General features: G+C 69.9%; 56 protein-coding genes, 1 tRNA gene and 1 riboswitch (1 of these 58 running past the window's edge). Of the genes, 22 read left to right on the forward strand and 35 right to left on the reverse strand.

Going from position 1 to position 55,880, the window contains the following annotated elements; genetic code table 11:
* From D451_RS0124130 to D451_RS0124145, 4 genes are all read left to right on the forward strand, one after another.
* Window positions 1-589, forward strand: a 589-nt coding sequence (locus tag D451_RS0124130; protein ID WP_017536322.1) for an AurF N-oxygenase family protein, incomplete at its 5' end; no start/stop codon positions are given.
* 274 nt (window positions 590-863) lie between these two features.
* Window positions 864-2,387, forward strand: a complete 1,524-nt coding sequence (locus D451_RS0124135) for a flavin-containing monooxygenase (protein WP_017536323.1) — start codon at window positions 864-866, stop codon at window positions 2,385-2,387.
* Between the two features lie 15 nt (window positions 2,388-2,402).
* Window positions 2,403-2,735 carry a DUF4873 domain-containing protein gene (locus D451_RS0124140; RefSeq protein WP_017536324.1) on the forward strand — a complete coding sequence of 111 codons (333 nt, stop codon included), beginning with the start codon at window positions 2,403-2,405 and terminating at the stop codon, window positions 2,733-2,735.
* A 132-nt stretch (window positions 2,736-2,867) separates the two neighbouring features.
* Entirely contained in the window at window positions 2,868-3,761 is an 894-nt protein-coding gene (locus tag D451_RS0124145; protein ID WP_026125329.1) for an alpha/beta fold hydrolase, read from the forward strand.
* 15 nt (window positions 3,762-3,776) lie between these two features.
* Here D451_RS0124145 and D451_RS0124150 read toward each other — a convergent pair whose 3' ends face one another.
* Together D451_RS0124150 and D451_RS0124155 are read right to left on the reverse strand one after the other, a co-directional pair.
* Entirely contained in the window at window positions 3,777-5,129 is a 1,353-nt protein-coding gene (locus tag D451_RS0124150) for a four-carbon acid sugar kinase family protein (protein WP_017536325.1), read from the reverse strand.
* A 167-nt stretch (window positions 5,130-5,296) separates the two neighbouring features.
* Window positions 5,297-6,178, reverse strand: a complete 882-nt coding sequence (locus tag D451_RS0124155) for an NAD(P)-dependent oxidoreductase (RefSeq protein WP_026125330.1) — start codon at window positions 6,176-6,178, stop codon at window positions 5,297-5,299.
* A gap of 115 nt (window positions 6,179-6,293) precedes the next feature.
* Here D451_RS0124155 and D451_RS0124160 point away from each other — a divergent pair, with 115 nt between their 5' ends.
* Window positions 6,294-6,683, forward strand: a complete 390-nt coding sequence (locus D451_RS0124160; RefSeq protein WP_014911883.1) for a winged helix-turn-helix transcriptional regulator — start codon at window positions 6,294-6,296, stop codon at window positions 6,681-6,683.
* Window positions 6,684-6,692: 9 nt separating this feature from the next.
* On the opposite strand, the gene D451_RS0124165 is transcribed toward D451_RS0124160, so the two are convergent.
* From D451_RS0124165 to D451_RS0124190, 6 genes are all read right to left on the reverse strand, one after another.
* A complete protein-coding gene (locus D451_RS0124165) occupies window positions 6,693-7,799 on the reverse strand; it encodes a Gfo/Idh/MocA family oxidoreductase (protein WP_014909163.1) in 1,107 nt (368 codons plus the stop codon).
* A gap of 66 nt (window positions 7,800-7,865) precedes the next feature.
* Window positions 7,866-8,795, reverse strand: a complete 930-nt coding sequence (locus tag D451_RS0124170; RefSeq protein ID WP_378628235.1) for a fructosamine kinase family protein — start codon at window positions 8,793-8,795, stop codon at window positions 7,866-7,868.
* 15 nt (window positions 8,796-8,810) lie between these two features.
* Complete coding sequence (locus D451_RS0124175; protein WP_026125331.1) at window positions 8,811-9,338, reverse strand: low molecular weight protein-tyrosine-phosphatase; 528 nt, start codon at window positions 9,336-9,338, stop codon at window positions 8,811-8,813.
* A 94-nt stretch (window positions 9,339-9,432) separates the two neighbouring features.
* A complete protein-coding gene (locus D451_RS0124180) occupies window positions 9,433-9,867 on the reverse strand; it encodes a response regulator (RefSeq protein ID WP_017536330.1) in 435 nt (144 codons plus the stop codon).
* A gap of 24 nt (window positions 9,868-9,891) precedes the next feature.
* Complete coding sequence (locus tag D451_RS26855; RefSeq protein WP_378628169.1) at window positions 9,892-11,832, reverse strand: sensor histidine kinase; 1,941 nt, start codon at window positions 11,830-11,832, stop codon at window positions 9,892-9,894.
* A 26-nt stretch (window positions 11,833-11,858) separates the two neighbouring features.
* Window positions 11,859-13,109 (reverse strand): PP2C family protein-serine/threonine phosphatase, encoded by a 1,251-nt coding sequence (locus tag D451_RS0124190; protein ID WP_017536332.1) that lies wholly within the window; start codon window positions 13,107-13,109, stop codon window positions 11,859-11,861.
* 452 nt (window positions 13,110-13,561) lie between these two features.
* Between D451_RS0124190 and D451_RS0124195 the strand changes: the two genes are divergently transcribed.
* The 3 genes from D451_RS0124195 (at window position 13,562) to D451_RS26860 (ending at window position 15,384) form a co-directional block, all read left to right on the forward strand.
* Window positions 13,562-14,230 carry a biliverdin-producing heme oxygenase gene (locus D451_RS0124195; protein WP_026125332.1) on the forward strand — a complete coding sequence of 223 codons (669 nt, stop codon included), beginning with the start codon at window positions 13,562-13,564 and terminating at the stop codon, window positions 14,228-14,230.
* 83 nt (window positions 14,231-14,313) lie between these two features.
* Complete coding sequence (locus D451_RS0124200; protein ID WP_017536334.1) at window positions 14,314-14,973, forward strand: TetR/AcrR family transcriptional regulator; 660 nt, start codon at window positions 14,314-14,316, stop codon at window positions 14,971-14,973.
* A gap of 156 nt (window positions 14,974-15,129) precedes the next feature.
* Window positions 15,130-15,384 (forward strand): hypothetical protein, encoded by a 255-nt coding sequence (locus D451_RS26860; RefSeq protein WP_026125333.1) that lies wholly within the window; start codon window positions 15,130-15,132, stop codon window positions 15,382-15,384.
* A gap of 20 nt (window positions 15,385-15,404) precedes the next feature.
* Here D451_RS26860 and D451_RS0124210 read toward each other — a convergent pair whose 3' ends face one another.
* Window positions 15,405-16,295, reverse strand: a complete 891-nt coding sequence (locus D451_RS0124210) for a 3'-5' exonuclease (RefSeq protein WP_014911650.1) — start codon at window positions 16,293-16,295, stop codon at window positions 15,405-15,407.
* Window positions 16,296-16,556: 261 nt separating this feature from the next.
* Here D451_RS0124210 and D451_RS0124215 point away from each other — a divergent pair, with 261 nt between their 5' ends.
* Together D451_RS0124215 and D451_RS0124220 are read left to right on the forward strand one after the other, a co-directional pair.
* Window positions 16,557-17,519, forward strand: a complete 963-nt coding sequence (locus D451_RS0124215; protein WP_017536335.1) for an asparaginase — start codon at window positions 16,557-16,559, stop codon at window positions 17,517-17,519.
* 66 nt (window positions 17,520-17,585) lie between these two features.
* Entirely contained in the window at window positions 17,586-18,851 is a 1,266-nt protein-coding gene (locus D451_RS0124220) for an NAD(P)/FAD-dependent oxidoreductase (RefSeq protein ID WP_017536336.1), read from the forward strand.
* Here the strand turns inward: D451_RS0124220 and D451_RS0124225 are convergent.
* The 3 genes from D451_RS0124225 to D451_RS0124235 form a co-directional block, all read right to left on the reverse strand.
* Entirely contained in the window at window positions 18,835-19,026 is a 192-nt protein-coding gene (locus tag D451_RS0124225; protein WP_014909814.1) for a ferredoxin, read from the reverse strand. The two genes, D451_RS0124220 and D451_RS0124225, sit on opposite strands and share 17 nt — an antisense overlap.
* Before the next feature lie 177 nt (window positions 19,027-19,203).
* On the reverse strand, window positions 19,204-20,160 hold the full coding sequence (pip, locus tag D451_RS0124230) for a prolyl aminopeptidase (protein ID WP_014912835.1): 957 nt from the start codon (window positions 20,158-20,160) through the stop codon (window positions 19,204-19,206).
* A gap of 52 nt (window positions 20,161-20,212) precedes the next feature.
* On the reverse strand, window positions 20,213-21,103 hold the full coding sequence (locus tag D451_RS0124235) for a DUF4429 domain-containing protein (protein WP_017536337.1): 891 nt from the start codon (window positions 21,101-21,103) through the stop codon (window positions 20,213-20,215).
* A gap of 167 nt (window positions 21,104-21,270) precedes the next feature.
* Here D451_RS0124235 and D451_RS0124240 point away from each other — a divergent pair, with 167 nt between their 5' ends.
* Together D451_RS0124240 and D451_RS0124245 are read left to right on the forward strand one after the other, a co-directional pair.
* Window positions 21,271-22,986, forward strand: a complete 1,716-nt coding sequence (locus D451_RS0124240; RefSeq protein WP_017536338.1) for an AMP-binding protein — start codon at window positions 21,271-21,273, stop codon at window positions 22,984-22,986.
* Between the two features lie 207 nt (window positions 22,987-23,193).
* Window positions 23,194-24,255, forward strand: a complete 1,062-nt coding sequence (locus tag D451_RS0124245) for a 3-deoxy-7-phosphoheptulonate synthase (RefSeq protein WP_017536339.1) — start codon at window positions 23,194-23,196, stop codon at window positions 24,253-24,255.
* A gap of 69 nt (window positions 24,256-24,324) precedes the next feature.
* On the opposite strand, the gene D451_RS0124250 is transcribed toward D451_RS0124245, so the two are convergent.
* The 3 genes from D451_RS0124250 to D451_RS0124260 form a co-directional block, all read right to left on the reverse strand.
* Entirely contained in the window at window positions 24,325-25,563 is a 1,239-nt protein-coding gene (locus tag D451_RS0124250; protein ID WP_017536340.1) for a metal-dependent hydrolase family protein, read from the reverse strand.
* 89 nt (window positions 25,564-25,652) lie between these two features.
* Complete coding sequence (locus D451_RS0124255; protein ID WP_017536341.1) at window positions 25,653-27,257, reverse strand: AbgT family transporter; 1,605 nt, start codon at window positions 27,255-27,257, stop codon at window positions 25,653-25,655.
* Window positions 27,254-28,561 carry a metal-dependent hydrolase family protein gene (locus D451_RS0124260; protein ID WP_394296805.1) on the reverse strand — a complete coding sequence of 436 codons (1,308 nt, stop codon included), beginning with the start codon at window positions 28,559-28,561 and terminating at the stop codon, window positions 27,254-27,256. Before D451_RS0124260 ends, D451_RS0124255 begins: the two co-directional genes overlap by 4 nt.
* A 188-nt stretch (window positions 28,562-28,749) precedes the next feature.
* Here D451_RS0124260 and D451_RS0124265 point away from each other — a divergent pair, with 188 nt between their 5' ends.
* Window positions 28,750-29,760 (forward strand): Lrp/AsnC family transcriptional regulator, encoded by a 1,011-nt coding sequence (locus D451_RS0124265; RefSeq protein ID WP_014911818.1) that lies wholly within the window; start codon window positions 28,750-28,752, stop codon window positions 29,758-29,760.
* A 3-nt stretch (window positions 29,761-29,763) separates the two neighbouring features.
* Here D451_RS0124265 and D451_RS0124270 read toward each other — a convergent pair whose 3' ends face one another.
* A complete protein-coding gene (locus D451_RS0124270; protein ID WP_017536343.1) occupies window positions 29,764-30,660 on the reverse strand; it encodes a penicillin-binding transpeptidase domain-containing protein in 897 nt (298 codons plus the stop codon).
* Between the two features lie 397 nt (window positions 30,661-31,057).
* A riboswitch (glycine riboswitch) is annotated at window positions 31,058-31,159 on the forward strand.
* Between the two features lie 142 nt (window positions 31,160-31,301).
* Here D451_RS0124270 and gcvT point away from each other — a divergent pair.
* The 4 genes from gcvT to D451_RS0124290 all read left to right on the forward strand — a co-directional run bounded on the left by gcvT (window position 31,302) and on the right by D451_RS0124290 (window position 35,727).
* A complete protein-coding gene (gene gcvT / locus D451_RS0124275; protein WP_014909541.1) occupies window positions 31,302-32,417 on the forward strand; it encodes a glycine cleavage system aminomethyltransferase GcvT in 1,116 nt (371 codons plus the stop codon).
* Window positions 32,418-32,572: 155 nt separating this feature from the next.
* Window positions 32,573-32,953 carry a glycine cleavage system protein GcvH gene (gcvH, locus tag D451_RS0124280; protein WP_017536344.1) on the forward strand — a complete coding sequence of 127 codons (381 nt, stop codon included), beginning with the start codon at window positions 32,573-32,575 and terminating at the stop codon, window positions 32,951-32,953.
* Between the two features lies 1 nt (window position 32,954).
* The gene (locus tag D451_RS0124285) at window positions 32,955-34,223 is read left to right on the forward strand and encodes a serine hydroxymethyltransferase (RefSeq protein ID WP_014910632.1); all 1,269 of its coding nucleotides are present in this window, start codon (window positions 32,955-32,957) and stop codon (window positions 34,221-34,223) included.
* Window positions 34,224-34,314: 91 nt separating this feature from the next.
* Window positions 34,315-35,727, forward strand: a complete 1,413-nt coding sequence (locus D451_RS0124290; RefSeq protein ID WP_017536345.1) for an L-serine ammonia-lyase — start codon at window positions 34,315-34,317, stop codon at window positions 35,725-35,727.
* Between the two features lie 384 nt (window positions 35,728-36,111).
* Here D451_RS0124290 and amaP read toward each other — a convergent pair whose 3' ends face one another.
* The 8 genes from amaP to purU all read right to left on the reverse strand — a co-directional run bounded on the left by amaP (window position 36,112) and on the right by purU (window position 40,161).
* The gene (gene amaP, locus D451_RS0124295) at window positions 36,112-36,702 is read right to left on the reverse strand and encodes an alkaline shock response membrane anchor protein AmaP (protein ID WP_017536346.1); all 591 of its coding nucleotides are present in this window, start codon (window positions 36,700-36,702) and stop codon (window positions 36,112-36,114) included.
* A gap of 2 nt (window positions 36,703-36,704) precedes the next feature.
* Window positions 36,705-37,310, reverse strand: coding sequence for a DUF6286 domain-containing protein (locus D451_RS0124300; RefSeq protein ID WP_017536347.1), 606 nt, complete (start codon window positions 37,308-37,310; stop codon window positions 36,705-36,707).
* Window position 37,311: 1 nt separating this feature from the next.
* Window positions 37,312-37,686, reverse strand: a complete 375-nt coding sequence (locus D451_RS0124305; RefSeq protein WP_014912517.1) for an Asp23/Gls24 family envelope stress response protein — start codon at window positions 37,684-37,686, stop codon at window positions 37,312-37,314.
* Window positions 37,687-37,695: 9 nt separating this feature from the next.
* Entirely contained in the window at window positions 37,696-37,869 is a 174-nt protein-coding gene (locus D451_RS28370) for a hypothetical protein (protein WP_014913456.1), read from the reverse strand.
* Between the two features lie 11 nt (window positions 37,870-37,880).
* Window positions 37,881-38,228 (reverse strand): hypothetical protein, encoded by a 348-nt coding sequence (locus D451_RS0124315; RefSeq protein WP_014911320.1) that lies wholly within the window; start codon window positions 38,226-38,228, stop codon window positions 37,881-37,883.
* Between the two features lie 2 nt (window positions 38,229-38,230).
* Window positions 38,231-38,695: an Asp23/Gls24 family envelope stress response protein gene (locus D451_RS0124320; RefSeq protein ID WP_014911106.1), complete on the reverse strand. Its 465-nt coding sequence runs from the start codon at window positions 38,693-38,695 to the stop codon at window positions 38,231-38,233.
* 60 nt (window positions 38,696-38,755) lie between these two features.
* Entirely contained in the window at window positions 38,756-38,980 is a 225-nt protein-coding gene (locus D451_RS0124325) for a CsbD family protein (protein ID WP_014910551.1), read from the reverse strand.
* A gap of 293 nt (window positions 38,981-39,273) precedes the next feature.
* Complete coding sequence (purU, locus tag D451_RS0124330; RefSeq protein ID WP_014908219.1) at window positions 39,274-40,161, reverse strand: formyltetrahydrofolate deformylase; 888 nt, start codon at window positions 40,159-40,161, stop codon at window positions 39,274-39,276.
* A 179-nt stretch (window positions 40,162-40,340) separates the two neighbouring features.
* Between purU and D451_RS0124335 the strand changes: the two genes are divergently transcribed.
* Complete coding sequence (locus D451_RS0124335) at window positions 40,341-41,567, forward strand: alanine racemase (protein ID WP_017536351.1); 1,227 nt, start codon at window positions 40,341-40,343, stop codon at window positions 41,565-41,567.
* A gap of 68 nt (window positions 41,568-41,635) precedes the next feature.
* Here the strand turns inward: D451_RS0124335 and D451_RS0124340 are convergent, their stop codons facing one another.
* Both D451_RS0124340 and D451_RS0124345 read right to left on the reverse strand, forming a co-directional pair.
* Window positions 41,636-42,034: a DUF3618 domain-containing protein gene (locus tag D451_RS0124340; protein WP_014913382.1), complete on the reverse strand. Its 399-nt coding sequence runs from the start codon at window positions 42,032-42,034 to the stop codon at window positions 41,636-41,638.
* Between the two features lie 16 nt (window positions 42,035-42,050).
* Window positions 42,051-43,154: a CDP-alcohol phosphatidyltransferase family protein gene (locus D451_RS0124345; protein WP_014912224.1), complete on the reverse strand. Its 1,104-nt coding sequence runs from the start codon at window positions 43,152-43,154 to the stop codon at window positions 42,051-42,053.
* Between the two features lie 333 nt (window positions 43,155-43,487).
* On the opposite strand from D451_RS0124345, the gene bcp reads away from it, so the two are divergent.
* On the forward strand, window positions 43,488-43,970 hold the full coding sequence (gene bcp / locus D451_RS0124350; protein ID WP_017536352.1) for a thioredoxin-dependent thiol peroxidase: 483 nt from the start codon (window positions 43,488-43,490) through the stop codon (window positions 43,968-43,970).
* Between the two features lie 91 nt (window positions 43,971-44,061).
* Window positions 44,062-44,135: transfer RNA gene (locus D451_RS0124355), tRNA-Leu, on the forward strand.
* A 79-nt stretch (window positions 44,136-44,214) separates the two neighbouring features.
* Here the strand turns inward: D451_RS0124355 and D451_RS0124360 are convergent.
* The 4 genes from D451_RS0124360 to D451_RS0124375 form a co-directional block, all read right to left on the reverse strand.
* Complete coding sequence (locus tag D451_RS0124360) at window positions 44,215-45,375, reverse strand: serine/threonine-protein kinase (protein ID WP_014910467.1); 1,161 nt, start codon at window positions 45,373-45,375, stop codon at window positions 44,215-44,217.
* Window positions 45,376-45,712: 337 nt separating this feature from the next.
* A complete protein-coding gene (locus D451_RS0124365) occupies window positions 45,713-47,059 on the reverse strand; it encodes a M16 family metallopeptidase (RefSeq protein WP_014909183.1) in 1,347 nt (448 codons plus the stop codon).
* 52 nt (window positions 47,060-47,111) lie between these two features.
* Window positions 47,112-48,395, reverse strand: coding sequence for a M16 family metallopeptidase (locus tag D451_RS0124370; protein ID WP_014909691.1), 1,284 nt, complete (start codon window positions 48,393-48,395; stop codon window positions 47,112-47,114).
* 130 nt (window positions 48,396-48,525) lie between these two features.
* The gene (locus D451_RS0124375) at window positions 48,526-49,209 is read right to left on the reverse strand and encodes a hypothetical protein (protein WP_014913566.1); all 684 of its coding nucleotides are present in this window, start codon (window positions 49,207-49,209) and stop codon (window positions 48,526-48,528) included.
* Window positions 49,210-49,333: 124 nt separating this feature from the next.
* Between D451_RS0124375 and sppA the strand changes: the two genes are divergently transcribed.
* Together sppA and D451_RS0124385 are read left to right on the forward strand one after the other, a co-directional pair.
* Complete coding sequence (gene sppA, locus D451_RS0124380; protein WP_026125336.1) at window positions 49,334-51,058, forward strand: signal peptide peptidase SppA; 1,725 nt, start codon at window positions 49,334-49,336, stop codon at window positions 51,056-51,058.
* Between the two features lie 2 nt (window positions 51,059-51,060).
* Window positions 51,061-51,555, forward strand: a complete 495-nt coding sequence (locus D451_RS0124385) for a flavin reductase family protein (protein WP_014910939.1) — start codon at window positions 51,061-51,063, stop codon at window positions 51,553-51,555.
* A gap of 51 nt (window positions 51,556-51,606) precedes the next feature.
* Here the strand turns inward: D451_RS0124385 and D451_RS0124390 are convergent, their stop codons facing one another.
* The 5 genes from D451_RS0124390 to D451_RS0124410 form a co-directional block, all read right to left on the reverse strand.
* Window positions 51,607-52,518: an ABC transporter substrate-binding protein gene (locus D451_RS0124390; RefSeq protein WP_017536354.1), complete on the reverse strand. Its 912-nt coding sequence runs from the start codon at window positions 52,516-52,518 to the stop codon at window positions 51,607-51,609.
* 38 nt (window positions 52,519-52,556) lie between these two features.
* Window positions 52,557-53,228 (reverse strand): ABC transporter permease, encoded by a 672-nt coding sequence (locus tag D451_RS0124395; RefSeq protein ID WP_387607343.1) that lies wholly within the window; start codon window positions 53,226-53,228, stop codon window positions 52,557-52,559.
* Window positions 53,229-53,233: 5 nt separating this feature from the next.
* Complete coding sequence (locus D451_RS0124400; RefSeq protein WP_017536356.1) at window positions 53,234-54,028, reverse strand: ABC transporter permease; 795 nt, start codon at window positions 54,026-54,028, stop codon at window positions 53,234-53,236.
* Window positions 54,025-55,140, reverse strand: a complete 1,116-nt coding sequence (locus D451_RS0124405) for an ATP-binding cassette domain-containing protein (RefSeq protein ID WP_017536357.1) — start codon at window positions 55,138-55,140, stop codon at window positions 54,025-54,027. Before D451_RS0124405 ends, D451_RS0124400 begins: the two co-directional genes overlap by 4 nt.
* Before the next feature lie 211 nt (window positions 55,141-55,351).
* Window positions 55,352-55,880, reverse strand: the 3' portion of a protein-coding gene (locus D451_RS0124410) for an HAD family hydrolase (RefSeq protein WP_017536358.1). It continues 149 nt past the right edge of the window; only the last 529 of its 678 coding nucleotides appear in the window; its start codon lies off the right edge, out of view — the gene reads right to left on this strand; its stop codon occupies window positions 55,352-55,354.

Consider the following 55,880-nt stretch of genomic DNA (forward strand, 5'->3'; position numbering starts at 1 on the left):
CGTCCAGTACGCCTACACCGAGATCGCGGACGAGTGCCGCCACACCGTCATGTTCGCCAAGATGGTGAAGAAGCTCGGCTGGGAGGCGCACCGGCTCGACCCGGTCGCCTACCACCTGGGACGGGTCTTCAAGGCGATCGCCCACGGACCTCTGATCTTCGCGGGCGCCCTGTTCGTCGAGGAGGTGCTGGACCAGCTCCAGCGCGAGGCCGTCCCGGACGAGCAGATCCTGCCCCTCGTACGCTCGGTCGCCCGGATCCACGTGACCGAGGAGGCCCGGCACATGCGCTACGCCCGTGAGGAGTTCCAGCGCGACTGGGTGGAGCGGGGAGCCCTCAACAGGGCCTACAGCCGGATCGTCCTGGGGCTGGTCACCTACTACTCCGCCACCCGGCTCATCAACCCGAAGGTCTACGCGCAGGTCGGACTCGACCCCAAGGAGGCCTACCGGGTCGCCCGCCGCAACCCCCACTGGATCGAGACCAAGACCTGGGCGGCCCGCAAGGTCGTCGGCACCCTCGACACCGCGGGCGCCATCACCGGGCTGGGACGCTACTTCTGGAGGAAGGCCGGCCTCCTCGGCCGCTGACACCCGGGAACGAACACGGCCCCGCCTTCTCCGGGGCCGCTCCGACCACCGCCGAGGGACCGGACGTCCCTCTCCCGAACGCCGCCGTCGGAAGACGAAACGCGCCACGTCTTCCGACGGCGGTCCCAGACGTCGGGTTCCGGGAGCGAACGCGCCACGCTCCCGGGGCCCGGCACCCCTCCCCTCGAAGGCGGAACGCGCCCCGCCTTCGAGGGTCATCCTCACCGGTCGGCCGGAGCGGACCGTCGGCCGGACGTACGAAGGGAAGAGCGACGTGACCGAAGCAGTACCGCACTACCGGGTCGCCGTCATCGGCACCGGTTTCGCCGGGATCGGCATGGCGATCCGTCTCAGGCAGGCCGGGCTCGACGACTTCGTCGTCCTGGAACGGGCCGACGACATCGGCGGCACCTGGCGGGACAACTCCTATCCGGGAGCCGCCTGCGACGTGCCCTCCCACCTGTACTCCTTCTCCTTCGCCCTCAACCCGGGCTGGAGCCGGACCTTCTCCCCCCAGCCCGAGATCCGGGACTACATGCGACGGGTCGCCGGAGAACACGGGATCCACCGCCACGTCCGGTACGGCAGCGACGTCAAGGCCGCCCGCTGGGAGCCCGCGGACAACCGCTGGCGGATCGAGACCGCGAGCGGCACCGTCACCGCGCAGTTCCTGATCAGCGGCGCGGGCCCCCTCGCCGACCCCGTACTGCCCGATATCAAAGGCATCGACACCTTCGAGGGGCGCCTCTTCCACTCCGCCGAGTGGGACCACGACCACGACCTGACCGGGCGGAAGGTGGCCGTGATCGGCACCGGCGCCTCCGCCATCCAGTTCGTGCCCAGGATCCAGCCGAAGGTCGGCCGGTTGAGCCTGTTCCAGCGCACCGCCCCGTGGGTGATGTTCCGGCACGACCGCGACATCACCCGCCTGGAGAGCTGGCTCTACCGGAACATCCCCGGAGCCCAGCAGGTCGCCCGCAAGAGCATCTACTGGGGTCGCGAGACCTACATCCTCGGTTTCGCGAAGAACCCCCGGCTGTTGGGCATCGTGGAACGCCTGGGCCGGGCCAACATCGACCGTTCGGTCAAGGACCCCGAACTGCGACGCAAGCTCACCCCGACCTTCCGCGCCGGGTGCAAGCGCATCCTGATGTCCAACGACTACTACCCCGCCCTCGCCCGACCCAACGTCGACGTGGTCACCGACGGGATCGTCGAGATCCGGCCGAACTCCGTGGTCACCCGGGACGCGTCCGGGGCCGAGACCGAGCACGAGGTCGACACGATCATCCTCGGAACCGGCTTCCAGGTCACCGACCCGCCCATCGCCCACCGCATCCACGACGCACGCGGCCGCTCCCTCGCCGAGCACTGGGGCGCCGACGTCCAGGCCTTCCGCGGCACCACCGTCAACGGTTTCCCGAACGCGTTCGTCCTCGCCGGGCCCAACACCGGGCTGGGGCACACGTCGCAGGTCTTCATGATCGAGGCCCAGATCCGGTACACGATGGAGGCGCTCAAGTACGCCTGCCGCAACCGTGTGGACCGTCTGGAGCCCCGGGCCGAGGCCCAGCGCGCCTACAACGAGATGGTGCACAGGTCGATGCGGGGCACCGTCTGGGTGACCGGCGGCTGTGACAGCTGGTACCTGAACGAGGAGGGCCGCAACACCACGCTGTGGCCCACCTTCACCTGGAACTACGCGCTGCGCACCCGCTGGTTCGACCCGCACAACTACGACCTGCGCCGTATCCGTTCGGCGAGGAGGGACGAGGCCGCGGCCCGGTCCGCGGTCTGACGAAGGAGGAACACCATGAGCGGGTTCGGTGACGACGAGGAGGAGTACCGGGGCACGGTCACGGTCCTGTTCTCCGAGGAGGCCGAGGAGGGCGTGGAGGTCGCGGCGCACCTGGCCGGCCACTTCTCCCCCCTCACCGGCGACTACCGGTGGACCGGCCGTCTCGCCGCGGAGCCCGGGATCACCAAGGCCTACGAGGACGGTGTGCGCACCGTCGTGGTCCGCACACCGGACGGCCACAAGGGCGTGGGCACCCTCGACGCGCCCAACCTGTGGGGCGGTCACCCGGTCAACGGAGCGGGCGCCCCTCCCTTCGCGGTCCCCCGGATCGTCATCGAGGACGACTGACGACCGAGGGGGACACAAGACGTCCCTCCAGGCCACGCGCCGACCTGGAGGGACACCCTCACCGCGCCGCGGCGGCCCCGCAGGCCGTCGCGGCGCGTCCGTTCCGGATCCGTCATTCGAGAGGTGATCCCCATCGCGACACGACACGTGGACCACGCACAGGAACTCCAGGTCCACTCCGCCGACGGCACCCGACTCCACGTGGAGGTCCGCGGTCCGGCCGACGGCCCGACCGTGGTCCTCTCCCATTGCTGGTCGACCTCCCTCGCCTCCTGGGGGCCCGTGGTCCGCAGACTCGACGAGAACCTGCGGGTGGTCCTCTACGACCAGCGCGGGCACGGCCGCAGCCAGACCCCGCTCACACGGGCCGGATACGGCACCGGGAAACTGGCCGACGACCTGTGCGCCGTGCTGGAGGCCACCGTCCCCGAGGGCGAGAAGGTCCTGGTGGCGGGGCACAGCATGGGCGGTATGACCATCATGGCCTCGGCCCCGCGCGCGGTCTTCCGCGACAGGGTCGCCGCGGTGCTGCTCACCAACACCGGCTGCACCGACCTGGCCCGCAGGTCGACCGCGATCCCGCTGCCCGGCCCCCTGGGCACCCTGGGGTCGAGGATCTTTCTGACCGCTCCGCTCCCTCTGGGCCCCGCCAACCCGGTCAGCGCGAGGATCTTCAAGTACCTCGTCATGGGCGGCGGCGCCGACAAGGCCACCCGGCGGCTGTGCGCCAGGCTGGTCCACGACTGCGGCGGTGTCCCCCGCGGCGAGTGGGGTCGGGTCCTCACCACCCTGGACCTGGACGACTCCGTCCGGCGGATCACGGCGCCCACCATCGTGGTCGGCGGCACCGAGGACAAGCTCACCCCGCTCTGGCACGCCCGCCACATCGGCGATCTCGTCCAGAACCTGGAGGAGGTCCGGGAGATCCCCGGGCTGGGTCACATGGGACCGTTGGAGGCTCCGGAGGTGCTGGCCGAACTGGTCGACAAGCTCGTCGTCGCCCACGTCGCGCCCCGCTCCGCCTGAACGGGCCGTCCCCGCTCAGAGGTCGGGGGTGGGGATCACGTGCTCGGAGACCTCGGAATGGACCTGGTGGAGGCGTGCCTGGACCGCCCGACGGAGCTTGGCCAGGCACTCGACCAGGGTGATGTCGTCGCCCACCATGCCGCCCTTGGCGATGGCGGGCGTGCCGTCGAGGGGCCCTCCGCTCAGGTGTCCGTGCACGGCCAGGGGGACCACCTCGCCCCCCACGTCGAAGGCGTGCACGCCCAGCTCGTCGAGGACGCTGGCGGCCAGGTCGCCGCCGGTCAGATAGAGCCCGCTGGGCAGGGCGTGCGCGCCGACGGTGTCGGCGAGCTCGTCGACCGCCTCGGAGACCACGCTCGCCAGACGCCCGGGCAGTTCCGCCCGGGCCTGGGGCGGAAGCCCTCTGATCCGCTCCGAGGACGTGGTCACCCGCAGCACGCACAGCTCGGGGAAGCCGGAGGAGGACAGGTGCTCGATGAGCCGGGCCGTGACACGGTCCGCGTGATCGCTCTCGGGGTCGCTCAGTTCGACGGCGTCCACGTCGACGAAGCGGACCGCGCCGGTGCGGGCCACCGTGGCGAGCTGGCGGCGGGTGAGATCGGTGGTGCTGCCGGTCACCGCCAACAGCGGGCCCCGACTCCCCGCCTGGCCCCGCAGGCGTAGGGCGTAGGCCAACAGGGCGCCCGTCGTCCCCGGATCGACCGCCACCCACACGACGCCCTCGGAATGATGCGCCGCGGCCGCCGCCTCAGCGATGTCGGTGAGATGCTGTTCGGAGGTCGCGTCGCACACGACCACCGGTTCGTCTCCGGCGAGCAGCTCGGCGGTGAGCATCTCCCGGGTGACCTGTCGCAGGGGCACGTGGCGCACGGCGAGGTCGCTCTGGGCGCGCAGGATGTCCTCGACCACGCTCGTGGTCATCGGCGAGAGCGGATCCAAGGCCACCTCGGTATCCTCCAGCGGACTGCCGTGGAGGAACTGGGAGCCGCCCTCGGTGGTCCGCCCCGCTCCGGGAAAGGCCGGGGTGAACAGAACGCGCACACGGGTTCCGGGCCCCACCCCGTCTCGTACGGCCTCGTAGGCGGCCTCGACCTCGGCGCCCACGTTCCCGCGCAGCGTGGTGTCGGTGCGCTTGACCACCAGCCCGACCGGCCACACCGCCTCGATGACGTCGGTGACCAGGTCGGCCGCCTGTTCCCCGGGCACGTGGCGACTGTCCAGGTTGGCCACGACCACGTCGTAGTCCCCCGCGACCCGGCTGACGTGCTCCGGGGTCACGGTGGCCACCCGCATCCCGGTGCGGGCGAACCTGGCACCGGTGGCGTTGGCCCCGGTGAGGTCGTCGGCGACCACGAGAACCTGGGCCACGGCGTGTCTCCTTCGGTGTGTGAAAAGCCTGGGCAACCTCCCTCCAACATAGGGCCACGGGGGAGGAGGGAGGTCGCCCGAGGACGATCCGGAGGGCGCCCCGCACGATGGGGCCCGCTCGAACGCACGGCTCGACCGGGCCCCTCGCCCCTCCTCGGATCACCGGGTCACCCGGCCCGCAGCTCCTCGTAGATCCGATCGGAGTTCTCGTTCCCGTATCCGGCCTCGATCTGGGCGAGGACGAGCGCCCGTGTCATCTCGATCGGCCCGGGAGAGACCCCCTGCTCGGCCGAGGCGCGCGCGATGGTGTCCAAGGCCGTGGCGGTCCATTCGAGGCTCTGCCCGGGCCCCGTGTAGTCGCCCTCGTCGATCACCTTCGCCGTCATCGGGAACACCCCGGTCATGGCGGACAGGAGCCGTGCGGATCGATGGGCGAACTCCTCCGCGGTGACCCCCGCCGACGTGACCATGGCGGCCCCGTGCGCGAAACCGGTGAACATCGTGTACATCCCCGACAGGAGGGCCAGGTCGAACAGCGACGCCGCCCCGTGGTCCGCTCCGTCGTAGGTGGCGCTCCCCCAGACCTCGAAGAGGGTCCTGTGGCGTCCGAAGGCCTCGGCGGACCCGCTGTAGAGGAGCGACGCCTCGGGGGCGCCGATCATCGACGGGGTCGCCATGATGGCGCCGTCGAGGTGCTCGATGCCCCGTTCCTCGGCCCATCCGCCCAGCCATCGGGCCTCGTTCGGGGTCGTCGTGGTGAGGTCGACCAGAGTCCTGCCGGCCAGGTCGGCGCCCACCGGTTCGAGTGTCTCCCGCACCGACGCGTGGTCGAAGAGGCAGGTGACGACGGTCGTCGCGGCGGTGACCGCCTCCCGTACCGTCTCCGCTCGCCGTGCCCCGCGTTCCACGAGCTCCGTGTCCCGGCCCGGGGTCCGGTTCCAGACCGTCACCGGATGTCCGGCGTCGAGGAGCCGTTCCGCGAGTACCCGCCCCATCGCGCCGAGCCCCAGAAGGGCGACCGATCCCTTCGTCACCCCGTCGTTCTTCATCTCGTTCTCCACTTCGTTCTCTCGGATGCCCCCATCGTGATCGGCTCGGATACGTTTGCGGAAGTACGCACTTTTTACTGGGGTACGCACCTTCGGGTAAGTACAGGAGGCCACGATGACCCGAGCACCGAGACGTGGACCCTACGTCTGTGGCCTCGACGCCGCCATGGACGTGGTGAGCGGCAAGTGGAAGGTCCTGATCCTCTGGGAGCTGGAACATCACGGGATCCGCCGGTTCGCGGAACTCCGTCGCGGCCTGACCGGGGTCAGCGAGAAGATGCTGACCCAGCACCTGCGGGAGATGGAGCAGGACGGGCTGATCCACCGAGAGGTCCATCCGGAGGTGCCGCCGCGGGTGGAGTACTCCCTGACCGAGCACGGGATCGCGCTCAACCGGGCCCTCGAACCGCTCGGGTTCTGGGGAAGGGACCGTCTACGCCGCGAGGGGATCTCCACCGTCGAACGCGAGGGAGTCGTCGAACGCCGGTGCACCGCCGCCTCGTGACGCTCGCGCTCAACCGATGGGGAGCTCCACCACGGAGCGGGTACGGGCACTGCGACGGGCGGCCTCGATGATCTCCAGTCCGTGGATCACCTCGTGCGGGTCGACCGGCAGCGGATCGGCCTCGCCCACCGCGTCGCGCACGCCCGCGTAGAACTCCTGGTAGGCGCCGCGCACGGCGGGGACCTTCTCGGTACGACCGTCGATGGAGAGCGTCCCCCACCGGTCCTCGGGCGACTCTCCCCAGTCGGCCGCGTCCGGGCGCTCCCCCGCGACCAACCGGGCCTCCTGCCCGTCCATGCCCCACGTCGTATAGGCGCCCCGATCGCCCAACACCCGGAAGCGAGGCCCCTCCTGCGCGCTCAGGGCGCTCATCCACAGATGGGAGCGGGTGCCGCGCGCGTGCTGTAGGGCGAGGAAGACGTCGTCGTCCGCGCGCACGCCCTCGCGTCGGGCGTCCACCTCGGCGTAGACGGACACGACCGGCCCGAACAGGTTGACGGCCTGGTCGATCAGATGCGGCCCCAGGTCGTAGAGGATCCCCGCGCCGTCCTCCGCCTCTCCGCTCTCCCGCCAGGTGTCCTTGGCCCGGGGACGCCAGCGTTCGAAGCGCGATTCGAAACGGTGCACACGCCCCAGCGTGCCCTCCTCGATGAGCCCCCACAGGGTGAGGAAGTCGGCGTCCCACCGCCGGTTCTGGTAGACGGTGAGCACCTGGCCGAGCTCTCCGGCCAGGTCGGTCAGCTCGCGGGCCCGAGCCGAGGTGAGCGCGAACGGTTTGTCCACGACCACCGCGAGCCCGGCCTCCATCGCCGCGCGGGCCAGCGGCGCGTGGGTGTCGTTGGGGGTGCTGATCACGGCGATCTCGTAGCGGCCGGCGTCGGCCCACAGGTCCTCGACGGTGGGGTGGACGGTGATGCCCGGATAGCGTTCCGAGGCCGAGCGGGCCCGCTCGGGGTCCCCGGTGACCACGGCGGACAGGCACAGTCCGGGTACCGCGTCGATGAGCGGGGCGTGGAAGACCTCGCCGCCCTTGCCGTAGCCGATGAGGGCGACGTGCAACTCGGGTCCATCGTGTGCGGGAGCGCCCTGGAACGGGCCGTCGATCGCGTTGGCCATGGGTCCAATGTACGGCTCCGGCCGGGGCGGGGCCCGTCTCACCCGCTCGGAGAGCCCGCCGTTCCCTCAGCTCCCCCGGAGCGCGGCCTTGGCCGTCTCCAGCGCCGTCGTCCGGTAGGCGGCGCCGAACAGGCACAGGTGGACCAGCAGAGGGTGCATCTGGTGCAGGGCCACCCGCCCCCGCCACCCCGACGACAGAGGGGCCACCTCGTTGTAGGCGTCCCGGACACGGTCCAGATGGGGCAGGCCGAACAGGGCCAGCATCGCCAGATCGGCCTCCCGGTGTCCACCGTGCGCGGCCGGGTCGATGAGCACCGCGTCGCGCTCGCGCCAGAGCACGTTCCCGTTCCATAGGTCGCCGTGGATCCGGGCCGGGGGTTCCGGCTCCCCCGCCAGCTCCTCGACCGAGTCCACCACGCGTTCGATCACGCGTGCGTCGGAGGGGGTCAGCGCCCCCTGGTCCAACGCCTGGCGCAGGTAGGGGCGCAGCCGCTGTTCGGCGTAGAAGCGCGGCCAGTCGCGCGCCGGGGTGTTGTCCAGGGGAAGGGGGCCGATGTAGCCGGGCCAGTCGGCTCCGAAGGAGCCCGCCCCGGTCAGATGGGTTCCGGCGAGTTGCCGGCCCAGGCGCTCGGCCGCGGCCGGGGTCGGATCACGCTGCTCCACCAGGGGCAGGACGAGGATGCGCTCATCCCAGGCCAAGGGTGTGATCACCGGAGACCCGAAGCATCTGCCCAGCCATTCCAGGCCGCGGGCCTCCGCCTCGAACACGCCCGTGGCCCCTTCTCCTCGGGCCGTGGACTTGACGAACAGACGGGTGCCATCGCTCAGTTCGGCGTAGGACAGGGTCCAGTCGTGGCTGGCGCCGGCCCGGGCCGCGCGCCGTACACGGAGGCCGAGCACGGCGGAGACCCGGTCGGCGAGCGTGCCGGCGAGCGGGTCGCGACCGCCCCGTCTCGCGCCGTCATCCCCGTCCCCGGAGCCGAAGGAGCGCGCCATCGGTTCGTCCACCCGTCAGTCCCGCAACCGGGCGACGAGCGCGCCGGTCAGCCCCTTGGACGCGGCCTCGACCATGTTCAGCACCGCAGTGAAGCCGTCGTCGCCCCCGTAATAGGGGTCGGGCACCTCGGGGTTGGGGCCGCTGTCGGGGGCGAAGGAACGGAACAACCGCAGCCGTGCGGGGTCGAAGCCGAACTCCTCCCCGCGTTCGTCGACGGCGCGGCGCAACTCGTCCAGGTTGTCCAGGTCCATGGCCAGGACCAGGTCCCGGTCGGCCAGACGCTCGGCGGAGAATCGACGGGCGGTGTGATCGGTGAGGTACCCGTGCACTCGCAGCGTGGACGTGGCTCGGGGATCCATCCCGTCGCCGACGTGCCAACCTCCCGTACCGAAGCTGTCGACCTCGACGAGGTCGCCGATTCCGGCACGTTCGAGGTCGGCGGTGAGCACCTTCTCCGCCATGGGAGAACGGCAGATGTTGCCCAGGCACACCACACTGACGCGGTAGGGACCGGCGGGGTCACGCGGTTCCGGCAGGCTCATACCCCTTACCGTAACGAAAAACCGTCGCACCCACCCGTTCTGCCGCGACGAACGCGCCCCCGGACCGTCGGATCCGGGAGAGGACGGCCCCGATTCAGCCCTTGGGCAGGCGGACCACGGTGACGAAGAAGTCGTCGATCTGGCGCACCACGCGGATGAACTGCTCGAAGTCCACCGGTTTGGGCACATAGGCGTTGGCGTGCAGACGGTAGCTGCGCAGCACGTCCTCTTCGGCCTCGGACGTGGTGAGCACGACCACCGGGATGTGGGCGAGGTCGTCGTCGTTCTTGACCTCCTGGAGGACCTCCCTACCGTCCTTACGCGGCAGGTTGAGGTCGAGGAGGATCAGGTGAGGGCGCGGGGCGTCGGCGAACTCCCCTTCACGACGCAGGAAGCGGAGCGCCTCGACGCCGTCGGAGACCACGTGCAGGCGGTTGCCCAGCTTGTGTTCCTCGAACGCCTCCTTGGTCATCAGGACGTCACCGGGATCGTCCTCGACCAGCAGCACCTCAATGGGATGCACCAACATGACCTCGCTCAAGCTTCCAGACCCCTATACGGGCCCCGACCGGTGACCGGGCGGTGCCGTATCGCCGGCCTCCTCGGACACGGGGTGGTCTCCCCCGTCCGGTTCTGGGCCGGGGGGAACGCTCTCCGTGTCGTCGGTGCCGGACTCTCGTGCGGCCGTCGGAGCCTCCTCCGCGGGGGCGGATTCGGCAGCCTCGGTGCCCTCGACTGCGTTAACGACCGTGGCGGCCGCTTCGGTTTCCTCCTCGGAGACCGTTTCCTCGGCCTCCGCCTCGGTGTCGACGGGCAGGGTCCAGCATATGCGGGTTCCGGTCCGCCCGGAGTCCGCCTCGTCGGAGGTTTCGGACTCCTCGGGGTTCTCCGCGTCCTGTGTCCCGGTGTCGAGCCACATCCGGCCACCGTGGAACTCGACGATCTTCTTGCACATGGCCAGGCCGATCCCGGTCCCGGTGTACTTGTCGCGGGTGTGCAGGCGCTGGAAGATGACGAAGATGCGCTCGGCGTACTGGGGTTCGATCCCGATGCCGTTGTCGGAGCAGCAGAAGACCCACTCGTCGCCCTGTCGTTCGACGGTGATGTGCACCTCGGGCGGGTCCTCGCCGCGGAACTTGACCGCGTTGCCGACCAGGTTGAAGAAGACCTGGGTGAGAAGGGTGCGGTCGCCCTGGATCGTGGGCAGCGGATCACCGGTGATGACGGCGTCCGCCTCCTCCAGACGCGTCTCGAGGCTGCTCAGGGCGTCGTCCAGGGCCACGTTCATGTCGACGGGGGCGAAGTTCTTGGTCCGCCCCACCCTGGAGAAGGCCAGCAGGTCGTTGATGAGCGTCTGCATGCGCTTGGCGCCCTCGACCGCGAAGTCGATGTAGGAGTCGGCGCGCTCGTCCAGCTGACCGTGGTAACGACGCTGGAGGAGCTGACAGAAGCTGGCGACCTTGCGCAACGGCTCTTGGAGGTCGTGCGAGGCGACGTAGGCGAACTGCTCCAGCTCCAGGTTGGAGCGGCGCAGCTCCTCGGTCTGGTGCTCCAGCAGACTGGACTGCTCCTGGAGTTTGCGCCGGGCCGAGGCCACCTCGTCCAGGTCCTGCACGATGCGCTCGCGCATGGCGTCCACGTCGTTGCCCAATTGGACGATCTCCGGAGGGCCGTGCAGGGAGATGCGGTGCGCGTAGTAACCCTCGGAGACCTGACGCATGTGCCCGGCCAACTCCTCCAGGGGACGCAGCACCCACTGCTGGAGCATCACCCACAGGAACACCGACAGGAACACCACGACGAGGCCGACGAGCACGAGCAGCGCCACCACCTGCTGGGTGGCCAGGGTGAGACCGCTCTGGGCGTCGGCGATCTCCCGCTCCAGGTGGTTGGTGGTCGCGTCGGCGGCCCGGTTGAGTTCGAGGAAGAGCACCCGGCCGCGCTGGAGGTCCTCCTGGGTCGGGGTCTCCCCCTCCCGGACCTTCTCGGCTACCGGTTCGGCGAACTCCTTGCTCCAGACGTCGCCCGCCGCGATGAGCTCCTCGATCTTGGGGGCGACCTCCTCGTTCTCGGCGGCGAGCTCGGTGAGGGCGTTGCGGTACTCGGCCAGCGATCTGCGCTGTTCGACGTAGGGCTCCAGGAACTCCCGGTCACCGGTGAGGATGTAGCCGCGCAGGGCGTGGTCCTGGCTCAGATAGGCCGAGCGGGTCTGTTCGACGGTGCTCAGCCCCGGGGTGAGCGACTCGACCTGGAGTGTCAGGGAATCGCGGGCCTGGAAGGCGGCGAGGGTGATCACCGAGACGGCCACCACCAGTACGACGGCGACCACCGCCAGCAGGCTGGTGACCCTGCGGCGAAGGCTCCAGGAGCGGCGGGCGGGCCGGTCCCAGGAGTCGGTGATCCTGACGAACGAGACGGGGCCACGACCGTCCCGTTCCGTTCCCGGGCCCGCCCCCCCGTCCTGTCCGGAGCCGATGGCGGACTCGGTGTCCATGGTGTGGTCTTCCTCCCCCGTGGGGTTCACTCAGGCTCTCCGTGGGTGATGAGCAGCATCGCCACGTCGTCCTGCAACGGCCCCCCGTTGCTGCGCTCGGCCTCGTCCACCAGGTGTTCGGGCAGATTGTTCAGGGCCACGCCCTGGCCGAGGACCCCGTTGACCAGGCGACGCAGTCCGGCGACCTCCAACCGCGCGGGCGGACCGCCGTCGTAGGCGTCGACCAGGCCGTCGGTATAGAAGAGCAGACTGACGCCCCGGGGCAGGACGACCTCGGTGAACTCGTCCTGATCGACCGGAAAGACGCCCAGGGGCGGCTGGGGCACGGCCTGGATCTCCTCGGCGACCCCGCCCTTGACGATCATGGGCGGCGGGTGACCGAGGCTGCGCACCCGGGCACGGTCACTGCCGGTATCGAGGCTGGTCATGCACAGCGTCGCGTACATCTCCTCCTGCGCCCGCTCCGTGGCCAACAGCTCCTCGAGGTTGGGCAGGACCCGCTCCTCGCTGATCCCGCTCATGACCAGGGTGCGCCAGGCGATGCGGAGGCTGACGCCGAGGGCCGCCTCGTCGGGGCCGTGGCCGCTGACGTCGCCGATGATGACGTGGGTGGTGCCGTCCTTCTCGACCGCGTCGTAGAAGTCACCGCCGACCAGGGCGCGTTTGCGTCCGGGGCGGTAGTAGGCGCGGTGGCTCAGGGGGGAACTGTCGAGCAGGACCTGCGGCAGCAGACCGCGTTCCAGCCGCATGTTCTCGCGGGCGCGCATCCGGGCCTCGCGGAGCTGGCGGGCGTTCTCGTCGGCGCGACGGCGTTCCAGGGAGTAACGCAGGCTGCGGGCGAGCAGGGAACCGTCGACCTGCCCCTTGACCAGGTAGTCCTGTGCGCCCGCGGCGATGCCCTCGTGCTCGTCGTCCAGGCCGGTGAAGACCACGACGGCGGCCGAGGGCGCGGTGTCGAGGACCTCGCGCAGGAGGTCGAGGCCGTGCCCGTCCGGAAGGTTGAGGTCCAGGAGGACGCAACCCCGGAAGTCGGTGAGGTGCGCGCGTGCGGCCTTGAGCGTGGACACCCAGGTGATGTGGGTGGTCAGGGCGGTGTCGGCGAGGAGTTCCTCGGCGAGGAAGGCATCGCCGGGATCGTCCTCGATCAGCAGAACGTCAACCGATTCGACGGTAGCCTCCACCCGGTCGTCCAGGACGGTGTCGTCACCCAGGGAGGCTCCGCCGTTCACGACGGTGCCCTCGGCGGACCCTGCCGCTCCGTCACCGATCACCATCACGGGATGGTGCCCTGTTCTCCTGGTATCCACTCATCGCCTCTAGGTTCGCGGTCCGCGGGACGTCCTGTCTTGTCATGCGAGAGGCCCGAGGGAACGCCTCGGGTCTTCCCGGCGGTTCGGACCGCACGACATCCAAACGATAATCGCCCGACCGACCAGTTGACCAGCGGACGAGACGAGACACATCCAACGTCGGGGCGTGGAACCGCCGCCGGTGAGCGAGAGCGTAAGCCCCCTCTCCTCGGTCTCCTCCACCCTCCGTCGACACGGTGTCACCCGTCCGCGACAGGCCGTGGGTCACATGGGCCCCGACTCTCCCGCTGTGATTCGACGCACGATCGATGCCCTTTCGTACCTTTTTCACGACGGGTTGTCATATCCACCTTGACAGAACCGTTCGCGTAAATGACATCATGTCATGAAAATTCCTCGACGGAAGGTGGAGAGTGTCGATGAGCGTGACGACGCCGCCCCCCACGACGACCGCCCCCGACCCGTTCTCCCAGCGCCTCAAGAACGCCACCTGGAACGACCACTCCACCGCCGAACACCACGGCTTCACCAAGGCCCTGCTCGAAGGGGAGCTGCCCCTCGACGGATACACCGCCATGGTCGCCCAGCACCACTTCGCCTACGTCGCCCTGGAGGGAGTGGCCCGAGAACTGGCCGACCACCCCGTGGCCGGCGGCTTCCATCGTCCGGAACTGGAGCGTGTGCCCGCCCTGGAGAGGGACCTGGAACACCTGCTCGGCTCCGAGTGGCGCGACCGGATCTCCCCCTCACGCCCCACCCGTACCTACGTGGCGCGCATAGAGCAGATGGTCGACCACCCCGAGGGCTTCGTGGCCCACCACTACACCCGTTACATGGGCGACGTCTCCGGCGGGCAGTTCATCCGACGCGTCGCCGTCGAGACCTACAGGTTCGAGAAGGGCGCGGGCACGGCCTTCTACGACTTCGGCGCCCTGGGTTCGCTCCCCCGCTTCCGTTCCGACTACCGCGACCGTCTCGACGCCCTGGAACTCGACGAGGCCGCCGCCGGGCTCCTGATCGAGGAGACCCGCCTGGCCTACCGGCTCAACACCGAGGTCCTGGCCGATCTGGGACGGCACCACGTCTGACGTCCTCCTCTCCCCGCCTCATCGGGGGCGGGGAGAGGATCGCGCGCACCGGTGTCCCCCCTCCGGCGTGCCACCATAGGAACATGCCCAAGATCACGGCTCCGACCATCGCCGCTCACCGTGCCCGCACACGGGAACGCATCCTGGACGCCGTCGACACGCTGACCCGGGCACGGGGGATCGACCGCGTCTCCATGACCGACGTGGCCAACGCCGCGGGCATCACCCGCACCGCGTTGTACAACTACTTCCCCGACAAGCCCGCCCTGCTCCTGGCCTTCACCGAACAGGTCAACGCCGCGTTCGTCGAGCGGTACAGACGCGAACTCCCCTCGGGGGTCTCGGCCTCCCGTCGGCTCTCGGCCTTCGTGCGCCTCCAACTGGAGGGCATCGTGGCCCATCCGCACCCGCCGGCGGCCGAACTCGGCGCCAGCCTCGGCCCCGACGCCTACCAGGCCCTGGCCTCGCACGTCGCCCCGATGCAGCGCCTGCTCACCGAGATCCTCGACGAGGGCGCCGTCCTCGGGGAGTTCGATCGGCTGCCCTCGGAGCGCGTCGCCGGACTGACCCTGTCCATGGTGGGCTCCCAACGGCTGCCGATGGCGAACGGGGAGATCGATCTCGAGGAGAGCCACGCCCTGGTGACCCGCTTCGTCCTGCGCGCGCTCGGCGTGGAGACCGAGATCATCGACACGATCCTGCCTCCCCCCACCAGTATGAACACTCAAAGTGACGGAACATGAACCCTGTGCGATAACGGTCCGGCTCTAACCGACGGTGGCCGTGTACGGCCATCGAAGAACCGCATGAAGAGGAAGAACACGGGGAACGAGACGGGTCGGCCCTCCCTCGGGCCGTTCCCTCATCCGTCCCTCGACCTCCGTAAGGCCCTCTCCGAAGTGACCCTCGCATTGATCGCCGTCGGCGCCGTCCTGGTGTCGATCGCCATGTTCAACAAGGTGCCCCGGATCGCGCCCGAGCGCCTGGACCGACCCCGCCCCGGAGGCGGTGTCGCCACCGCCCAACGCACCGTGACGGCGCTCCGGCCACGTCTGGCCGACGCCAGACTCACCGAACAGGGTCGCGCCGTGTTCACCGCCATCGGCGGCAGCGCGCTGATCGTGGCCTTCTTCCTGGGGCTGTCCGGGCTCTGAGGACCCGGCCGGGACCCGGCTCAGCCGCGAGCGGCCCCGGCCATGCGCAGCAGGAGGCCCCCCGCCACCGTGGCGGCGACCCCACCGGTCAGCCCCGCGGCCAGCGCCCACCGTTCGCGCACCAACGTCTCACGGCGGGCGGCCTGTTCGGCCGCCTCCCGTTCGGCGTCACGGAAGGCCCCGCCGCACAGGCGCGCGTCGAGCTCACGCGGTCGCCACCGCGCCGACCACGAGCCGCGGGGCGCCCACCCGCCCGCGCCCGAGGTGGTGCGCGGCTTCCAGCGCACCGGGGTCTCCTCCGGGGCGTCGCCCTGGAGGAATCGGGGCGCCGGGCCGGTGTAGCGCAGCTCGCCCGGGGCGTTCCCGATCATCTCCACGAGGAGCTTGGCGCAGGCCCGCGCGTCCCCCAAGGCGGTGTGCTGCCCGGTAGGCCAGTCACCGCTGAGCAGGTACGAGGCGCGCGGCAGCGAGTAACGGGCCAGATCCAGCTGTGAGCGCAGGGCCCGAAGCGTGCACAGACCCGACTGCCCCTCGGGGAGACCCGCGGGCACCAGTTCCGAGGCGAGGAAGCGCTCCTCGAAGTCCAGGTTGTGGCCGACCACCACCGCGCCGGAGAGCAGCCGGGCGATCCGGGGGACGATCTCCTCCGCTCGGGGAGCGCCGAGCACGTCGGACTCGCCGATCCCGTGGAACTCCCGACCACCGATCGGGGCCCGAGGGTCCACCAGGGTGCTGAACTCGTCCACGATCCGACCGTCGCCCCGCACCCGGACCACGGCGATCTCCACCAGCCGGGCCCCCTCGCGCGGATCGAGACCGGTCGTCTCGACGTCGAGGACCGCGTACTCCAGGTCCGCCGCCGGAGTCCCGACCCTTCTTCGGGTCAGCGCACCCGTCCGCAGCGTTCCCATCGTCGTCCTCACCTCTCGGGTCGTCGTACCTCACGGTCATCGGTGGTCAACCACCGGCAACGACCATACTGCCCGGTACGGACAACGGTGATCCCCGGGCTTTTCGGCCCGCCCCCGGGAAGGGCCCACCGCCTCGGGGAAGAAGCCCGACCTTGTGTACGTTTCTACGCGTGCCCGACGTCGTCCGGGGTCCGACCACCTCGGCCCCCGCCGTCTCACGGGACGCCCACCGATCGACATCAACGGCGAGGAGATCCCCTCATGACCCAGACCCCGCTGCCCGGCTACGTCCCCCTGGCGGAGGTGGTCCGCTCCGGCATGCGCGAGGGCGTCCACTATGGGGCCGTCGTCGGTCTCTCCCCCGAAGGCGAGATCTCCTACGCCCGCGGCCCCGTACACGACCCCATGTTCCCCCGCTCCTCCGCCAAGCCCTTCCAGGCCCTGGCGATGCTGCGGGCCGGGGCCCGCCTCGAAGGCACCTCCCTCGCCATCTCAGCGGGCAGCCACAACGGTGAGGACTTCCACCTCGCCGAGGCCGAGAGGATCCTGGCCGACGCCGGTCTGAGCGCGGACGACCTGCGCTGTCCGGCCGACGTCCCCGGCGGCAGGGCGGCGCGCGCGGCGTTCCTGGCCGAGGGCCGCTCCGCCTCCCCCCTGTACATGAACTGTTCCGGCAAACACGCCGGCATGCTGGCCGCCTGCGTGGCCCGGGGGTGGAGCACCGAGGACTACCTCGACCCCGAACACCCCTTCCAGCTCCTGGTGCGCGAGGCCACCGAGGACATGTGCGGTGAGCGGATCGCGCACACCGCCGTCGACGGCTGCGGCGCCCCCCAGCTCGCGGTCTCCCTCGTGGGTCTGGCCCGCGGCCTACAGAGCATGCGTCTCTCCCTCGAGGGCAGCCAGGAGCGTTCCGTCCCGGAGGCGATGAGCGCCCACCCCGAGTACGTCGCGGGTACCGACCGGATCGACACCGAGCTCATGCGCCGGATGCCCGGTCTGGTCTCCAAGATCGGCGCGGACGGCGTCCTGGTGCTGAGCGCCCCCGACGGCCGGACCGTCGCCGTCAAGATCAGCGACGGCGACGCCGAGCTCCGGGCGCGTACGCTCGTCGGCGTGACCGCCCTCGAGGCCCTGGGCCTGGACATCTCCCCGATCGCCGACCGCCTCACCACCGACATCCTCGGTGGCGGAGCGGTCGTGGGCGAGGTCCGTTCCCTGTGATCCACCCGGTCGCGGTCCTCGAGGACCGCGACCGTTCGAGTACACGTATGAGGAGGCGAACCCACGGTGTCCGACAGCCTGGACCAGATCGTCATCGCCGGCGCGGGGATGGCCGGACTGTACGCCGCCGAGGCCCTGCGCGAGCGGGGTTTCGAGGGACGGCTGACCCTGGTCGGAGAGGAACCGCACCGCCCCTACTCGCGGCCTCCGTTGTCCAAGGAGGTCCTGACCGGGATCGGCATGGGCGATCCGGACGACGCCCCCGGCACGCTGGCCGGGCACCGGGCCCTCCGCCTGCGCGAGGACGAGGAGATCGACCGTCTGGACCTGGACTTCCGCCCGGGTACCCGGGCCGTGGCCCTGGACCCGACGGCGAGGGAACTGCGGACCGAGGGTCCTGACGGCGCCGAGGCCCTGCGCTACGACGGGCTGATCGTGGCCACCGGGGCACGGGCCCGACGGCCCGACACGTCCCTGCCCGGCGTGCACGTGCTGCGCACGTTGGACGACGCCGAGGCGGTCCGTTCGGCGCTCACCTCCTCCGGACGCCTGGTGGTGGTCGGCGGAGGGTTCGTCGGCGCCGAGGTCGCCGCGAGCGCCCGCTCCGTCGGCATGGAGGTGACCCTGGTCGAGGCGGCGCCGACCCCGATGACCCGGGTCCTCGACCCGAGGATCGGCGAGATCCTCGTCCGGGCGCACCTGGACAACGGCGTGGACGTGCGTCTGGGCGTGAGCGTGGTGGGTTACGAGGGCGCCGACCACGTGGAACGGGTCCGGCTGTCCGACGGCTCCACGGTCGAGGCGTCGGCGGTGGTGGTCGGAATCGGCGTCCACCTGAACACCGAGTGGCTCCGAGGATCGGGGGTGGACCTGGCCACGGACGGCTCGGTGCTGTGCGACGAGTACTCCGCGACCTCCGTTCCCGGTGTCTACGCCGTCGGCGACCTGGCCGACTGGCCGCACCCCCGTTACGGTGGGCGGATCCGGCTGGAGCACTGGACCAACGCGGGCGAACAGGGTGAGGCCGCCGCCCGCAACCTGCTCGCCGGCGCGGGACGGACACCCTTCACCCCGGTGCCCTACTTCTGGTCCGACCAGTACAAGAGCAAGATCCAACTCCTGGGTCAGGGCGCTCCGGCCGACGAGGTCGCCTTCGTGCACGGCTCTCCGGAGGACCGGAAGTTCGTGGCGTTCCTGGGGCGCGGGGGGATGCTCGTCGGGGTGCTCGGACTGCGCTCCACCCCGCGCACCATGCGCTACCGGAGCCTGCTGGAGAAGCCCACCACGTGGGCGGAGGCCTTGGAGGCGGCGGGGTTCAGTCCCGTGTCGTGATGGCCTGTCGTGGGCAGAGGCGCACGGCCCGCCGGACCTTCTCGCGCAGCTCCGGCGCCGGCTCCTCGGTGAGCAGATACAGGAAGTCGTCGTCCCGGACCTCGAACACCTCGGGGGCCTCTCCCATGCACAGGGCGTTGCTCTCGCACAGGTCGAAGTCGACCTCGACACGCATGACGCTCTCCTCTCGTCCCGGGGCCCGCGGGCGCCCCGGCGAACACGTGGCCACACGATAACGAAGGCCTCCGCGCCCTAGGGGATCCTCGACGATTCCCGCCCCGACGACCTTCACGGGCGAGGGCCCCTCACCGGTCGGTGAGGGGCCCTCATGATCCTCCGTATCGAGCGCGGATCACTTCGCGAAGCGGTCGGTGGCCTCGATCAGCCGGTCGAGGATGCCCGGCTCGCTGAACGCGTGCCCGGCGTCGTCGACGACGTGGAACTCCGCCTCCGGCCAGGCCCGGTGCAGATCGTGGGCGGTACGCATCGGGGTGCACACGTCATAGCGCCCCTGCACGATCACGCCGGGGATGTGCCGGATCCGGTCGACCCCCTCGAGAAGCTGCTCGGGGGTGAGGAAGCCCTTGTTGCGGAAGTAGTGGTTCTCGATGCGGGCGAAGGCCAACGCGTAGTCCTCGCCCGCGTGGTGCTCCCGCAGGCCCGGGTCGGGCAGGAGGGTGACCGTCGACCCCTCCCACACGCTCCACGCGCGCGCGGCCTCCAACCGCACCTCCCGGTCCGGGGACTCCAGACGGCGCGCGTAGGCGGCGATCAGGTCGTCGCGCTCCTCCTCCGGGATGGGCTCCAGGTAGGACTCCCACAGGTCGGGGAAGAGCTCGGAGGCGCCCTCCTGGTAGAACCAGCGCAGTTCCCGGTCGCGCAGCGTGAAGATGCCGCGCACGATCAGCTCGGTGACGCGCTCGGGGTGCTTCTGGGCGTAGGCCAGGGCCAGGCAACTCCCCCAGGAGCCACCGAAGACCTGCCAGGCGTCCACTCCGACCATCTCGCGCAGACGCTCGATGTCCTCGACCAGGGTCCAGGTGGTGTTGGTGGACAGGTCCACGTCCATCCGACCGGCGTGCGGCGTGGAACGACCGCAGTTGCGCTGGTCGAACAGCAGGATGCGGTACTTCTCGGGGTCGAAGAGCCTGCGGTGGGCGGGGTTGCAGCCCCCGCCGGGACCACCGTGGAGGAACACCACGGGCTTGCCGGAGGGGTTACCCGACAGCTCCCAGTAGACACGGTGACCGTCACCGACGTCGAGCATGCCCGAGTCGTACGGTTCGATGGGCGGGTACAGGGTGCGCAAGAGACGGACCTTTCATGCTGTGTTCGTTCGCTCCGCTGCGGCTCTCACTGGGTCAGAGCCGGTCCAGGAGCTGGGCCTTCTTCGTGCTGAACTCCTCGTCGGTCAGCAGACCCTCCGCGTGCAGACGGCCGAGTTCGCGGATCTTGGTGAAGATCATCTCTCCGTCGCCGCCGTCCTCGGCCTCACCGGGCGCGGCCTCCACCTCGGCGGGGGCCTTCTCCCCGTTCTCCACGGACGCGAGCAGACTGTTGACGGTCACGGCCATCAGGAGGGTCTCGTCGGCGCCCTTCGGTCCGTGCGAGACCAGGGTGAAGAAGTCGTTCTCCAGGTCGGCGGCCTCGGGGAGGGAGACCCCTCGCAGGACCACGCGCAGGAAGCCCTCCGTGAGGTCGACCGTCGGCTGCCAGGAGACGCGTTCGATGTCGGAGAAGCGGTACTCGCGGGACTTCTCCCGTTCCTTGGCGGTGCTGGCCAGCCAGCCGTCCCACTGGAGGCGCAGGCGTTCTCCGTCGAAGGAGGCGGACCCCTCCGCCGTGCGCACCTGGAGCGGTGGACGTCCCACCAGACCGCGGGAGACCTCGGCCGGGTCCAGCGGGCCGGGAAGGACGCCGGCGGCGTAGCGAGCGGACTCGATCAGCCGTTCGGAGAAGTACTCCGAGAGCAGTTCCCGATCGTGGGGGCCGGTCAACAGCAGTGGGGAGGAGGGGACCGGGATCTCCGCGCGGGCGTAGGGGTCGGCCCCGTCCATCAGACGCAGGCGCAGCGACCAACCGCGCTTGCGGTCGCCCGGGTCGAAGTCCACCTCGCGCACGGCGGCGAGCGGGAGCGAGCACTGACCCAGCAGTTTGAGCAGCCGGGGCACCTTACGACCACTGTCGAAGCGGATCCGAAGCGTCTCGTCGTCGAACCGCCATATCGCGTGGTGTCCGCGTATCTCCTCCATGGCTCACCATCCTATGGGGACGTTCTCGACTCCTTGGGAGGGCGATCGGCGTGAGCGCCGCCGATCCCGGGTAGAAGCAGGGGCACACCCCGTCCCACCGGCCGCACGGTGGTGGGAGGCCCGCGGGCGGTGCGCGGCGCGCCGCTCCGATCCGGAGGTCGTCGACGATGTCGAAAGAGATGTCCGAGGGCGCGCGGGAGTTCCGTGACGCACGGGACCTGCTCCTGCGCCACCGAGAGGATCAGGAGACCGCCCACAGGGAGTTCTCGTGGCCCCGTCCCGAACACTTCAACTGGGCTCTCGACCACTTCGACGAGGTGGCGCGGACCCGTCCGGACCGGACCGCGCTGTGGATGGTCCATGAGGACGGCACCGAGGTCCACCACACCTATCGACAGATGTCCGAACGCTCCAACCAGGTCGCGAACTGGCTCTTGGGGCAGGGCGTCCATCCCGGCGACCGGATCATGGTCGCCTTGGGCGACCAGGTCGAGTTGTGGGAGACCACTCTGGCCGCGATCAAGATGGGCGCCGTGATCAGCCCGACCTCGCCGTCACTGTCCGAGGTCGATCTGGAGGATCGCCTGATCCGCGGCGACATCTCCCACGTGATCTGTTCGCCCGCCGACGCCGCCCGCTTCGAGAACGTCGACGGGCACTGGACACGGATCTGCGTGGGCTACATGGAGGGCTGGCTGGAATACCCCGACTCCGAGCACGCCGCCCTGGACTTCACCCCGCCGCGTCCGACCTCGCCCGACGACCCGCTGCTGCTGTACTTCACCTCGGGGACGGCCGCCCATCCCAAACTGGTCTCCCATACGCACGCCTCCTACCCCATCGGCCACCTGTCCACCATGTACTGGCTGGGGGCCCGCCCCGGGGACGTGCACATGAACGTGACCGCGCCCGGTTGGGCCAAGCACGCCTACAGCAGTGTCTTCGCCCCCTGGAACGCCGAGGCCACGGTGCTCGTGCTCGCCCGGGAACGCTTCGACCCCGAGGCCCTGATGGACACGATGGAGCGCTGTGGGGTGGCCACCCTGTGCGCTCCTCCCACGGTCTGGCGGGACATCTCCCGCGCCGACCCGGAGGCGTGGCCGGTCGCGCTGCGCGAGGCCGTCGCCGCCGGGGAGCCGCTCGACCCCGCGGTGGTCGAGAGTATCCAGCGGGCCTGGGGCATCACCATCCGCGACGGCTTCGGGCAGACCGAGACGACCCTGCTCATCGGCAACGGCCCCGGGCAGCCGGTGCTCTCCGGGTCCATGGGAAGACCGATGCCCGGGTACGACATCGTTCTCATCGACCCGGTCACCGACGAGCCGTCCGATCTCGGCGAGATCTGTGTGGATCTCTCCGACGATCCGGTGGGGACGATGCGCGGTTACGTCGACGATCCGGAACTCACCCGAGAGGCCACCCGTATGGGTCTGTACCGGACCGGGGACATCGCCTCCCGGGATTCGAGCGGTCACATTACCTATATCGGTCGTATCGAAGACGTGTTCACGGCATCGGATTACCGCATCTCACCATTCGAACTGGAAAGCGTTCTCATCGAACACGAATATGTGGAGGACGCGGCCGTGGTCCCCTCTCCCGACCCGTTGCGGCTGGCGGTGGTGAAGGCGTACGTGAGACCGGCCGAGGGCGTGGCCCTCGACGCCGAGAGCGCCCGGGCGATCATGCGTCACGCCCGAGATCGTCTGCCACCGCACAAGAGGGTGCGCCGCCTGGAGTTCGCCGAGCTGCCCATGACCGCCTCGGGTAAGATCCGAAGGGTGGAGCTGCGGCGGATCGAGGCCGAACGCGGCACGGCCACCGAGGGCGCGCGCCGTCCCCGCGAGTTCTGGGAGGAGGACCTCCCCGGGCCGGAGGAATGACCGCTCCAGGCCCGCACCGGCTCTCGACGGGAATGGCCTCGGCCCATTTCGTCTCGCACCATGAGACGCCGTTCACGCCAATGTCCGAATGTGGCCCTTCCCATCCTCGGAGAGCGGTGGAATTCCTCACGTGACCGTGTCCGAGGAAGGACGTCGCGCTACGGTTTGAGCGCAGGACGATCAATCGGACGGGATCTAGGGGAAACGATGACGAGCACCAACGACACACGTGTGGCGAGCTACAAGCCGCTCATCGCACCCCGGGACCTGCTCGCGGAGCTGCCTCTCGGCGAGGAGAGCACCGCCCTGGTGGAGAACTCCCGCGCCGAGATCAAACGGGTCCTGGACGGTGAGGACGACCGACTGCTGGTCGTCGTCGGCCCCTGCTCGGTGCACGACACCGAATCCGCGATGGACTACGCGCGACGCCTGGCCGAGCTGGTGCCCTCGGTCGGCGAGGAGCTGTGCGTGGTCATGCGCGTGTACTTCGAGAAGCCCCGCACCACGGTGGGTTGGAAGGGCCTGATCAACGACCCGGGCCTGGACGACACCTACGACGTGCACCGCGGTCTGCGCACCGCCCGCCGGCTGCTCCTCGACATCAACGCCCTGGGGCTGCCCGCCGGAACCGAGTTCCTCGACCCGATCACCCCGCAGTACATCGCCGACGTCGTCTCCTGGGGAGCCATCGGCGCCCGGACCACCGAGAGCCAGGTCCACCGCCAGTTGAGCAGTGGCCTGAGCACGCCGGTCGGGTTCAAGAACGGCACCGACGGCGACGTCCAGGTCGCGGTCGACGCCGTGGGCGCCTCCGCCGCCTCGCACACCTTCTTCGGGGTGGACCCGACCGGCGCCGGTTCGGTCGTGGTGACCGAGGGCAACCCGGACTGCCACGTCATCCTGCGCGGTGGACGCGGCGGCCCCAACCACGACCCCGTCTCCGTCGGGTCCGCCCTGGACGTCATCGGCGGCGCCGGTCTCCCCCGTCGTCTGATGATCGACGCCAGCCACGCCAACAGCGGCAAGGACCACGTCCGCCAGGTCGGGGTGGCCCGGGAGATCGCGGCCCAGGTCGCCGAGGGGCAGCAGGGCATCATCGGCGTCATGCTGGAGAGCTTCCTGGAGGAGGGCGCCCAGAAGCTGGGCGACCCCGCCGACCTCGTCTACGGACAATCGATCACCGACAAGTGCATGGGGTGGGAGACCACCGAGGGCGTGCTGGCCGACCTGGCCGACGCCGTCCGTCGGCGCCGCAAGAACGTCGCCTGATCCCTTCCCCGCACGACACGGGCGCCCGGAGGAACCTCTCCGGGCGCCCGTCGTCTCCCCGGGTCCCGGTCAGGCGCGGGTGTCCTTGACGACCTTCCCGCCCTGGACGACCAGGACCACGTTGTCCCGGTCCCCCAGCAGGGAGATGTCGGCGAGCGGATCGCCGTCGCAGACGACCAGGTCGGCCACCTTGCCCGCTTCGACGGTGCCCGCCCGGTCGGCCACGCCGACCAGCTCCGCGGCGTTCCGGGTACCCGCGACGATGGCCTGTGTCGGGGTCAGGCCCACCCGGACCAACTGCGCCAGTTCGCGCAGGTTACGGCCGTGTTCGGAGATGCCCGCGTCGGTCCCCATCGCCACGCGCACCCCGCGCGCGACCGCGTGCGAGACCCGCTCGTAGGTCTCGTCGGTCAGGGCCCGCTTGGTCTCGATCGACTTGCGGGACATCAGGTGGATCCGGTCCTCGAAGTCGAACGTGGTCAGGGTCGGCACCAGGAAGGTGCCGCGCTCGAGCATCAGGTCGATGCCCTCGTCGTCGATCAGGTAGCCGTGCTCGATGCTGGCGACCCCGCCCCTGACCGCGTTGCGGATCCCCGCCGCCCCTTGGGCGTGGGCGGCGACCGGACGACCGCCGTGCTTGGCGGTCTCCGCGACGATCGCGGCGATCTCCTCCTCTCCGATGCCCTCGTCGGTGGGCCCGTCCGAAGGGCTGGAGAGCCCACCCGTGGCGCAGACCTTGATGACGTCGGCGCCGTCGCGGATGAGGCGACGCGTGGACACGCGCGCCTCCTGCGGGGAGTCGGCGATCTCGGCGGCGGTGTGCTCGCAGTCGTGCGCGTTGAACCCGGAGGGCAGGGTGAAGTCGGCGTGCCCTCCGGTGTGGCTCATCAGGCGGAGCGCCATGCTCAGGCGCGGGCCTCGGATCAGGCCCCTCTCCTGGGCGATACGGAACCCGGCGTCGGCCCCTCCGAGGTCGCGCGCGCCGGTCACACCGGCGTCGAGGGTCACGCTCATCCGCTCCGCGGACTCGAAGGCGTGCAGGCTCCGGGAGATCTCCGCGTTGTTGGTGGCCAGGGCCCGACCGTCGGCGAACCCGAAGTGCACGTGGGTGTCGATGAAGCCGGGCAGCAGGGTGCGTCCGCCCAGGCTCTCGACGGTGTCCTCGGGGTCCGTCGCGGGGGCGTCGGCCGCGGGCCCCGCGTAGACGATCTCCCCGTCCTTCACGAGCACGGCGGCGTCCTCGACCGGGGCGGCCCCGGTGCCGTCGATCAGGGTGAGGTCCCGATACAGGGTCCTGGAGCCGGTCATGGGATGTCTCCTTACGTCGGTGCGCCGGTTCGGCGACAGGGTGCGGCCGGAGCCCGTTCGGGCCCCGGCCACGGTCGGGGATCGATGGTTCAGATGTGCGCGTACATGCCCGGTCCGATCGGCAGACCCAGGAAGAAGAACACCGCGAACACGGCGACCCAGATGACGAGGAAGACCAGGGAGAAGGGCAGACAGCGGGCGATCACGGTCCCGATTCCGGCCTTGGGCTCATAGGTCTTCAGGAAGCCGAGCACGATGATCACGTACGGGTTGAGCGGCGAGAGCACGCTGGAGGTGGAGTCGCCGATCCGGTACGCGGCCTGAACGAACCCGGGTTCGTAGCCCAACAGCGCGAACATCGGCACGAACACCACCGCGAACAGGGCCCACTGGGCCGACCCGGAGATGATGAAGAAGTTGATCAGCCAGGCCAGCATGATGAACGCGACGATCGCCCCGAAGCCGGTGAAGCCGGTGGACTCCAGGGCCTCGGCCCCCTTGATGGCGATCCAGGTGGACAGGCCCGTCCAGTTGAAGAGCTCCAGGAACTGCGACATCACGAAGGCCAGCACGATGAACCCGGACATGTCCTTGATGGTGTGCCCCATCATCGCGGCCACGTCGGCCCCGCCGGTGATGGCCCTGGTCGCCAGACCGTAGGCCAGCGCGGGCATCGCCAGGGTGAGGAAGACCAGGAAGACCACCGAGCTCAACAGCGGTGAGGTCGGGAGGAAGGCCCCGTCCTCGTTCCGCATGGGCGCGCCCGCGGGCAGGGTCACCAACAGCACCGCCGCCACGGTGATCACCAGGGCGATACCGGCCCAGCGCAGCCCCGACCGCTCGATCCGGTCGAGCTCCGGATCCATCCGCATGTCGGGGCGGTCCGCTCCCTCACGGACGTCCTCAACCACGACCTGCTCACGGGTGACCCCGCCACGCTCCATGGCGGGCTCGAGGACCCGATCGATGAGCAGACCGCCGACGAAGGTCAGCAGGACCGCGATGGTGAAGGTGAGGAAGTGGTTGGAGACCGGAGTGACCGTGGTGCCCAACCCCACCGAGGCGCTCGCGGTCTGGGTGATGCCGGACAGCAGGGCGTCGGTGCTGGTGATGAAGGGGCTGCAACTGAACGCCGCGGTGGCCACCGCGAAACCGCCCAGCAGACCGGCGACGGGGTGCCTTCCGGCGGCTTTGAAGACCAGGGCGGCCAGTGGAGGGATCACCACCATCGCGGCGTCGCTCATGATGCTGCCGGAGACCGTGACCAAGGCGACGACGTAGGGCAGCAGCCACTTCGGCGCACGCCCGAACGCCCCTCGGACCAGAGAGTTGAGCAGACCGGTCCGCTGGGCCAGCCCCACACCGAGCAGCACCGTGAGGACCACGCCCAACGGCGGGAAACCGATGAAGTTCGAGACCAGGTTGGTGGTCAGCCAGGTCAGTCCCTGGGCGGAGAGGAAGCCCTGGATCTCCTGGGCGCCCTCCTCGCTGCCGGGCACCTCGTAGGTGGTGCCGAGCGACGCCATGATCGTGGAGGCCACGGCCACGATCACGAAGAGCAGCAGGAAAAGGATGAAGGGGTCGGGGATCCTGTTGCCGACGCGTTCGATGCCGTCCAGCATGCGGGCGAAGAGGCCGGGACGTGGTCCGGAGGATCCGTCCGTTCGGCTCCGCTTCGAGCTCTTGGTGCTCATGGTGTCACCTCGGAATGGGTCACGGGGAGGGGTCGGGGTCGGTTCGCGGGGGTCCGGCGTGCGGTGTCCTTGTGGACGACACCGTCCTTGATCACGACGGTGATGTTGTCGGGGTCGCCGGGCAGGGTGATGTCGGCGAGGGGGTCGCCCGCGCAGACGACGATGTCCGCGCGTTTGCCGGTTTCGAGGGTGCCGATCTCGTCGGCCAGCCCGAGGAGGGCGGCGGCGTCGCGGGTGCCGGCCAGCAGCGCGCCCATGGGGGTCAGCCCATGCTCGACGAGCAGCGCCAGTTCGCGCAGGTTACGGCCGTGCGGGCAGATGCCCGAGTCCGTGCCCATGGCGACGCGGACGCCCGCCCTGACGGCGGTGGTGATGTTCTCGCTCAGGTGCTCTTGGAGCTTGAGCTTCTTGGCCACGGCGTAGGCGGCCGACCTGGTCGGATCGGGCGGGGTGGTGGCGGTCGACAGGGTGGGCACCAGGTAGGCGCCGCCGTCGAGCATGGACTCGATGCCGGGCCCGTCGATCTCATAGCCGTGTTCGATGCTGGTGACACCGGCGGCCAGGGCGTTGCGGATACTGCGCGCGCTCTGGGCGTGCGCCGCCACGGGAACGTCGTGGGCGGCGGCCTCCCGCACGATCACCGACATCTCCTCGATGTTGAGACCGTCGTGCCATGGGGTGTCCTGGGGGCTCCAGACCCCGCCACTGGCCATCACCTTGATGACCCCGGCCCCCTTGCGCATGACCTCGCGGGTGGCGCGCAGGGCCTCGGCCGGCCCATCGGTGTTGATCGAGACCGCTCCATCGGGCCCCAGGACCGTCCCGTAGTCGAACCCGCAACAGGTGCGGAAGTCGCCGTGCCCACCGGTGGGGCCCAGGGCCCGGTAGGCGGTGACGATCCGCGGACCGGCGACGATCCCCTCATCCACCGCGCGCATGACGGCCTGATCGAGTCCGGCCAGGTCGCGGACGCTGGTGACGCCCGCGTCCAGGGTGGCCCGCAGGCGCGGGATCGCGGTGAAGTAACCGTAGTGAGGGGGCTGATCGACCAGGTCGGCGGGGTTCATCCCGTCGCCGGACATGGTCATGTGCACGTGGGTGTCGATGAACCCCGGAAGGATCGTCCCGCCGGCGGCGTCCACCTCATGGTGGGGACCGGTCACCTCCGGAGCGTCCGCGTCCGGACCGATCCAGTCGATCCGGCCCTCGCGGGCGATCACCGTCAGACCGAGCCGGGGGTCGGCTCCGGTCCCGTCGATCACGGTCCCGCCACGCACCACCACGGTCTGCTCGGCCGAGATCATCGACGCCATCCTCTCCCTCACCGCCCACCGGTGCCCGCGGCTCCGTGTACGGAAGGGCGGGACACGCACGAGCTCGTCGTCCATCGAGAACACGCAGCTCACGGCTGCGTTCCGATCTTGCGAAAACCTAAGCTGTGATGTGGTTAACCCCGCGAAAACGCAGGAAACGAGTTTCGAGAAGGTGAACGATGCCGGAACCCACCGTTCCGAACGAGTTCGATCTGACGCTGATCAACGCCCTCCAACTCGCGCCGAGGGCCACCTGGGCCGAACTGGGGCCGATCCTGGGCGTGGACCCCACCACGCTCTCCCGACGTTGGAAGCGCTTGGAGGACGAGGGTCTGGCCCGTATCGCGGCGTTCCCGCGCCGACGCGTGATGGCCCGCCGCAATCTCAGCTATGTCGAGCTGAGCTGCCGCAACGGAACGGTGGAGCGGGTCGCCGCCGTACTGGCCGAGGACCGGGACACCCTCAGCATCCAGTTCGTGGCCGGCTCCCACCAGCTCATGCTCACCGTGGTGCCCGGGGCGGGCCTGGCCGACTACCTGCTCAACGGGGTGGGCGGCATCCCCGACGTGGTGTCCTACCGGGTCCACGTGGTCACGGAGGTGCCGCGGGAGGCCTACCTGTGGCAGGTGCGGGCGCTCTCCCCCGACCAGCGCAGGCGCCTGCACGCCCTCTCCCCGGCGCCCAGGGACCCGGTCGGCAACGAGCAGGTCACCGAACTCGACCAGCGGATCGTCGACCTGTTGTGCGAGGACGCGAGGCTGGGCTATCAGACCATCGCCGAGCGTCTGGACATCGCGCCCACCACGGCCGCGCGACGCCTCAACCGGCTCCTGCGCGACGGTCTGCTCGGGCTGCGCTGCGACATCTCCCGGGTGCACATGGGCTGGCCCAGCGCCGCCACCCTCTGGGGCAACGTCGACCCCGAGACCCTGGACTCCACACCCGATCTGGGCGAACGCATCCCCGAGGTTCGGCTGTGCACCAACATCGCCGGGCCGGAGAACACCCTGTTCATCCTCTGGCTCCGTGACGCCCCCGACCTGACCCGGGTGGAACGACGCCTGCTGGAGGAACTCCCCGGGCTGCGCATCGCCGACCGCAGGATGACCCTGCGGACCTTCAAGTTCATGGGCGGGGTGACCGACGCCGCCCAGCGCTTCTCCCGTTCCGTCCCGATCCAGCTCCGGTGACCGTCAGGCCTCCGCGGCCTCTCCGGGAAGCACGTCCAGTTCCACCAGGAACCCCCGGCCCAGCGACTCGCGCAGCTCGGCGTCGCCCTCCGAGCCCTCGTCCAGGCGCAGCGCGAACGTGTGCAGTTCGTCGGAGCGCTCGACCCAGCCGACCCACCAGCCGTGGGCCTCGTCGTCCTCACCGTGGCCGGTGGGGCCGAAGAGCCGGTAGTCGCTCCCCTCCTCCAACGCCACCAGCTCGCGAAGGGTCTCCTGGTGCTCCACGTCCACGGGAAGCTCGGCCCTCGCCAGCCCGGCCAGGAAGGTGGCCTGCTCCAGCGCGGAGATCTCCAACGGACCCTCGGCCCAGAAACGGCCCAGGTCGTCCTCGTCCCCGACACCGCGGTTGCCGTAGTCGAACCGGTCCACCCAGGTGGACATGCGCTCGTGCCCGATCCGCTCGGCGACCTCGTGGTGCACCGACGTCCCGGAGGCGGACAGGTCCGCGCGCAGGCTCCGCCCCTCTCCCCGATCCGGGGAGATCGTCTCGTCGACGTCGGAGACCGCTCCGGTCTGGAGGGCGATGAGCGTGTTCGGGAGTTCGAAGGTGGCCCCGGGCACGGCGCGCTCGTGGGCGCCGTCCGCCCCCACCAGCACCGCCGATCGGCCGTTGGCGTCGTAGAGCACGAACGTCCCGTCCACCCCGGCGTCCTCGAACAGGGACTCCAGGTCGCCGCGCTCCACGGCCTCCACGTCGCCCAGCTCGACGGGCTCGCCCACGGCCGAACGGTCCGGCTCGCCCTCCTCCTCGGTCCCACCGCAGGCGACGCCCGTGAAGAGGGTGAGCGCGCACCCCGCGGTCAGGGCGTATCCACGGGTCCTCCGGGACCTTCTGGGGGCGGATTCGGTGTCGGTACGCACTCGGCTCCTCCAGGCGGTGATCGAGGGGACGTCCGTCCTCCAAACTAGCCCACGGACCACCGATCACCACCCCTGAACGACACGCTCCGCACGCGCGTCGCCCCGCCCGGTCACCCGTCATCGACGACGAGCGCCGACCGTCGAGCGCGAATCCGCCCCCGGACCCGCCCCACCCCTCCCACCCTCACCACCCCGTACGTGACCCATCCCTCGCGCCGTGCCCCCCACGACGAGGGCCCCGGCTCCCCTCACCCCACGACCTCACGGGCCCGAACGACGGAGCCGGGCACGGAACCCCTGGTCCCACGCCCTTCGCGGCCGCGCGACGACCGTCGTCCACAACCCGTCGGGCGGTCTTGGGAGCCCCATCCCGCCGCTGCTAGGCTGAACCTGTTGCTGACCCCGTACGGGAGAGTGTCCGCGTATCCAGCGTGGACCGCCGAAGGAGCAATCCCTCCCCACAGACAACCTCTCAGGCACAGCGGACCGTACGGGCGAGACCACTCTGGAAAGCAGGGACGCACGTCCCTCGCCGAAGGTGCAAGCCACGCCGAGCGCGGGGCGAAGCTCTCAGGCACCGATGACAGAGGGGGAGGATGGCAACGCCTCAACCGACACCGCCCATCCTCTCGGGAGTGCCCATGTCAGAGCCCACCTCCTCGCCGCGTCTCACCGCACTGCACAAGATCCACGAAGAGGCCGGGGCCACGCTCGTCGACTTCGCCGGGTGGCTCATGCCGCTCCGTTACGGCAGCGAGACCGCCGAGCACAAGGCGGTCCGCGAGGCCGCCGGGCTCTTCGACCTCTCCCACATGGGCGAGATCCGGCTGACCGGCCCCCAGGCCGACCAGGCCCTCGACCACGCCCTGGCCGGCTACCTGTCGAAACTGAAGGTGGGCCGGGCGCGCTACACCATGATCACCGCCGAGGACGGCGGTGTCCTGGACGACCTCATCGTCTACCGTCTCGGTGAGCGGGAGTACCTGGTCGTGGCCAACGCGGCCAACGTCTCCGTCGTCGCCTCCGCCCTGACCGAACGCGCCGCCGGCTTCGACGTCGAGGTCGTCGACGAGTCCCCCGAATACTCGCTCATCGCCATCCAGGGCCCGCGCGCCGTGGAGATCCTCGCCCCGCTCACCGACGCCGACCTCGACGAGATCCGCTACTTCGCCGGTTACGAGCACACAGTCGCCGGTGTCCCCGTCCTGCTCGCCCGGACCGGTTACACCGGTGAGGACGGCTTCGAGATCTTCGTCAAGCCCGCCGACCGCGCCCCCGAGATCTGGTCCGCCCTCATCTCCGGCGGCGCCGACCTCGGTCTGGTCCCCGCCGGGCTCTCCGCGCGCGACACCCTGCGCATGGAGGCGGGCATGCCGCTCTACGGCCAGGAGCTCACCTCCGACCTCACCCCCTTCGACGCCGGCCTGGGCCGCGTGGTCAGGCTCGACAAGTCCGGTGACTTCGTCGGCCGCGCCGCCCTGGAAGAGGCCTCCCGCACCGCGCGTGACAAGCGCCTGGTCGGGTTCGTCGCCCGCGGCCGCCGGCCCCTGCGCAAGGGCCAGGACGTGCTGCGCGACGGCTCCGTCGTCGGAACCATCACCAGCGGCGCCCCCTCCCCCACCCTGGGCCGCCCCATCGCCATGGCCTACGTGGACGGCGACCTCGACACCACGACCGGCACGTTCACCGTGGACGTGCGTGGCCGGGGAGAAGAGGTCGACGTGGTCGAGCTGCCGTTCTACAAGCGGCGGTCGTAGGAGGGGGTCCCACGAGGATCCTCGACGACCGGTACACGCCTCGGTGCCGTTCCCCCAGGGGGGCGGCACGGACGGGGCGTGGCCGGACATAGGCCGGGCCGGGTCGCCGTACGGGCGCACGGCAGACAAATGGAACACCTCCAAGGAGAGTTGAAGTGAGCGTTCCCACGGAGCTGGGTTACACCGCCAAACACGAGTGGGTCGCGGTAGAGGACGGGATCGCCACCGTCGGGATCACCGCGTTCGCCGCCGAATCGCTGGGCGACATCGTCTTCGTCGAGACCCCCTCGGTCGGCGACGAGGTCACCGCGGGAGAGACCGCGGGAGAGGTGGAGTCCACCAAGTCCGTCAGCGACATCTACTCCCCCGTCAGCGGCGAGGTCGTCGAGGTCAACGAGACGCTCGAGGACTCCCCCGAGACCATCAACTCCGCGCCCTTCGAGGGCGGCTGGCTGTTCAAGGTGCGCTTCTCCGAGGAGCCCGCGGACCTGCTCTCCGCCGAGGAGTACACCAAGCTGACCGAAGGCGAGAACTGATATGACCGGCGACAACCTTCTCAACCGGACCCTGAGCGAGCTGGACCCCGAGGTGGCGGCCGCGGTCGACGCCGAACTGGCGCGCCAGCGCGACACCCTGGAGATGATCGCCTCCGAGAACTTCGCCCCCCAGGCGGTTCTGGAGGCCCAGGGCACCGTCCTGACCAACAAGTACGCCGAGGGCTACCCCGGCCGCCGCTACTACGGCGGTTGCGAGCACGTCGACGTCGTCGAACAGCTCGCGATCGACCGGGCCAAGGAGCTCTTCGGCGCCGAGCACGTCAACGTGCAGCCGCACTCGGGCGCCCAGGCCAACACCGCGGTGTACTTCGCCCTGCTCAAGCCGGGCGACACCATCCTGGGCCTGGACCTGGCCCACGGCGGTCACCTGACCCACGGCATGCGGATCAACTACTCCGGCAAGATCCTCGACGCCGTGGCCTACCACGTGCGCGAGGACGACGGCACCGTCGACTACGACGAGGTCGCCGCCCTCGCCAAGGAGCACCGCCCCAAGATGATCGTGGCGGGCTGGTCGGCCTACCCGCGTCAGCTCGACTTCGAGCGCTTCCGGCAGATCGCCGACGAGGTCGGCGCCCTGCTGATGGTCGACATGGCGCACTTCGCCGGTCTGGTCGCGGCCGGACTGCACCCCAACCCGGTGCCGTTCGCCGACGTGGTCACCACCACCACGCACAAGACCCTGGGCGGTCCGCGCGGCGGGATGATCCTGTCCAAGGCCGAGCTGGGCAAGAAGATCAACTCCGCGGTCTTCCCCGGCATGCAGGGCGGCCCGCTGGAGCACGTGATCGCGGCCAAGGCGGTCTCGTTCAAGGTCGCTGCGAGCGAGGAGTTCGCCGAGCGTCAGCGCCGCACCCTCGCCGGGGCGCGGATCCTCGCCGAACGGCTCACCCGCCCGGACACGACCGAGGCGGGCGTCAAGGTCCTGTCCGGCGGCACCGACGTGCACCTGGTCCTGGTGGACCTGGTGAACTCGCCGATCAACGGCCAGGAGGCCGAGGACCTGCTCGACTCGGTGGGCATCACGGTCAACCGCAACGCGGTCCCCAACGACCCGCGGCCGCCGATGGTCACCTCGGGTCTGCGGATCGGTACCCCGGCGCTGGCCACCCGCGGCTTCGACGAGGACGACTTCACCGAGGTCGCCGACATCATCGCCGAAACGCTCAAGCCCGAGCCCGACATCGCCGCCCTGCGCGGACGTGTCGACGCGCTGACCGCCAAGCGCCCGCTCTATCCCAACCTGTAGCGGTATCCACGCCGTGCGGGTCCACGCGGGCCCGCACGGCGCCCACATCCCCCACGGCCCGACCCCTGTGCTCGATGAGGAGGACGGTCTCATGGCCATCAGCACCTTCGACCTGTTCAAGATCGGTATCGGACCGTCCAGTTCGCACACCGTCGGCCCGATGAAGGCGGCCCGGACCTTCGCCTCCGGCCTGATCGACCGAGACCTGTCATCACGAGTGACGCACGTGCGCGCCGAGCTGTACGGATCCCTGGCCCTGACCGGTAAGGGGCACGGCAGCGACACCGCGGTGATCCTGGGCCTGTCCGGGCACACCCCCGAAGGCGTGGACGTGGACTCCGTCCCTTCCCTGGTGGAGGAGGTCCGTTCGTCGCGGACCCTGCGACTGGGCGGCCCCGACGGCCCCTCGGTCTCCTTCGACCCGGCCGTCGACGTGGACTTCCGTCGCAAGGAGAGCCTGCCCGACCACCCCAACGGGATGCGCTTCGTGGCCCTGGACGCCTCGGGGGTCGAGGTGGCCGCGAAGGTGTACTACTCGGTGGGCGGCGGCTTCGTCGTGGACGAGCGGGCCGCGGGCGCCGACCGGATCAAGCCCGACGACACGGTACTGCCCTACCCCTTCTCCTCCGCGGAGGAGCTGTTGGGCCTGTGCGAGCGCACCGGAATGTCGATCAGCGCCCTGATGCTCGCCAACGAGGGCGCCTTCGGCCGCACCCCGGAACAGGTCCGGGCGGAACTGCTGGAGATCTGGTCGGTGATGCGTCTGTGCGTACGCCGCGGGGTCATGACCGAGGGCACCCTGCCCGGTGGCCTGCGGGTACCGCGACGGGCGCACCGGCTGTACCGCCAGTTGGGCGGCAACTGCGACGAGCGGGGGCTGTCGGCACCGACCCGGGTGGATCCGGACCCCATGCACGGCAGTGACTGGATCACCCTGTACGCGCTGGCGGTCAACGAGGAGAACGCCGCGGGCGGCCGTGTGGTGACCGCGCCGACCAACGGCGCCGCGGGTATCGTCCCCGCGGTGCTCCACTACTACCTGCACTTCAGCCCGGGCGCGGGTGACGAGGGCGTCGTGCGGTTCATGCTGACCGCCGCGGCCATCGGCATCCTGTTCAAGCAGAACGCGTCCATCTCCGGGGCCGAGGTGGGCTGTCAGGGCGAGGTCGGCTCGGCCTCCTCGATGGCGGCGGCGGGACTGGCCGAGGTGTTGGGCGGCACCCCCGCCCAGGTGGAGAACGCGGCCGAGATCGCCATGGAGCACAACCTGGGTCTGACCTGTGACCCGATCGGCGGTCTCGTCCAGGTGCCGTGCATCGAGCGCAACGCGCTGGCCTCGGTGAAGGCGATCAGCGCCACCCGCATCGCGCTGCGCGGGGACGGCAGCCACTTCGTGAGCCTGGACAAGGTCATCAAGACCATGCGCGACACCGGGCGCGATATGCACGACAAGTACAAGGAGACCAGCCGCGGCGGCCTCGCCGTCAACGTCATCGAGTGCTGATCGGCGGGGCACGCTCCGCCGACGACCACGGCCCGGTCCGCGAGGCCGAAGACAGGCCTGTGCCACAGGACGCCCGCGATCTCTCCTCATGACCGCATGCGGCCACAGCGGGCGCGGAGGTCGTGAGTAATGCGGTGGAATGTTCTGATTCATCTCCTGGTTGCAGAAGAGGCGACCGATGGCCGGGCTCGAGCTTCCACCCGCTCGCCCACATCGGTCGTCACCCCGGGTCCGGTGGCTCGAGCTCCGCTCGCCGCCGGACCCGCCCCTTTCCGGGCGGTATCGTCCCGGGCCGACTCCTGGGCCGGCCGGCTGTGGCCCGAGGACGAACGATGAGGGCCGGCGCACCATCGGGTGCGCCGGCCCTCGTGTGTCGGAACCGCCTCAGGCGAGACTACGGCGGGGGTTCTTGGCGGGCGCGGTCATCGACATCCGCACGACCGCGGGCACCCGTTCCAGATCCAGCGAGGTCTGGAGGTTGGCGAGCGCCTCCTCCCTGACCCGCTGCCATATCCCGGCGACGTCGGCGTCCTCGTCCAGGGTCAACGACAGCCTCAGGTGGGGGTCGTCCCCCGACTCGGTCAACCGGGCCCGGGCCCGGCGCACCCCCGGGTAGGAGGCGACCTCCTGCTCCAGGGCACCGCGCGCGACGGACTCGGACATCTCGACGTTGCCGTCGTCGGTCTGTTCCAGGTAGAGCCGGCCCACCGTGTCGTTCATGCCCTGCACCATCAGCCATCGCAGGGCGAGGAAGCCGGCGACGAGCGCCACCGCGACCACCACGTAGGGCGCCCACCGTTGGGCGAGCACCGCGTCGACCGCGCCGCCGAGGATCGGGGTACGCGAGATTCCGACCCCGAAGAGCCCCAGACCGGCGGCCAGGGCGACGCCCCCGGCCGCGAACAACACCACTCCGACGATCACCAGCCCGAGGCGGTTGCCCCGTGCCGATCGGCGATTCCTGTCCCGCGCCATCGTCACCCCTCCGTGTATCGGACGTGTGTGGTGATGCGCATGCTGCGCAGGGGGGCCAGTTCCGCGAGCCTGTGCTCCACCGACCTGGTCACCTGGGTGGGAAGCCCTCGCGCGTCGCGCATACCGGTGCGCACGTGGATGCGCAGCCTGTTGCCGCGGACCGTCACGTGCGCGTGCTCGACCCCGCTGATCTCCTGGGCCGCCGCGGAGACCGCCCTGCGCAGTGCGGGGCGGGTCAGGCCGACGACGAACGCGGGGTCGTCGGTCCGCAACGCCGTCCAACGGCCTCGACCGGGCACGAGGGCGACCACGATCAGCGCCGTCCCGATCAGCGCCAGGACGGCCGAGGCGATCAGCACGGAGGGCTCGGACCAGGTGGTGGTGGTCGCGTAGTCGGTGGCCGGCCCCACCGGGATCAACCGCAGAGGGTTTCCCGCCAGTGCCGCGATGACCTCGGCCGCGGCGATCACCGCCACCGCCAGGATGACGAGGCCGGTGATCACCGCGGGCCAGGAACGGCGCGGTCGGAACGTGTGGACGGCGACCCGTTTGGCTCGACGGTCGACCTCTTGGACCGGGCGTCCGAGCACCTCTTCCACGGTGGTCATGTCAGCGCACCAACTCCGAGATCTCTATGTCGATGTGGTTGACCTGTTTGCCGGTGATCCGTTCGACCCGGCTCTTGACGTGTTCCCGTACCGCTCCGGCGACCCGACGGACCGGGAGCGGATAGTCCACGTCGATCCTCAGACGGAGAAGGACGACCTCGCCGCTGACGCGGGTGCGGGCGGCCCTGGAGCGGGACGAGCGCGCTCCAGGGACCTCTCCGACCGCCCGTGCCGCGATCTTCCCGATCACGGCCCCGGGGATGTCCGTGTTCCCTCCGGGGTCACGTCCGCGGACGTGCCTCCCGTCGGGCCGTTCTCGGACCCCGGGCATCCGCTGCCGAGGGACCGTGTCGCTGCGCACCCCGACCACGATCACGCTCCTTGTCTAGGCCGAACGTCGTGTGAACATCTCGGCGAGGTCGAGTTCACCCTCCATCGCCCGGCCCGCGACGAACCCGACCAGGCCCAGGACCAGAACCAACGCGAAGGCGGCGAAACCGCCGAACGCCGCCGCGAGCCCCAGCACGGTCCCGTAGGACAGTCCAACGATGGGCCACATGGCTTCCCCTCTCATCCAACGTCCTGCCTCCCGGTCGGTGTTCGACCGGTCGTGCTCGTTCGTTCGTCGATCCCGGCGACCACGTCCTCCACCGATACGTGGAGGGCGCGGCCGCCGGTCAACGGGGCCAGTTCTCGACGGATCCCGGCGGCGATCTCCGGTAGCGGTCGCCCGTATTCGACGACCACCCCCACCTCGACGTGGTCGTCCCGGACCACGACCCCTCGAATCCGACCGCCCCGCACGGGCGTGCTCAGGGTTCCGAAGGAGCCCGAGGACAGTTCCACCACCTCGGGCAGGCGGACCGCGGCCTCGGCCACGGTCCGTGCGAGCTCTTCCCGTTCGTCGCCGCCGGTCATGACTACCGGACCCTGGGCTCGGAGTCGCCGTCGTCGGCGTTGTCGTCCTCCGGCAGGTGGATGTCGTCCACCTTGATGTTGATCTCGGTGACCTCCAGGCCGGTCATCCGCTCGACCGCGGTGGTGACGTTGCGGCGCACCGCCGCGGCGAGGTCCTGGATGGCGGCCCCGTACTCGACGACCAGGTCGATGTCGACGGCGGTCTGGCGTTCTCCGACCTCGACCGAGACCCCCTGGGCCACGGAACCGGAGCCTCCGCCTCCGCTGACGGCGTCGCGGACGGCTCCGACCATGCGGGCGGCTCCACCGCCCATCGCGTGGACTCCGCCGATCTCACGTGCCGCCATTCCGGCGATCTTGGCGACCACCCCGTCGGCGATGTGAGTGGTGCCCTGGCCGTTCCCGCTCGAGGAGTCGCGTTTACCGCCCGACTCTCGCGCGCTCGGCACCGACGCTTCGGTCTTCATGTCCGACACTGGCTCCCCCTACACAGTGTTGCGCGACCTTTGCGGACCCTCTCGGGTCGCCTAGTCGCGCTTGAAGACGTCCTTGATCTTGTCGCTCGCGGACTCGAAGGCGTTCTCGGCCTTGTCCTTGAGCTCTTCGGCCTTGCCCTTGGCCTTGTCGGCCGCGTCCTTGGCGCCGGCCTTGGCCTGGTCGGCCTTGCCCTCGGCCTCGGTGCCCCGGTCTCCGGTGACCTTGCCGAAGGCCTCCTTGCCCTTGCCGGCCGCGTCGTCGAAGTGCTTACCCATTGATGCCCCCTGGTCTGAACCGTTTGGCTCTGGGTTTTCAGGCCGAAACTCTCGCCGCCCCCGCTGTGGGGCAGGCGAGGCGTTTCGACCCCATCACACCATATAAGCACTCTATGTAGCCACCAAGAAACTTAAAGCAATGCTTTGCAGGTGAGAAGGGTCATGTATACACCACCCCTGCCCCAACCCCACCCCCTGGAACCCCGGTGAGAGCAAGAAGAACGCCAGGATCCCCTTGGGAAACCCTGGCGTCCGAAAATTAATTCACCCAGAAAAAGAATGGATTGGGGATATCAGTCGAAAATGACCGTCTTGCTCCCGTTGAGGAGCACGCGACGCTGAGCGTGCCAGTTCACGGCCCGGGCCAGGGCGACCGACTCCAGATCCCGACCGATCGCGGTGAGCTGCTCCGGGCTGTGGGTGTGGTCGACCCGGGAGACCTCCTGCTCGATGATCGGCCCCTCGTCCAGGTCGGCGGTGACGTAGTGGGCGGTGGCGCCGATCAGCTTCACCCCGCGCGTGTGCGCCTGGTGGTAGGGCCGGGCCCCCTTGAAGCTGGGCAGGAAGGAGTGGTGGATGTTGATGACCCGACCGGACATCTTCGCGCACAACTGCTCGGAGAGCACCTGCATGTAGCGGGCCAGAACCACCAGGTCGACATCGTAGACGTCGACCAGCTCCAGGAGGCGCTCCTCCTGCTCCTTCTTGTTCCGCGGGGTGATCGGGAGGTGGTGGAAGTCCACCCCGTAGGAATCGGCGAGGAACTCCAGATCGGGGTGGTTGGAGACGACGGCGGCGATGTCGATGTCGAGCAGCCCGCTGCGCTGCCGGTAGAGGAGGTCGTTGAGGCAGTGCCCGAACTTGGACACCATCACGATCATGCGCGGGCGCACGTCACGTGCCTGGAGACTCCACTCGACGAACGAACCGTTCTCACCGCGCCCGAAGTCACCCGCGAGGGAGGCGAAGGCGGCGCGCAGGGTGTCCTCGTCGGCGGGACCGCGCTCTCCGGCCTCGGCCACGAACTGCATCCGCAGGAAGAACCGTCCGGTGTAGTGGTCCCCGTACTGCTGGCTCTCGGTGATGTTGCATCCGTGGTCGGACATCAGGTTGGCCACCGCGGCCACGATGCCCCGACTGTCGGGACAGGACAGGGTCAGTACGTACTCGCGCTCACTCATCGAAGGAACCACTCCCGGGGATCGTCGGCCGAACAGCCTGACGATCCAGGATATCGAGGTCATCGGCCCGGCGAGGTCGTTCCCGGGGGTATCTCCCGTCACCCGCCCACCCGAGGGCGGGAGGGTTCGGGCGCTTCAGACAATATGAAAGACATTCATGTTCTGGCATGCTCTGTGGCATGACAAGCCTGCGTGAGAAGTACGAGGCCGCCACCCGCGATCTCCAGGCGCCTTTCGCCATCGTCGACCTAGCCGCCTTCCGCGCCAACGCCGCGGCCCTGACCCGCCGCGCCCACGGCCGCCCGATCCGGGTCGCCAGCAAGTCCGTGCGCAGCCGGGAACTGCTCCGCCGGACCCTGGCGCTGCCCGGCTACTCGGGGGTCATGGCCTTCACCCTCCCCGAAGCCCTCTGGCTCGCCGCTCCGAGCCCCGACGGCCCGGTCGACGACGACATCCTCGTCGCCTACCCCACCGTCGACCTCCCCGCCCTGGACGAACTCGTCCGCTCCCCCGAGGCGGCGCGGATCATCACCCTGATGGTCGACGACACCGCCCACCTGGATCTGATCGACGCCGCCGTCTCCCGAGCCGACCGGGGTCCGGACGCCCCACCCGTACGCGTGTGCCTGGACATCGACGCCAGTTGGCAACCGCTCGGCCCCTCTCTGCGCGTGGGCGCCTACCGCTCCCCCGTCCGCACCCCCCGTCAGGCCGCCGCCCTGGCCCGGGCGGTCAAGGCCCGCCCCCACCTGGAACTGGACGGGATCATGGTCTACGAGGGACAGATCGCCGGTGTGGGCGACGCGCCCCCCGGCCGTCCTCTGTACGGGCGCCTCCTCCACTCCATCCAGCGCCGCTCCGCCCTCGAACTCGCCAGACGCAGAGCGGCCATCACCAGAGCCGTGCGGGCCGTCACGGACCTGCGCTTCGTCAACGGCGGAGGCACCGGCAGCCTGCACACCACCGGACGCGAACGGGCCGTCACCGAAGTGGCCGCCGGTTCCGGGCTGTACCAGCCCCACCTGTTCGACCACTACCGTTCGTTCCAGGGCCGCCCGGCCGCACTGTTCGCCCTCCCCGTGGTCCGCCGTCCCGCTCCGGGAGTGGCCACGGTGCTGGGCGGCGGATACCCCGCCTCCGGCCCCGTAGACGCCCACCGGGCACCACGCCCCCACCTCCCCGAGGGGCTCGCCTACAGCGCCAACGAGGGCGCCGGAGAGGTCCAGACCCCCCTGCTCGGCGAGGCCGCGCGCGGGCTGAGGGTCGGAGACCGGGTGTGGATGCGCCACGCCAAGGCCGGTGAACTGTGCGAACGCTTCGACACCCTGCACCTGATCGACTCCGACACCGGCACCTACGAGGGCTCGGTGCCCACCTACCGAGGAGAAGGCCGCACCTTCCTCTGAGCCCGAGCACGACGTGAGGGGGCGGGGTCCACGTGGACCCCGCCCCCTCACGTCGTCGTACCGCGGTCTCAGCCGCGCTTGCGGCGTACCGCCCAGGCCACCACTCCCACGGCGACGATCGTGCCCACACCGGCGGCCAGGATCAGCGCCTCGGTGGGCAGCCGACCACGCGACTGGTAGGTGGTCACCACCTTGTCATCGCCCTTGAGCACGATGCTGCCCTCCTCGGGCCGCACCACGCGACTCTCCACACGCACCGCCCCGCCGCCGACCACCAGGGCCCGCGCCTCGTCGAGGATCCGCGCCCCGCGCTCCTTGGCACGGCCGATCTGGCGCTTGGCGATGTTGGACGGACGGGCCTGTTCGCTGAGCTCGTCCAGGGTCTCGGCCAACCGTCGTTGTTCGCGGTCGATCTCGGCCTGAAGCTCCTCGGGGGTCTGGCGCGGTTCGGTGTCGCTTCCCGCCATAGTGTGCCTCTCTCCACTAGCGCACGGTCGTCTGGGAATCCGTGTCCGTGTCCGAGTCGGTGTCCCGACCGTGTTCTTCCGCGCCGTCGGACGGACCGGAGAATCTCAACGCGCCATCGATTCCATCGACCACACGGAAGAAGTCCCGCGTGGACAACCACAGTTTATAGATGATGGCGATCTCGAAGGCGAGCAGCAAAACACCGACGAAGGCGGTGATCCAACCGATCGCCTCGGGGGCGATCAGCGCCGCCGCGATGGGCGCCACCACGAAGACCGCCATCTGGAACTCGATACCGCCCACCAGGTGGGTACGGATCCGTCGGGCGTTGAGCGCCGCCCAGAACCGCTGATACCAGGGGAAACGGTTCCGGAATTCCTGGTGCAGGTCGACCTTGGGCAGGGTCAGGTCCGGCTGCTTGCCGGCGGTGCGCTGATTGCGCGCCTCCCGCTCGTTCTGGCTGCGCAGTATCTGCTCCAGCACACCGATGCCGTGACGCAGCACCGCCTGCTCGCCGCCGTCGCTCATCGTCCGGCCGCCCCGACCGGTCGCGCTGCCGGTGTCGTCGCCCTCGGGCTCCAGCATCGACAGGGTCGCCCGGGCCCGCTCCAGCGCCGCGGCCAGGTGGGAACGCATCTCACGGCGCACCTTGTACACCTGGAGCGCGTTCAGGTAGCGCAGCATGTCCAGGAAGACCACGGCCAGCGCCAACCACACGAACGCCACGTGCCCGGTCTCCCGGTACTGGCCGCCCATGAGGGCGACCACGCACACCAGGACACGGAAACGATCCGACACGTAGTCCATCCACGCCCCGAAGAGCGTCTCCGAACCGGTCAGCCTGGCGAGCTTGCCGTCCATGCAGTCCACGAGGAAGCACAGGTAGTACAGCAACGCGCCCAGGATCAGGAGCTGCCAGTAGCCGAAGGCGAAGCACACGGCGGCGCCCAGGCCGAGGAAGAGCGCGACGACCGTCAACTGGTTCGGGGTGATCGACGTGCGACCGGCGATCGAGCGGACCAGCCGGACCGCGATCGGGTCCACCATGTAGACGGTCCACCAGGAATCGCGCTCCTTGAGAGTACGAGCCCGGACCTCGTCGAGTGTGAATCCAGCCATCGGCGCGAACTACTCTCCAAGCGAAACGGATGTGCTCCGGCCCGGCGGGCGGCCGGACATGCCGTCAGGTCATCGGCGACCACGCACGGTACGGCATGAGGTCGGGAAGAGGCCAACCGAGAGCGTCCGGTCAACAATAGGTGATCGAACCGCTGGTCATCCCCCGAAGCGGACGAACCGAACCGGAATCGCAACCGAAGGCCGCCCACCGGCGAGGACATCGCAGAGAAAGCGGCCACCTGCATCCCTCCCCCCACCATCTCGTACTGTGAGGCGTGAAGGAAGTGGGGTGGAACACTCTCCACCCCGCCCGAAGAAGACAGGAAGCACCACGTGAGCGAGAGCATCCGCCTGGCGACCGGCGACCAGGCCCCCGACTTCACCCTCGACGACGCCGACGGCACCCCCGTCACCCTGAGCAAGGTCCTGGCCGAGACCGGCAAGAGCGTCGTCCTGTACTTCTACCCGGCCGCCATGACCCCGGGCTGCACCACCGAGGCCTGCGACTTCCGGGACAACCTCACCGAGTTCGCGAACGCGGGCTTCACCGTCCTGGGCGTCTCCCCCGACCAGCCCGCGAAGCTGGCCGAGTTCCGGGACAAGGAGAGCCTGACCTTCACCCTGCTCGGCGACCCCTCCAAGGAGACCCTGGTCGCCTACGGGGCGTTCGGTGAGAAGCAGAACTACGGTCGCACCGTCCAGGGCGTCATCCGTTCGACCTTCATCGTCGGCACCGACGGCAGGATCCAAAAGGCCTTCTACAACGTGAAGGCCACCGGTCACGTCGACCGGATCAAGCGCGAACTGGGCGTCTGATCCTCGGCACGGTCGTCCGGTCACCCCAGGACCGGACGACCCGCCACCCCGCTACCCCGTCCTGTCCCGGCCCCGGTAGAGTGGCCCCGTCGGGGCCGTAGTCCAACGGCAGGAGACGGCAGCTTTAGGTGCTGTACAGTGCGGGTTCGAATCCCGCCGGCCCCACTCTCATCGGGACGACCCGCTCGCGTGCCCACGGCCGCGGGGTCGTCCCTTTCCCGTTCCCGCCCCAGGTGGGCTGCGGTCACAGCGCCAGCAGGGCCCACATGACCAGGGCCAGCAACGCCAGTACGCCCACGCCGACGGCGATCGCCATCGGCAGCCGACTCTTCTCCGCGTGCTTGCCCGAACTGGTCAGACCGAGGGTGTCCGTCGACTCGCGGATCGACGTCATGATCGTGTTCATCGCCTCGGGGCTGTTGCGCAGCCGCTCGCTGATGGACTCGGCCAGCACGTGCGCCCCCGCGCGGAAGTGCTCACGCGCGGATTCGCGGTCCGCGGACCGATCCCCCTCGTCGGAGTCCTCGGCCGCACCGTCCACGACCGCTTCGACGGCCTCTTTGGTGGGCATCGTCGGGGCCCACGGGGCCAACGCCGCGATCCGCAGCATCTTGGCCGCGTTCTCACCGGTCAACCGCTCGGCGGGTTCGACCTTGAGCAGCCCCGCCAGCACCGGCGCGAGCGGGCCGGCGTTGGCGGCCTCCTTCGGCTCGTCCAAGGGCTCCTGGCGCAGGATCTTGATGTAGCCCTTCCGGTCGTAGGGCGGGTAGCCCTCGACGGCGGCGTACAGGGTGGCGCCCAGGGACCACAGGTCGGACTCGGGCCCCACGGGGCCGGCCTTGGCCCGCTCCGGCGGGATGTAGGCGGGTGATCCGATGATCCTGCCGGAGGAGCTCAGCGCCGATTCGCCGTTCCAGGCGGCCAGGCCGAAGTCGGTCAGGACCACCCGGCCGGCGGCGTTGATCATCACGTTGTCGGGCTTGACGTCGCGGTGGACGATGCCCTCCTCGTGCGCCACCCGAAGGGCGTCGATCAACTGGAGCCCGATCTCGGCCACGCGCTGGTAGGGCAGAGGGCCGCCCACCTGGATGATCTCCTCCAGGGTGGAGGCCTCCACCAGCTCCATGACGATCCACGGCCGCTCGTCCTCGTCCACCACGTCCAGGACCGTGACCAGTCCGGGGTGGGTCAGCCGGCCGGCGACACGGGCCTCGCGCGTGGTGCGCTGCAACAGGGACTCGCGCTCGGAGCGACTCAGGTCCGCCGGCAGACGTAGCTCTTTGACCGCCACCTCGCGCTTGATGACCAGATCGGTGGCGCGCCAGACCGTCCCCACACCGCCTCGGGCGATCTCCGAGGTCAACTGGTAGCGCCCCTTCAGCAGCCGGCCGGCGGGCTCAGCCACCGCCGCGTCCGGACGCGCCGAATCGAGCGACGTCTCGGGCCGCTGCGTGTGAGGGTTGTCTAGGGAGGACACGGTTATCCACGGGTCCATTCACCGGCCATGGTGGCCTCCTGCGGAGCATTGCGGTCGCTGTCACCACGTAGGTGCACGGATCACTCGTTATACCAGCATGACGCCGGGGCCACCTCGAGGGTTGGCCGATGGTCGTCACATAGGTTCGCTTTCGTTATGTCCGAGCAGGAGCGACACATGCCATGACGAGGATCTCCCTTGCCGATCCTTGACTCGGACGCGGGCTTCGTGCACGCGCGTCCGCGCGTGCACGAAGCCCGTGCGCTCAGCTCCAGAGGGACTCCGGAGAACGCACCTCGACCGGACCGACGCCGGTCTCGGTCAGCGGCCCGCGCAGGCTCTCGGCGTCGCCGACCACCACCACGACCGCCTCCTCCGGGCGGAGGTACTCGACGGCGGCGGAGTTCAGGTCCTGCGCGGTGAGCTTCTCGTAACCGGCGCGGACCCGGTCGACGTTGTCGTCGGGCAGGTCGTGCACCACGATGTCCACCAGGGCCCCGGCGACCGCCCGGGCCGTGGAGTAGGCCACCGGCAGGCCCACGATGTTGGACTCGCGGACCGCGGCCAGCTCGTCCTCGGTGACCCCCGAGGCGCGCAGCTTGGCGATCTGTTCGAAGGAGGAGGTCACCGAGTGCGCGGTGGTGCTCGCCTCCACCTGGGTGCTCATGAAGAACACACCGCTGTCGCGGCGCAGGTCGAAACGGCTTCCGGCACCGTAGGTGTAACCGAGGCGCTCGCGCAGCTCCATGTTGAGGCGAGAGGTGAACATCCCGCCCAGCACCTCGCTGATCCCCTCGGCGCGCGGCAGTTCCACCTGCGAGCGCGAGGGGGCGCGGTGCGCGATGACCAGGGCCGACTGCACCGAACCGGGCCGGTCGACGACCAGCACGCGGGGCAGCTCGCCGGGCGGCGGGGCGGGCTCGGTGATCCGACGCTCGGGCACGGCCGCGGTGTCGCCGAAGACGCCCCGGCCCAGCTCCTCCAGGTCGACCCCGGAGAGGTCGCCGACGACCACGAGGGTGCCCGCGTAGGCCGCGATCGTGTCGGCGTGGAAGGCCGCCACCCGCTCGGGGGTGATGTCGGCCAGCTTGACGGGACCGCCCGCCAGCGGGGTGGCGTAGCGGCCGGTGAACAGCTGCCCACCGAGGCTGCGCATGGCCAGGGTGGACGCCGAGGCGGCCTCCAGCCAGAAACGCTCCAAGAGCTGGTCGCGACGGCGGACGATATCGTCGGCCTTCAGCGCCGGGCGACGCACGGCGTCGGAGAACAGCCCCACCGCGTCGCCGAGTCGGTTGATCGGCGCGTCCAGGCCGGTGATGAAACCGTCCCAGTTGGCGCGGGCGACCCATTCGGCGCCGTAACGCTCCAGGGCGGGGGCCAGAGAGCTGTTCCCGTCCGGCCCGTCTTCGAGGACCTCACTGGTCAGGGCGGTGACGCCCATGGCGTCGAGAGGCTCGACGGCCCCACCGAAGGGGTGGACGAGGCGGAGGGAGATCAGCTGCTGGCCGGGAAGGTCCACGGCGACGACCGTGCCGTTGCCGACACGGACGCGCTCGGGCTTGGGAAAGGAGTAGGAGGAGGCGGCGCCGAGGTCCGGGCGGGTCTGCTGCATGCTGCGGCTCTTTCTGCGGCTAGGGAACGACTGGGGCCTTCGGTGACGAGGCTCAGGCCTCGGCCTCGGGGTCGAACCGGACGACCAGCATGTTCTCGTCGACGAGGAAACGCTCGGCCGCGGCCCGCACCTCCTCGGCGGTGATGTCGGCCCAGCGCCGGGGCCAGGTGAAGGCGAGCTCCGGGTCGTCGAACAGCTGGGTGCAGCTTCCGATGGTGTCGGCCAGCCCGGAGGGACTGGAGATGTGGTGCAGGTGGTCGCGCTCCAGGACGGCGCGGGCCCGCTCCAGCTCGTCGTCGGCGATCCCGTCGGCGAGCTTGGCGACCTCCTCCCGGATGGCCTTCTCCAGGATGTCGCCGTCCACGCCCTCGCGCGCCAGCATGTTCACCAGCAGCAGGCTGTCGGTGTAGCGGAACGGCAGGATGTCGGCGCCGGCCCCGCCGTCGTCGGCGGCGATGGGGCGGTCCACGACCAGGGAGCGGTACAGCCGGCTGCCCTGCCCCTGACCCAGGACGGCGGAGGCGAGCTGGGCGGCATCGTGCCCGCGCTCACCGTAGGCGGGGACACGGAAGCCGATGAACACGCCGGCGGCGGGCACCGTCTCGGTCACCGAGTCGCGGACCGGGCCGCCCATGGGGACCCGCAGGACGGGGTCGGGGACCTCGGGGATGTCGTCACGGGCCGGAATGTGGCCGAAGTACTTCTCCACCCGGGCCAGGACGTCGGCGGACTCCAGGTCGCTGACGATGGTCAGGACACAGTTGTCGGGGCCGTAGTGCAGCTTGTGGAAGGACTTGACGTAGTCCAGGTCGGCCGCGTCCAGGTCGGCCATGGAGCCGATCGTGGGGTGGTGGTAGGGGTGCCCGACCGGGTAGGCCAGGCGCAGGATGCGCTCCAGGGCCGTGCCGTAGGGCTGGTTCTCGTAGCGCTGACGACGCTCGTTCTTGACCACGTCGCGCTGGTTGTCCAGGACCTCCTGGGTCATGCCCTCGCGCAGGGTGGCCAGACGGTCGGCCTCCAGCCACAGGATGAGGTCCAGGGCGTGGGTGGGGACCGTCTCGAAGTAGTTGGTGCGGTCGGTGGAGGTGGAGGCGTTGATGTCGCCGCCCAGCCGCTCGACCGCGTCGAAGTGGTCGCCCTTCTCGGTGTTCCCGGTCCCCTGGAACATCAGGTGCTCGAACAGGTGGGCGAAGCCGGTGCGTCCGGGCACCTCGTGGCGTGAACCCACCCCGTACCAGAGGTTGACCGAGGCGACCTGGCCGGTGGAGGCCGGCGCCGTCACCAGACGCAACCCGTTGTCCAGCGTGTACTGATCGACCCGTCCCGCCGTTCCCATAGTGGTCACCAGCGCATGCACCCCATCAAGTTCCGTTGGTCGCTTCGACGAGTACGACCCTACGGCCTCGACACGCCTCGGGGACACGGGTTCGGGTAAGCCGTGGGCGATTTAGCGCCGTTCACCCCTTCTAGCGACCGGCGCGGTACTCCGTGCTGTCCATGGAGGCGGCGATCTCGTCGTACACGCTGCTGTACTGGGCGTCGACGGACCAGACGTAGAGCAGGACGTCGCTTTCGGGGAGGAACCACATGCGCACCTCGAAGGTGTCCTCGTTATCGCAGGTGACGCTCCAGACCGAGTGGTGGGACTTGAGCCCGTCGGCGTGCTCGAAGACCTGGCCGTTGTCGGAGGTCAGGGTCGCCTTGTCCACTCCGATGTTGCCGGAGGCGGCGGTGTTGAGGCTGCGGCAGCTGCTGGTGTCGTCGGCCCAGCCGTCGTCGTCGTAGAAGGCGTCGTCCTTCTTGGGCCAGCTCTGAGGGTGGTTCTCGGCCTGTTCGGGGACCAGACGGATCGAGCCGTAGGCGCAGGCGCTCTGTCCGGGCGGGGTCAGGCACAGTTGGCCGCCCTCGTTCTGGACCTCCCAGTCCTCGGGGGCGTCGATCTTGACCCCGGCGACGTCGACGTTGTCGAAGCCCTCCGGGCCCGGGGGTTCGACCGCGGGCAGCATGCCGCTCTCGCCGCGTTCCAGACTGATCTCGTCGGATCCCCCGGAGGAGCAGGCGCCGAGGGTCAGCAGAGCCGCGGCCGCGACCGCGACCGAGCGGCCACCGGTCCGTACACGCAGCCGTTCCTTGTCCGTCGCGCCCGCCATGGTTCGTCCTGCCCTTCTTGGGGTTCTTCGCCCCTTACACGCCCATCCGGTTCGGAGCACAGTCGACCTTAGCGTCCCTCGCGCGTACAACGCACCGGGGAGTCGTCGGCACTACTCTGGGTCCATGGTGGACCTCGCGAAGATCACTGAGCCCTTGTCCCTCAAGCGCTTCGGGCCTCGTACCCAGGGCCCGTTGGTACTGGAACTGGATTTGACGGAGGGGGTGGTCGACGAGGCTCCGAGCGATCCGCTCAGCCAACTCATGAATCGGCGCAAACAGCACTATCTGGAGGTGCTGGAGGGGATCCGCAGAGGCGCCCGCGACCCGGAGGTGGCCGCCTTGATCGTGCGGGTGGACGCGCGCGGCCTGGGTCCGGCGAAGGTGCAGGAGCTGCGGGACACGGTCGCCGACTTCCGTGCCACCGGCAAGCCCACGGTGGCCTGGGCCGACACCTTCGGTGAGGCCGGCTCCGGCAACCTCCCCTACTACCTGGCCACCGCCTTCTCGCGGGTGGTCCTGTCCCCCACCGGCCTGGTGGGGTTGAGCGGCCTGATGTCGCGTTCCACGTTCTTCAAGGGCGCTCTGGACAAGCTCGACGTTCGTTTCGAGGGCGGGGCCCGCCACGAGTACAAGAACGCGGTCGACCCCTTCACCCGGACCGGCTACAGCGACGCCCACCGTGAGGCGACCGGTCGGATCGTGGAGTCGATGAACGACCAGATCGTCGAGGCCGTGGCCGAGAGCCGGGGACTCACCGCCGAGCGTGTGCGCGAGCTGATCGACACCGCCCCGATCCTGGCCTCCGAGGCCCTGGAGGCCGGCCTGGTCGACCGGCTCGCCTACCGGGACGAGGTCTACGCCGAACTCAACGAGCAGGTGCGCGGCAAGGCCGACAAGGCCCCGGACCCCGCGCTCCAGTTCGTCACCCGTTACCACCGCCGCCACACCTCGCCGCCCAAGCCGAGGATCGCCGACCAGGAGGCCCACGTCGCCCTGATCTCCGCGAGCGGCGGCATCTCCCTGGGCAAGAGCCGTCGTTCGCCGATGGGCGGCACCGTGATGGGCTCGGACACCGTCTGCGCCGCCTTCCGCGCCGCCCGGCAGGACCCCCGTATCAAGGCCGTGGTGTTCCGCGTGGACAGCGGCGGCGGCTCCGCCATCGCCTCGGACCTGATCCGCCGCGAGAGCCAATTGACCCGTGAGGCGGGCAAGCCGGTCGTCACATCGATGGGCGACGTCGCCGGCTCCGGCGGCTACTACGTGGCGTTGGGTTCCGACGCGATCGTGGCCGAGCCCGCCACCATCACCGGTTCCATCGGCGTGCTCACCGGCAAGCTGGTCCTGGGCCCGCTCAAGGAACGCTTCGGGATCACCTCGGACTCGGTGAGCGAGGGCGCGCACGCGGGCATGTTCGACTCCGAGGAGGGTTTCGACGAGTCCGAGTGGGAGCGGATCAACACCCTTCTGGACGACATCTACCAGGACTTCGTCTCGAAGGTCGCCGCCGCGCGCGGCCGGACCTGGGACGAGATCCACGAGGTCGCCAAGGGCCGGATCTGGACCGGGGCCGACGCCCGCGAGCGCGGTCTGGTGGACGAGCTGGGCGGGATCGAGACGGCCGTGCGGATCGCCAGGGCCAAGGCCGACGTCGGTCCGCTGCCGCTGCGCGTCTTCCCGCGGCCACATCCTCTGGACCGCCTCCGTCAGCACGAGTCCAGCGAGGACCTGGCCTCCTCCGACCCGCAGACCGTGCTGAGCGCCTGGGGCCCGTTGGAGCACATGGCGGCCCGTCTGGGTCTGCCCGCCGCGGGCCCGTTGACCATGCCGGGGTCGTGGGAGATCCGTTGAGCGTGGACGGCGGGGCCTACCTGGAGGCCATGGCGCTGGCTCCGACCGGGGTGACCGTGGTGACCATCTCCGACGGGCGCGACGACATCGGGGCGACCGTGAGCTCGTTCGTGTCGATCTCGGTCGATCCCCCGGTGGTGATGTTGAGCGTGGACGCCGAGGGGTACGTCGCCGAGGTCGTCGAGGAGGTCGGCGCCTTCGCGGTGAGCGTGCTCCACGCCGACCAGCTCGCCCTGGCGGGGCGTTTCGCCGCCGAGGGTCGACCCAGCGCCCGCCTGTTGGTGTCGGGGCAGCCGCACCACCGGGGCGAACGTACGAACGCGATCGTCCTGGACGAGGCGTTGACCGCCCTGGAGTGCTCGGTGCGCCAGAGGGTGGAGGTCGGCGACCACGTGGTGTTCTTCGCCGACGTGATCGGGATCCCCGTGGCGGGGTCCGGACGGAACGAGAAGGCGATGGTGCGCTGGGCCGGCCGCTACCACGCCGTGGAACGCTGAACGGGGCGGGGCCGACGTCGATCGGCCCCGCCCCGTCCCGTGCGGTACCGCTCAGGCCAGGTTCTCGCCCTCCAGCCATTCTCGGGCGACGTCGGCGGGGCTCTCGTTGTCGACCATGACCTGCTCGTTGAGCCGGGTCAGTTCCTCTGTGGTCAGCGCGGCCGAGACGGTGTCGATCTTGTCCCGGGCCCGGTCGTCGACCTGGTCGGTGTTGATCAGCGGCGTGATGTTCTGCGCGCCGAAGAGGTTCTCCGGGTCCTCCAGGACGATGAGGTCCTCGACCGCGATCAGCGGGTCGGTGGTGAAGAGGTTGGCCGCCTGGATGTCGCCGTCGGAGAGCGCCTTGGTCAGGAGCGCGGCGTCCAGGGCGCGGAACCCGCCGAACTCGACGCCGTACACCGATTCCAGCCCGGGAACGCCCTGGCGTCTGGTCTCGAACTCGGGGGGCGCGCCGAGGGTCATGTCCCCGGCGACGTCGGCGAGGTCGGCGATGGTGGTGAGGTCGTTCTCCTCCGCGGTCTCGCGGGTGACGGTCACCGAGTCCTTGTTCTCGGCGCTGGAGGAGTCGAGAATCTCCAGACCGTCGGGGAGCGCCTCGGTGATGGCCTCGTTGGTCTCCGCTCCGTCACCGATCTCGGCGTCGGGGTCGAGGTAGAAGAGGATCCCGCCGTTGTACTCGGGGAAGAGCGAAAGCGCTCCGGACTCGATCTGGTCGTAGTACACCTCGCGGCTGCCGATGTTGAGCTGGTACTCGACGTCCACTCCCTCGGCCTCCAGGGCGCGTCCGTAGATCTCGGCGAGCAGGGTGCTCTCGGGGAAGTCGGCGGAGCCGATGACGATGGCTCCATCACCACCGCCCCCGCCTTCGGTGTCCTGGCCCTCCTCGAAGGGGTCGCTGCCGCCACAGGAGGTCAGCAGGACGGCCGCAAGGGGGAGCCCGATGAGGGCGAACCTCGTGTTCATGTGCGTTTCCTTAACTCTGAGATCGGTCGCCGATCCGTTCAGCGCGCCGCCGCGGCCTCGGCGCGCAGTCCGGGTGCGACGAGGAGTCGCCGCAACCCGGCGAACAGGAGTGTGGTGAGCACGGCCAGCCCCACCACGAGTACGGAGCCGCCCAACAGCATCGACAGGTCCTGGCGCGCCTGCCCGTCGACGATGTAGCGGCCCAGACCGCCCACGCCGACGTAGGCGGCGATGGTGGCGGTGGCGATGACCTGGACGGCGGCGGTGCGCATGCCGAGCAGGATGAGCGGGGCGGCCACCGGCAGTTCGAGCTTGAACAGCACCTCGCGTCCGCGCATCCCCATGCCCAGGGCCGCGTCCTTGAGCCGGGCGTCCACGCCCCGCACCCCTTCGTGGGTGTTGACGAGGATCGGCGGTACGGCGAGCGCGACCAGGGCGCACACGACCGGGACCAGGCCGATGCCGGCCAACAGCACGATGAGGAAGAGCACGCCGATGGTGGGCAGGGCCCGGGCGAAGTTGGCGAGGCTGGTGGTGAGGAACCCGCCGACCCCGGTGTGGCCGGTCAGCAGGCCCACGGGGACGGCGATGGCGGCCGACAGGGCCAGGGCGAGCAGGGAGTAGTAGACGTGTTCGAGGACCCTGGTCGGGATCCCCGCGGGTCCGGTCCACTGGGCGGGGTCGCTGAACCAGTCGACCAGCAGGGTCATGACGTTCACGGTGATTCCCCTTGCTCGAGGGCGGTTCCGTCTCCGGCCGCGGCGGTCTCCGCCCGTACCGCCTTCTTGCGGAACGTACGTCCCCCGCCCGTGTGCGCCCAGGGGGTGAGCAGGCGTTGGGCGACCACGAGCACGGCGTCGGTGGCCAGTGCCAGCAGGACGATGAGGACGATGCCCACCACGATGGGCGCGTCGAACTGGCGGCGGAAGCCCTCACTGACGATGAGCTGTCCCAGACCGCCCAGGCCGACCAGCGAGGCGACGCTGACCATGCTGATGGTGGCGACCGACGCCACCCGCAGTCCGGCGATGATCACCGGTACCGCCACGGGCGTCTCCACGAACACCAGGCGGCGCAGCGGGCCGAAGCCCATGGCGACGGCGGCCTGACGAACGTGTTCGGGGACCTGGCGCAGACCGTCCACCACGTTGGGCAGCAGGATCACCAGTGTGTAGAGCGCGAGCGGTACGACCGCGGTCCAGTCGCTGAAGCCGGTGTAGGGCAGCATCAGGAAGAACAGGGCGATGGAGGGCACCGCGTAGAGCACGTTGACGCCGGTCAGGACCGGTGGGTAGACCGGTCTCCAGCGCACGCAGGCCAGCCCCAGCGGCAGCGCGATGATCAGCCCGATGAGAATGGACCCGTAGGCGAGCCGCATGTGCTCCAGTAGTCGGGGCAGGATGCCGCGGTTCGGGTCGCCCGGGTGGCTCCAGTCGGCCACCGCCCAGTCGACCACTCTCAGCACCCAGTCGAGGACTCCCGCTCCCCCGGACGCGTCCGCGGCGATCACTCGGACACCGACCAGATCGCGGCGCCCAGGTCCTCTTGGGAGACCACTCCGAGGACGGCGCCCTCGTCGTCGACGCCCACGGCGCGTCCCGCCGGGGAGAGCACGGCCGCGTCCAGCGCGGCGCGCAGCGAATCGGTGGCCACGTCGAAGGTGTGCCCGTAGGGGGCCATCTCCAGCGTTCCGAGTGTGAGGCCGGCGGGCTTGTCGATGAGCTGGGCGGCGTCGACCCATCCCAGGGGCGCGCGGTTCTCGTCGACGACGAGCACCCAGGGCTCACCGTCGCCCTCGACCACGTCGCGGGCCCGTTCGACCCGGTCCTCGGTGTCGAAGACGACGTCCTGACGTAGTGAGAGCTGCCGCGCGGGGAAGAAGGACAGGCGGCGCACCCCTCGGTCGTAACCCACGAAGGACTCCACGAAGTCGTCCACGGGGCGGGCCAGGAGGTGTTCGGGCGCGTCGTACTGGGCGAGCTCGCCGCCGGGTCGGAAGACCGCGATCCGGTCGCCCAGTCGCACCGCCTCGTCGATGTCGTGGGTGACGAACACGATGGTCTTGTGCAGTTCCTGTTGGAGGCGCAGCAGCTCCTCCTGGAGTCCGGCGCGTACGACGGGGTCGACCGCGCTGAAGGGTTCGTCCATGAGCAGGACCGGGGGGTCGGCGGCCAGCGCCCGGGCGACCCCGACCCGTTGTTGTTGCCCGCCGGAGAGTTGGTGGGGGTAGCGCTTGGCCTGGGAGACCTCCAGCCCGACCAGTTCCATGAGTTCGGCGGCGCGGGCCCGCGCCTTGCGGCGGTTCCATCCCAGGAGCAGGGGGACGGTGGCGATGTTGTCCAGGATGGTGCGGTGCGGGAAGAGTCCGGCCTGCTGGATGACGTAGCCGATGGAGCGGCGCAGCAGGGCGGGGTCCTGGTCTCGGATGTCGGCGCCGTCGATGCGGATGGTGCCGTGCGTGGGCTCGACCATGCGGTTGATCATCCGCAAAGAGGTGGTCTTGCCACTACCGGAGGGCCCCACGAAGACCGTCGTCCGTCCGGTCTCGACGGTCAGGTCCAGGCCGGCGACGGCGACGGTTCCGTCGGGGTAGATCTTGGCGGCGCCCTCGAACGTGATCATCGGGCTCTCCTTCGGGGGCGGATGGTGCGGTGATCGCCCGGGTTACGGGGTCCGGGAACGTCGGGCGGCCGGAGACCGTTGCGACGTTACCCGAGCATGCGATGGACAAACCGTTACGACGCGGTCCGTGATGGGACCGTCCACCATTTCCTACATTATAAGTAGGGAATATGTTCGCGAGGGCGCGCGCCGCATGGGGCGGGGCGGCACCTCAGGCCGCGCTCCGAGAGATCGCCCATGCGGCGAGACGGTGCAGATCGTCCACGATCACGTCGGCCTTCTCCGCCTCCGGGAAGGCCGCGTGACGGTAACCGTAGATCCCACGACGCAACAGGGCGGCGCTCATGCCGGCGGCCCGAGCGGGCAGGACGTCGTTGTCGACACGGTCGCCGACGTAGAGGATCTCCTCCGCGGAGATCCCGGGCGTGTGCTCGACCGCCAGTTCGAGGGTCCGATCGAAGAACCCGGAGGCGGGCTTGGCCACGCCCCACGTGTCGGAGATGCCGATGCCGGCGACGCCGAGGTTCATCGACTCCAGCTTCGGACCGGCCTCGACCGGCTGGTTGCCCGCGATGAGGAGGGTCAGACCGGCCTCACGCATCGCGGCGAAGGCGGGACGCACATCGGGGTACAGATCGGACTCGCCGAAGTGCTCGCGTTCACCGTCGGGCTCCTCCGCGCGCCAACGGGCGCTCTCCGACTCCAGGTCGAAGCCGGGGACCAGGAGCCGGAACCCGTCG

Origin of the sequence: Nocardiopsis alba DSM 43377, from assembly GCF_000341225.1 — a bacterium.
Lineage (GTDB): Bacteria > Actinomycetota > Actinomycetes > Streptosporangiales > Streptosporangiaceae > Nocardiopsis > Nocardiopsis alba.

Bases quoted from the DNA above. Each gene is read 5' to 3' on its own strand.
- D451_RS0124140 (WP_017536324.1), top strand. From the start codon at position 2,403: ATGAGCGGGTTCGGTGACGACGAGGAGGAGTACCGGGGCACGGTCACG.
- D451_RS0124155 (WP_026125330.1), bottom strand. From the start codon at position 6,178: ATGAAGAACGACGGGGTGACGAAGGGATCGGTCGCCCTTCTGGGGCTC.
- D451_RS0124160 (WP_014911883.1), top strand. From the start codon at position 6,294: ATGACCCGAGCACCGAGACGTGGACCCTACGTCTGTGGCCTCGACGCC.
- D451_RS0124165 (WP_014909163.1), bottom strand. From the start codon at position 7,799: ATGGCCAACGCGATCGACGGCCCGTTCCAGGGCGCTCCCGCACACGAT.
- D451_RS0124170 (WP_378628235.1), bottom strand. From the start codon at position 8,795: ATGGCGCGCTCCTTCGGCTCCGGGGACGGGGATGACGGCGCGAGACGG.
- D451_RS0124175 (WP_026125331.1), bottom strand. From the start codon at position 9,338: ATGAGCCTGCCGGAACCGCGTGACCCCGCCGGTCCCTACCGCGTCAGT.
- D451_RS0124180 (WP_017536330.1), bottom strand. From the start codon at position 9,867: ATGTTGGTGCATCCCATTGAGGTGCTGCTGGTCGAGGACGATCCCGGT.
- D451_RS26855 (WP_378628169.1), bottom strand. From the start codon at position 11,832: ATGGACACCGAGTCCGCCATCGGCTCCGGACAGGACGGGGGGGCGGGC.
- D451_RS0124195 (WP_026125332.1), top strand. From the start codon at position 13,562: ATGAGCGTGACGACGCCGCCCCCCACGACGACCGCCCCCGACCCGTTC.
- D451_RS0124200 (WP_017536334.1), top strand. From the start codon at position 14,314: ATGCCCAAGATCACGGCTCCGACCATCGCCGCTCACCGTGCCCGCACA.
- D451_RS0124210 (WP_014911650.1), bottom strand. From the start codon at position 16,295: ATGGGAACGCTGCGGACGGGTGCGCTGACCCGAAGAAGGGTCGGGACT.
- D451_RS0124215 (WP_017536335.1), top strand. From the start codon at position 16,557: ATGACCCAGACCCCGCTGCCCGGCTACGTCCCCCTGGCGGAGGTGGTC.
- D451_RS0124225 (WP_014909814.1), bottom strand. From the start codon at position 19,026: ATGCGTGTCGAGGTCGACTTCGACCTGTGCGAGAGCAACGCCCTGTGC.
- D451_RS0124235 (WP_017536337.1), bottom strand. From the start codon at position 21,103: ATGGAGGAGATACGCGGACACCACGCGATATGGCGGTTCGACGACGAG.
- D451_RS0124240 (WP_017536338.1), top strand. From the start codon at position 21,271: ATGTCGAAAGAGATGTCCGAGGGCGCGCGGGAGTTCCGTGACGCACGG.
- D451_RS0124245 (WP_017536339.1), top strand. From the start codon at position 23,194: ATGACGAGCACCAACGACACACGTGTGGCGAGCTACAAGCCGCTCATC.
- D451_RS0124250 (WP_017536340.1), bottom strand. From the start codon at position 25,563: ATGACCGGCTCCAGGACCCTGTATCGGGACCTCACCCTGATCGACGGC.
- D451_RS0124255 (WP_017536341.1), bottom strand. From the start codon at position 27,257: ATGAGCACCAAGAGCTCGAAGCGGAGCCGAACGGACGGATCCTCCGGA.
- D451_RS0124260 (WP_394296805.1), bottom strand. From the start codon at position 28,561: ATGATCTCGGCCGAGCAGACCGTGGTGGTGCGTGGCGGGACCGTGATC.
- D451_RS0124265 (WP_014911818.1), top strand. From the start codon at position 28,750: ATGCCGGAACCCACCGTTCCGAACGAGTTCGATCTGACGCTGATCAAC.
- gcvT (WP_014909541.1), top strand. From the start codon at position 31,302: ATGTCAGAGCCCACCTCCTCGCCGCGTCTCACCGCACTGCACAAGATC.
- D451_RS0124285 (WP_014910632.1), top strand. From the start codon at position 32,955: ATGACCGGCGACAACCTTCTCAACCGGACCCTGAGCGAGCTGGACCCC.
- D451_RS0124290 (WP_017536345.1), top strand. From the start codon at position 34,315: ATGGCCATCAGCACCTTCGACCTGTTCAAGATCGGTATCGGACCGTCC.
- amaP (WP_017536346.1), bottom strand. From the start codon at position 36,702: ATGGCGCGGGACAGGAATCGCCGATCGGCACGGGGCAACCGCCTCGGG.
- D451_RS0124300 (WP_017536347.1), bottom strand. From the start codon at position 37,310: ATGACCACCGTGGAAGAGGTGCTCGGACGCCCGGTCCAAGAGGTCGAC.
- D451_RS28370 (WP_014913456.1), bottom strand. From the start codon at position 37,869: ATGTGGCCCATCGTTGGACTGTCCTACGGGACCGTGCTGGGGCTCGCG.
- D451_RS0124315 (WP_014911320.1), bottom strand. From the start codon at position 38,228: ATGACCGGCGGCGACGAACGGGAAGAGCTCGCACGGACCGTGGCCGAG.
- D451_RS0124320 (WP_014911106.1), bottom strand. From the start codon at position 38,695: ATGAAGACCGAAGCGTCGGTGCCGAGCGCGCGAGAGTCGGGCGGTAAA.
- D451_RS0124325 (WP_014910551.1), bottom strand. From the start codon at position 38,980: ATGGGTAAGCACTTCGACGACGCGGCCGGCAAGGGCAAGGAGGCCTTC.
- purU (WP_014908219.1), bottom strand. From the start codon at position 40,161: ATGAGTGAGCGCGAGTACGTACTGACCCTGTCCTGTCCCGACAGTCGG.
- D451_RS0124335 (WP_017536351.1), top strand. From the start codon at position 40,341: ATGACAAGCCTGCGTGAGAAGTACGAGGCCGCCACCCGCGATCTCCAG.
- D451_RS0124340 (WP_014913382.1), bottom strand. From the start codon at position 42,034: ATGGCGGGAAGCGACACCGAACCGCGCCAGACCCCCGAGGAGCTTCAG.
- D451_RS0124345 (WP_014912224.1), bottom strand. From the start codon at position 43,154: ATGGCTGGATTCACACTCGACGAGGTCCGGGCTCGTACTCTCAAGGAG.
- D451_RS0124365 (WP_014909183.1), bottom strand. From the start codon at position 47,059: ATGCAGCAGACCCGCCCGGACCTCGGCGCCGCCTCCTCCTACTCCTTT.
- D451_RS0124370 (WP_014909691.1), bottom strand. From the start codon at position 48,395: ATGGGAACGGCGGGACGGGTCGATCAGTACACGCTGGACAACGGGTTG.
- D451_RS0124375 (WP_014913566.1), bottom strand. From the start codon at position 49,209: ATGGCGGGCGCGACGGACAAGGAACGGCTGCGTGTACGGACCGGTGGC.
- sppA (WP_026125336.1), top strand. From the start codon at position 49,334: ATGGTGGACCTCGCGAAGATCACTGAGCCCTTGTCCCTCAAGCGCTTC.
- D451_RS0124390 (WP_017536354.1), bottom strand. From the start codon at position 52,518: ATGAACACGAGGTTCGCCCTCATCGGGCTCCCCCTTGCGGCCGTCCTG.
- D451_RS0124395 (WP_387607343.1), bottom strand. From the start codon at position 53,228: ATGACCCTGCTGGTCGACTGGTTCAGCGACCCCGCCCAGTGGACCGGA.
- D451_RS0124405 (WP_017536357.1), bottom strand. From the start codon at position 55,140: ATGATCACGTTCGAGGGCGCCGCCAAGATCTACCCCGACGGAACCGTC.